The organism is Actinomadura craniellae (genome assembly GCF_003289645.1).
Taxonomy (GTDB): Bacteria; Actinomycetota; Actinomycetes; order Streptosporangiales; family Streptosporangiaceae; genus Actinomadura_D; species Actinomadura_D craniellae.
In genome coordinates this window covers 55,902-111,352 of record NZ_QLYX01000008.1, presented here as the reverse complement: position 1 = coordinate 111,352, position 55,451 = coordinate 55,902, and the positions used below count along the sequence as shown (strand labels likewise).

Sequence of the window (55,451 nt, the reverse complement as noted above, 5' to 3'; positions counted from 1 at the left end):
GGCCGCCCTGATCGCGCACGACCAGTGGCGTGGCAACGTGTTCTCCCCACCGGTCTGCTGGGACCTGGAGATGACCGACCACTTCGACGGTGTCTCCGAACACGTCACCCCCGAGCGGGTCGGCGAGGTCGTCGACGTCTCGGCCGACCTGGGCCGGCACGCCGCGCTGCTGCACGGGTACGCGGAACTCGGCTTCGACCAGATCTACCTGCACCACGTGGGCCAGGAGCAGGCCACCTTTATCGAGGCCTTCGGCGCCAAGGTCCTGCCCCAGCTCCGGGAGACCGCCGGGTGAACCCCTGGGGTTTCACTCGTCCTGGTCGTAGTAGGACGCCAGCAGGTCGCGGCGGAGCATGTCCGTCCTGACCGTCAGGGCGCCCAGCAGTTCCTCGTCGTTCAGCCCGTCGGTCGTCCGGAACGCCCAGCTCGGGCGCCCCTCCTCGTCGATGCACTTCACCAGGACTATCGCGGCCAGTGCGGTCCACCCCTCCAGCAGGGGCAGTACCTTGATCCCCGCCAGCGCCTCGCCGATCGCGATCGGTTCCTCATCGTCGGCCATGGTCACCCCGGTCGTCGGCTGTTCTCTCGGATGAGCCTCGTGCCCGCCGAATGCGAGATCTGGAATATACGCGAACAACAAGGATCTTCCCGGCAAGGGCGTGGCCCGGACCCGGGTCCTCCCAGCGTGCGCGGTTAGGTCCGAGGGCCCTTCCGGACGGCTCCGGTCTCGGGGGAGATTGTGCTCCCACCCGGAGCCCGTACGGCCGTGCGGGCCGCCAGATCAGGACCATCCCGCCGGCTGAGGCCCGAAGGAGGGCGCATGAGCCGAGCCGAACGCGGCGAAGGCGCCCTCGGCTACCTCGGCGTCGTGCTGATCATCGCCGCGGTCACGGGCGCGGTCGCCACCAGCGACGTCGGCGCTCGGGTGACGGCGGCCTGCGAGTCCGCGATATGCGCCGTCCTCGGGGAGAGCTGCCCGGGCCGTCCCGCCCCGCCCGCGGCGGCCCCCACCCCCGTCCCCTCACCCGGCCGCTCACCCGCACGCCCCCCGATCCCGAAGCCGACCTGCACGCCCGGGGACGAGACCGAGTGGGTCGAGGGCCTGCACGCGCACAACGACTACGAGAACGACCGCCCGCTCCAGGACGCGCTCGACCACGGGGCGACGAGCATCGAGGCCGACATCTGGGTCGGCGACGACGGCGAACTCCACCTGCAGCACCAGGCCGACGGCGGTTCGCGCGGCACGCTGCGCAAGACGTACGTGGAGCCGCTGATCGCCCGGGCCGCCGCCAACGGCGGGCAGGTCTACCGGGGCCGCGACAAGCCGTTCGTCATCCTCCTGGAGATCAAGAAGGGCGACGAGACGACTTACCAGAAGATCATCGAGCAGACCCGGGACCTGCCACCGGGAGTCCAGCTACTGATGCCGGGCGACACCCCCGGCGCGGTCATCGGGAAACAGCCGCCGAACGTCACCTTCTACATCGCCCCCGGGCCGGGCTGCACGCTGCCGCCACGGGTCGATCCCGCCAGCCCCGAGTACGACCCCGCGTACGCGCGGGGTGTCAGCATGCTGAACGGCTCGTACCGGCAGTGCGCGGACCGCGACGGCGACCACCGGATCAGCGACGAGGAGCAGCGCCTGCTGAACGAGTTCGTCCAGAAGGCGCACGACGCCGGGCTCAAGGTCCGGTTCGTGGAGGGTCCGGACGGCCGCAAGCGCGACCACAAGGATCCCGGCGGCTTCAAGCTGTGCGCGTGGAAGCCCGGCTGGCAGGGGTGCGAAAGGCAGCTCCAGGAGGAATGGTGGGAGGCCCAGCGGATCGCCGGGGTCGACTACCTGGACACGGCCCACGTGCGGGCCGGCGCGAAGTGGATGCGCAAATGCGGTGCCTGACCCGAGGGCCGGGAAACACCGTGGCCTGCAATGATGCGGGCATGGCAGCGACCGTGATCGACACGCGGACCGTCCCCTGGATCTCCGTCCCGCACCGGGTGGACCTGCTGCTGGCCGATGCCCTTCCCGGCGGCTACACCGTCACCTCGGCCTTCGCGTTCGTGGTGGACGGGGCCGGCCGCACGCTGCTGACCCACGTGGACCGGCCCGGCCGCGGCTGGGACGTGCCCGGCGGCCACGTGGAGCCCGGCGAGGATCCGAGGGCCGCCGCGGCCCGTGAGCTCGCAGAGGAGACCGGGTTCGAACTGGCGGCCGAGCGGCTGGCACTGCTCGGCGGACAGCGGATCACCCTGCTGGCCGACCCGCCGGCCGGCCACCGCTACCCGGCACGGACGTTCCAGGCGTTCTACGCCGCGCGGCTGGAGCGGCGGGGAACCCCCATCCGGCCCCGGCCTGGCTTCGAGTGCGACGAGGCCGGCTGGGTCGAGCCTGGTGACGTGCCGGCCCACTGCCCGGAGGCGTCGTGGCAGGGCCTGCACGAGGCCCTGTTCCGCTGATCCCGCTCTCGGCGGGCAGCGCCACGGGCTGAAGACCCTGCGGGCCTTCCCCGCAGGGCCGGTCGTCGTCTTTATCGCAGTTGAGATCAACCGTCCTTGACCATGTTTTTCATTCATGGAAAGCATTCCGTGAGTTCGCGAATGATCTCCTTATCCTGCTGTCTGTACCAGACCGAGGATGGATGATGTCAGCGAAAAGGAAGAATGTGCTCATTGTGCGACTGTCGGTTGCCTTACTGATGGTGGTGGCGCTCACGGCAGGCACTATGACCACAGGACCCTCTGACGCCCTGGCCTCGAATGGATACTGCTACAAGAAACCAAAGGCCAAAAAGAAGCGGCACAAATCCGCCAAGAAAAAATGTTCTCGCGGCCGCAGGGGGCCCAAGGGCCCCACGGGAGAGGACGGCGAGGACGGTGTCGACGGCAAAGACGGCGCCGACGGCGCTGACGGCCAAGATGGCCAAGACGGCGCGGACGGACGAGATGGCGCCGATGGCGCTGACGGCTCCGACGGCGTCGACGGAAAAGAGGGCAGGGACGGCAGGGACGGCCTTGACGGAAAAGACGGTGCCGACGGCAAGGACGGCGCTGACGGAAAAGACGGTGCCGACGGCAAAGACGGCGCCGACGGCAGAGACGGCGAGAAGGGCGACAAAGGAGACCCCGGCCCGCCTGGAACGGTAGGCGATCCCATTCTGGTGTCCGGCAGGCGCGTACCGGTGCCCGCGAACGGTTCGGTGACGGCGTTCGGCGGCGCGTGCCCCGCCGGGACCAGGCTGGTCGGGGGATCCTTCACCGGCACGCCAGGCATCCTCGCAACCGGCCTGGGGCCGTACGCTCGCACGTGGAAGGGGATTTTCTCCGGCGAGAAAAGGTCGGGAACCGTGAAAGTCTCGTCGATCTGCCTGCCGACATGATGGATGACGCGCGCGAGCGAGCACCCACCGGCGTCAGGCCCTTCGCCGGCCCGCTGCCAAGTCCTATCCGACGTGTCGAGGTGGTGCCGGTGCTCGCCATCGACCGATGTGCCCTGCGATGAAGATCCCCGCTGTAATGACGGCGACAACGCCCACGAGGGTGAATGTCACTACCGCAACAGGACGCGGCTGAATGACAAGTTCGGCGTTCAGCCGCATCATCATCTCGGCCAGCGCGCCCACCGGCACCACCAGCCTGGACAGCAGTCCCGCCAGGTCACGACGGTGTGCCCCCCAACCGATCAGGCCGAGCAGAGCGCCCAGCAGCACCGCCGAAAGGGACCAGACGACCAGATCCGAGAATAGGCTGGACCAATCCGTGATAGTCCGCGCATGCGCCGGATCGGTCATATATGCCGGATCGGTTCTGTCCAATGTTCGGTACACGCCGTTGGCGAGATCTATCGCGTAATACGCCCAGACGGCCATCACCAGGAAAACGACACTTGCCGCCGCCGCCCGCCTCGCGTTCGTGGCGAGCACCCCCATGGCGACCCCCGCGGCCGCCCAGGACCAGCCGACTCCTGCCACCAGGCTCAGCGGAGTCAGAAGCGACCATGACGCACCGTTCAACAAGGAGACGACGGTGCCGAACAACAGCCCGAGAGCACCTGCGCCACCCATGACACTTCGCCAACTACGGAACAGGACCAACGCCGACACGTCCCCTCTCCGTGTGCCACCTTCCCACCGGAACCGCCTGCGGGAGCGACCGAGCACACCCAGACCTGTTTCACCTGGCCGAATTCCACGATCAGCGCGGCGTCTTTCCCCGCTCTTCGATAATCCGGATCGCTTCGCTGAGGCGATCGCGGACCGCTCGTGCGTGCGGCAGTGTCAGCAACAGTTCCACATCGAGACCCATACCGTCATCCCAGGCAGCGATCTGCACCAGGTCGTGTTCATCGACCGTTCCCAGGCTCACGACCGTGGAGTCTTCGCTTTCGTCCTGGTCATCCACGGCGAACCCGTCCCGCGCGGGAATGGGATCGCCCGCCACCGAGGTGTATTTGTACACGGCCCGAGTCTGCCACCTCGATCTGTCATGACCAGATCACCCCATCACCGGTGACCCCGACCGCCGCCACCGACGCCGGGGTCCACGTTCCGATCAAGCGGCCGCAAGCCGTTGGCGAGGCGTGCTTCAGTCTCGACAAACCAGGGCCCCAACCTGCTGCTACGCGAGATGCGCGGCATGGTGGCAACCGTGCGAAATCCGCCCAGCCGTTCATCTAGGGCCGGCCAGTCCTCCTACTCAGAGCCCGCTGCGATGCGGACGCCCGCTTCGACGGCCTCATCCCAGGTCGGGTACTCACCGTCGAAGTCGGTCGGGCCGTCCAGGCTGCCGTCGACGTACATACCGCCATGCCACTCGGTGGCTGCGATCTGCTCCTCGAACTCCGCAGGGCGCTGTACCCATTCCAGCGGCCAGACCGGCATCATGACGCGCACCAGCCACCGATTCGTGATCTTGAGGCGGAAAGACCACTCCTCCGCGCCGTCGGCGTCCGGCTCGTGTTTCACATCGGAGACGATGACACCACGCCGCTCCAACTCGGCCACATAAGCAAGCACGTTGGCCGCCACGTCGGTGTTCACATCGGCCGACGCCATGAAGTCCTCAACTCTCAGCATGATCCTTACGACGTCCACCCAGCGACACCCGTTCCGGGCGCGGGAGGTGAAGCCTCCGATGGCCGGTCAACGAATGGCTCCACCTACTTCGAAACCCGCCTTAGTACGCGTCCGGCACCGGTCACCACGCGCATAAGGGCAGCTCAACCGCTCTGCCAGAAAAGCGAAGATTCCACCCGGCCGCTTCGGGCACAGACCGCGCGGACACGATCCGTGCGAGGTCAGGAGCGACGTTGCCCCCCATCTCCAGAGCCCGCGAGGCCGACCTGTGGTGGAAGAATGCGGTCATTTACTGCCTTGACGTCGAGACGTACCGGGACGGGAACGGCGACGGCATCGGGGACTTCCGGGGGCTGACGCAGCAGGTCGACCACCTCGACCGGCTGGGCGTCACCTGCATCTGGCTGATGCCGTTCTACCCGTCCCCCGACCGCGACGACGGCTACGACATCACCGACTTCTACACCGTCGATCCCCGGCTGGGCACGCTCGGCGACTTCGTGGAGTTCGTGCGCACCGCCCGCGACCGGGGGATGCGGGTGATCGCCGACCTGGTGGTCAACCACACCTCCGACCGGCACCCCTGGTTCGAGAGCGCGCGGCGGAGCCGGGACGCGCCGTACCGCGACTGGTACGTCTGGGCCGACGAGCCGCCCGAGGACGGGCCGCAGGGGATCGTCTTCCCCGACCAGGAGAAGAGCCTGTGGCAGTACGACGAGCGGACGGAGCAGTACTACCTGCACCGCTTCTACAAGCACCAGCCCGACCTCAACGTGGCCAACCCGGAGGTCCGCGACGAGATAGCGCGGATCATGGGGTTCTGGATGGAGCTGGGGCTGTCGGGCTTCCGGATCGACGCGGTGCCGTTCCTGCTGGAAACCGACGGCCAGCGGGACGCCGCCCGACTGCCCGACCCGCACGACTACCTCGCCGACCTGCGGGCGTTCCTGTCCCGGCGGAACGGCGAGGCGATCCTGCTCGGCGAGGTGAACCTGCCGTACGCGAAGACCATGGAGTTCTACGGCGGCGGAGCTGAACTCACGATGTGCTTCGACTTCACCGGAATGCAACGGCTCTACCTGTCGCTGGCCCGCGGCGACGCGCGCCCGCTCGCCGAGACCCTGGCGGGACGGCCGGCCCCACCCGAGGACGGCCAGTGGGCGACGTTCGTCCGCAACCACGACGAGCTGACCCTCGACCAGCTCGCCGAGGACGAGCGGCAGGAGGTGTTCGACGCCTTCGGCCCGGAGAAGCGCATGCAACTGTACGACCGGGGGCTGCGCCGCCGGCTGCCGCCGATGCTCGACGGCGACCCGCGCCGGATCAGGATGGTCTACAGCCTGCTGTTCTCCCTGCCCGGCACGCCCGTCCTCTTCTACGGCGAGGAGATCGGCATGGGCGAGAACCTGGACGTCGAGGGCCGGCAGGCCGTCCGCACCCCGATGCAGTGGCGGCCGGGGCCCGGCGGCGGTTTCTCCACCGCCGGCGCGGACCGGTTCGCCGCCCGGATGGTCGAGGGCGAGTACGGCCCGGACCGGGTGAACGTGCGCGCCCAGCGCCACGACCCCGGCTCGCTGCTGGCGTGGATCTCCATGCTGGCGGAGCGGTACCGGGAGACCCCGGAGCTGGCCTGGGGCGAGTGCACGGTCCTCGACCCGGGATCTGACTCCGTGCTGGCGCACCGCTGCGCGGCCGGGGGCGAGTCGGTGGTCGTGGTGCACAACTTCGCCGCCGACCCCGCCGAGGTCACGCTGACCGGGCTGGACTCCTCGCGCGTCCTGGCCGACCTGCTCGTGGACGGCACCACCGAGATCGCCCCCGACGGCCGGGCGACCCTGCGCCTGGGCCCCTACGAGTGCCGCTGGCTGCGCGCCCTCGACCCAGCCGAGGCGCCCGGCTGAGCAGAGGTCAGTAGCCGCCTCCGGTCGTGGTGCCGCCGCCGGCCTTCTTGCCGTTGGGGGCGGCCACGAACCAGGTGCCGCCCACACCCTGGCCGAGGGTGTCGCCGGGCCGGGTGTCCTTGATGTAGCGGTACAGCGGCCAGCCGTTCAGGGTGACCTGGCAGATGCCGTCCTTGCGCATCATGTTGCCGATGGCGCCCCGGTCGATGCCGGTCAGCGTCATGTTCTTGGTCCAGGTGACCGGTGGCCATGTCTTGGCGCAGGCGCCCAGGCAGTTGGACACGGGCGGCCGGGGGGTGTCCTTGTCGAAGCGGTAGAGGGTGCGGCCCTGCCCGTCCACCACGACCTTGCCGAGCGTCGGGTCGTTGACGACCCTGAGGGCGGTCCTGCCGCGCCAGACGGGGCTGGGGGTCGGCCGGGGCGACGGCGACGTCTGGACGACGCCGGCCTTCTTGCCGTTGGGGGCGGCCACGAACCAGGTGCCGCCCACGCCCTGGCCGCGGAGCTGGCCGGGGGCGGTGTCCTTGATGTAGCGGTACAGCGGCCAGCCGTTCAGGGTGACCTGGCGGGTGCCGTCGGGGCGGATCACCTCGCCGACGAGCCGCCCGTCGAGGTTCTTGACCGAGACGTCGGTGGAGGTGACCGGCGGCCACGTCTTGGCGCAGTCGCCCAGGCAGGCGGTCTTGGGCGGCTTGGGGGTGTCCTTGTCGAAGCGGTAGAGGGTGCGGCCGGCACCGTCCACCACGATCCGGCCGAGCTTGGGGTCCTCCGCCGCCACGAGCGTGACCTGGCTGGGCGGGTCCGAGGGGTCGGCCGAGGGTTCGGCGGTAGGAGTCGATCCGGCGGCGACGTTTCGCTTTCCGGCGGGCTCCTGGCCGCAGGCGGTCAGGAGCAGCGTCGCGGAGATCGCGACAGCCGCCGGCACGGCCCAGCGTCGAGCTTCCATCGTCATACCTTCCGTGGGGAGGGCTGGTCCCGAGGCTCTGGTAACCCCGAGGAGTGCCGGCTCTCCTCGGGGTCGTCAGGCAGTACGGGACGGAGTGCCGGGCGGGTTCACCCGAGAACGGAAGCTTTGACTGACCGCCAATACGGCACCCGAATGAACCAAACCGCCGCTTTTGCGTCCAAACTGACAAGGTTCAGGTTCCGGATGGGAGAGCAGCGTCGATGGTCGATCTGGAGAAGTCACCGGCGGTCGAACCGCGTCCCGCCACGGGACCCGCCTGGCTGGTGGTCCCCGCCCGGATCCTCGCTGTGATCATCGTGGTGCCGCTGCGGCTGGCGTACGAGCTGGTGCGGCTGCTGTCCCCCGCCCGGCTGTTCGCGCCCGTGGGCCGGCTCATGGGGTGGCTGTACCGCTGGACGCTGGTGCCCCTGGGCCGGGCCCTGGCCTGGCTGGCGGCCACCCTGGTCTGGGCCCCGCTGCGCTGGTTCGGCGCCAACGTGCTGCTGCCACTCGGGCTGGGCCTGGTCTGGCTGGCGGTCAACGGGTTCTGGAACCCGCTGTGCTGGTTCGGCGCCAACGTGCTGCTGCCGCTCGGGCGGGGTCTGGTCTGGCTGTTCGCCAACCTGGTGGTGCGGCCGCTGACCATGCTCGTCCAGGCGCTGGCCTGGCTGGGCCACCACGCCCTGGTCGTGCCCGCGCGAGCGCTGTGGCGGTACGTGCTGTGGCCGCCGCTGGCGCTTCTCGGCCGGCTGGCCGCGCTCGTCGGGAACGCGCTGGCCGCCGCCGCGGGCTGGACCTGGTGGGCCGCCGGGCGCGTGCTGCACTTCCTCATCGTGGTCCCGGCCCGCCTGCTCTGGGCCGGTCTCGTCTGGACGGCCCGCACGCTGATCGTCACTCCGGCCCGGTGGATCTGGGCAGGGCTGGTCTGGGCCGGCCGGACACTGGTGGTCGAGCCCGCCCGGTGGGCCTGGCGGGTGCTCTCCTGGCTCGGCCGGGTGCTGATCGTGATCCCGGTCGTGGCCGTCTGGCGCGGCGCCGTCTGGACCGGCCGGACGCTGGTCGTCGAGCCCGTCCGGTGGGCGTGGCGGATCTTCGTCGTCGCCCCGGCCCGGTGGACCCGGGACACCGTCCTGCGGCCGGTCGGCCGCGCCGTCCGGTCCACCTGGCGGGTCGCGGTCGCCGAACCCGCCCGCCGGATCCGGCACGAGGCCCGGGAGGCCGTCCGCCAGGTCACCGCCCCCTTCCGCCGGACCTGACCGCCCGACACACCGGTCCGGCGGATGGGACCGGGTGCGGGTGGGGAGATCACCGGGTGGGAGGATCGGGGCGATGTACCGACTCGTGTTCGCACTGGTGATCAAGCGTCTGCCGGCCGAGAGCGTCCACCACCTGACGCTCGCGCTGCTGGGCGTCCTGCAGCGGGTGCCCGGGGTGGTCCCGCTGCTGCGCGGCCGGCTGGCCCCGCGCGACCCCGCGCTGGCCGTCAGCGCGCTCGGGCTGGAGTTCCCCGGCCCGGTCGGGCTGGCGGCGGGCTTCGACAAGGACGCCCGCGCGTACGAGGCGCTGGGCGCGTTCGGGTTCGCCTTCGTCGAGATCGGCACCGTCACCGGGCAACCCCAGCCGGGCAACCCCCGGCCGCGGCTGTTCCGGCTGGCCCGCGACCGGGCGATCATCAACCGGATGGGGTTCAACAACGAGGGCGCCGCCGCGGCGGCCGAGCGGCTGCGCGTCCGCGCCCCCGGCACCGTCGTGGGGATCAACATCGGCAAGACCAAGCTGGTCCCCGAGAACGAGGCCATCGGCGACTACGTGACGAGCACCGAGCGGCTGGCCCCGTACGCGGACTACCTGGTGGTCAACGTCAGCTCCCCCAACACCCCGGGCCTGCGCGACCTCCAGGCGGTCGAGCACCTGCGCCCGCTGCTGACCGCCGTGCGGCGGGCCGCCGACCGGTTCGCCCCGCGCCGGGTGCCGCTCCTGGTCAAGATCGCCCCGGATCTCGCTGACGCCGACGTGGACGCGGTCGCGGACCTCGCCCTGGAACTCGGGCTGGACGGCATCATCGCCACCAACACCACCATCTCCCGGGACGGGCTGGCCAGCGGCCCCCGGCTGACCGGCGAGACCGGCGGGCTGTCCGGGGCACCGCTCAAGCGGCGCTCCCTGGAGGTGCTGCGCCGGCTGCGCGAGCGGGCCGGCGACCGGCTCGTGCTGATCTCCGTCGGCGGGGTGGAGACCGCCGACGACGCCTGGGAGCGGATCCGCGCGGGCGCCACCCTGGTGCAGGGCTACACCGGCATGATCTACGACGGCCCGCTCTGGGCGTACCGGGTCCACCACGGCCTGTCCCGCCGGCTACGCGGCAGCGCCTTCCGCACCCTCGCCGACGCCCGGCGCGGCTGACCGGCACCATCCTCGGCTCCGCCCTGACCGGACGGCCGGCGCGGCTGACCGGCGCCCTCGCCCGCTCCGCCCTGACCGGACACCCGCCCGCCGCCCCGTCCGATCCGGCGGCCCGCGGCAGAACCGTGGTCCGGCGCGCCGGGGCTCTCCGGCGCCGCTCCGTCCACCCTGGTCAGGCGGGCTCGAAGAACCCGTCGGCGATCAGCTCGGGGAGGACGGCCTCGGCATGCGCGTGGACCTGCTCGGCGGGCAGCTCCATCAGCTGGGCGATGGCGTCCAGCAGCGGGCCGAGCGGCAGCGTGCCGTCGCAGACCCCCGCCAGCGCCGCCTCGACCGTCCCGACCCCGGCCGCCCGGCGCAGCCCGTTCGCCTGGCGCAGCACGATCCGCTCCGGGTCCTCGGCGCCCGGCGGGCCGACCTGCTCCTGCACCACCCCGGCGGCGGTGCGCAGGGCGCCGGCGGGCGAGAACGGGGCGGACAGGCCACGCAGCACCGCGGACACGTACCCGCCGACCGGCTGCTCGACGGCGTGCCGCAACTCCTCGACCCGCACCCCGGGCCGGTCGGCGCCGCCGCGGTGCAGGCTGATCCAGCCGAAGCCGATCCCGGTCACCCGGTGCCGTTCGAAGTGGTCGAGCCAGGCGTCGTAGCGGGCCCGGTACTCCGCCGTGCCCGTCTCGCACGAGTCGCGCAGCCACAGCTCGGCGTACTCGGCCGGGTCCTGGACGTCGCGCTGCACCACCCACGCGTCGCAGCCCGCGGCGGCGGCCCACTCGCCGACCCGCTCCGCCCAGGGCGTCCCCTCGACGTGCAGCCAGTTCGCCAGCAGCTGGCACCAGCCGTCCTCGGCCAGGTGGGCGGGGGCGCCGGCGACCAGGCGGCGGCAGACCTCGTCCCCGGGCAGGCCAGACTCCCGGTAGGTGTACCGGCCGTCCGGGGACACCACGAACGGCGGGTTCGACACGATCAGGTCGAAGGAGCGCCCGGCCACCGGCTCGTACAACGAGCCGGGTAGCAGCTCCGCCGTCGCGCCGGACAGGGCCAGGCTCAGCCGGGTCAGCTCCAGCGCCCGGGGGTTCACGTCCGTGGCGGTGATCCGGGCGGCGCGGCCGGCCAGATGCAGTGCCTGCACGCCGCAGCCGGTGCCGACGTCCAGCGCGGTGCCGAACGGGCGCTCGACCACCAGGTTCGCCAGGCTCGCCGAGGCACCGCCGGCCCCCACCACATGGTCGGGGCGGAGCGTCCCGGCGCCGGGACGGACCTTGCGGTCGGAGACCGCGTAACCCGCGTGGCCACCGCGCACCCCCTCGACCGGCTCGACGTGCAGCAGCGCCCGCACCTCGCCCCCCGACCGCTCGGCCAGCCCGGTCGCGACCAGGTCGTCCGCGATGCCGGCCGGGGCGGGCACCGGCACCTGCAACCAGAACAACCGCACCAGATCGGACAGCGGGGAGCCGTCCCGGGTGGCCCGCAGCGCGGGCACGATCTCGTCGCGGGCCAGCGCCCCGCCGGCCACCGGGCCGAGCAGTGCCCGGACCCCCTCGACCGTGTACTCCGCCCGCTCGAACGCGGTGCGCACCCGCTTCAGCGCCTCGTCCACCCGCCCATCCTGCCGGACCACCGCCGCTGCTCATGACCCCGAAGCGGGGGCCGGCCCCGGCCCGCCGGCGCGATGTGGCCTTCCCGCGCCGGCAGGCCGGTCCCGGCGAGGTGCGCCCGCGACCGCCGTGCGGCCCGGCGCTCCGGTGCGGCTCAGCCGTTGAAGTAGGCGGTGAACCCGTCGGCCAGTGAGTCGGCGACGCGCTGCCGGAACTTGGGGTCGGTGAACTTGGCGGCCTCACCGGGGTTCTTCATGTTGCCGCACTCGATGAAGACCTTCGGCACCGTCGACAGGTTCAGCCCGCCCAGGTCGGTGCGGGTGTCGATGGCGTTCGCGCCCAGGTAGTTGGAGTACGGGACGCCGGTGCCCGCACGGTAGGCGTCGCGCAGCGCCCGGCCCAGCCGAGCCGAGGGGGCGATGATCTTGTCGTTGTGGCCCCTGAGCCGGCCGGGCTGGATGATGTGGAAGCCGCGCGCGCTCGGCCGCGCCCCGTCGGCGTGCACGGAGACCGCGGCGTCGGCCTTCGCCCGGTTGCCGATGGCGGCCCGTTCGGTGATGCAGGGGCCCACGCCGGTGTTGTTGGTGCGGGTGAGCAGGACCCGGGCACCGCGCGCCCGCAGTTCCTTGACCAGCCGGGTGGAGACGTCCCAGTTGAAGGCCGCCTCGGAGTAGCCGCTCGCGGTGGCGGTGCCGGTGGTGTCGCACGCCTTGCGGCCGTTGATCACGTCGACCTGGCGATTGATGTAGGACGGGTTGCCGCCGTTGCCGCCGTTGTGCCCGGGATCGACCACGATGACCTTGCCCCGCAGTGACCGGTCGTTCGGCAGGTTCCGGGATGCCCGGCTCGGGCCGTCCGCCGCGGCCGTGGGGGGCCGCGCGCCACCGCCACCGCCGACCGGCGAGCCGCCGGGGGACGGGGCCCCGTTGCAGGCCGTCAGCGCCCCGAGGGCCAGGGCGGTCAGGCCCGTGGCGAACTTCCGACCGTAGATCACCGTGTGCTCTCCCCGTGACCGTCCCGTTACTGACCCTGCAAGTCTGCACACGGACGGGAATACGTCAAACGGGATCATCGAATCGGCATCAGAGCAACGGGTCCTCCCGGCCGAGCAAGGCCGCCAGGGCGCGCGCCTCGTCGGCGTCCAGCCCCAGGACCACCCGGGGACGCCCCCACGGATGGTCGATCGAGTGTGACACGTAGCTGGCGACGGATCCCGTCATCTGACCGGCCAGACCGCGCGAGTGCCGCCACCGCGACCACGCCCGCTCCAGCTCACCCGCCGCGACCTGCGCGCACGACACCAATTCTGGATCACGCATGAAAGACCCCCTGGGATCGGTGAGTCCATTGACTCCTTTCCACCCGGTGCCGGGCGCCGGGTTTGGCCCATCCATGACCGGAGATCGACCGTTCAGAGGGCTCCCGCAGCGACGGGACCGGTGGTGGACCGGACGACGAGGTGCGGCATGACCAGGGTCTGCCGGGGCTCCTTGCCGGGCACGTCGATCCGGGCGCAGAGCATTTCGGCGGCGGCCCGCCCCATGTCCCGGCGCGGCTGGTCGACGCTGGTCAGCGAGATGTGCCGGATCGCGGCCAGGTGCGTGTTGTCGTAGCCGACGATGGAGACGTCGCCCGGCACTTTCAGCCCGAGCTCGTCGGCGGCCGACAGCGCCCCGGTCGCGACCAGGTCGTTGGGCGCGAAGATGGCGGTGGGCCGGGGTTCCCGGGTGAGCAGCGCCCGGGCCGCCCGGTAGCCGCCCTCCTCGGTGAAGTCGCCCGGCTCGACGATCACCTGGTCGGCCAGGCCGTGCCGGGCCATGGCGGCCTCGTACCCGGCCCGGCGGTACCGGGCGGTGGTCGAGCGGGCGCCCTCGATGTGCGCGATCCGCCGGTGGCCGAGTTCCACCAGGTGGTCGACGGCCAGGCTGGCGCCGAGTTCGTCGTCGTCGACCACGATGTCGACCCCGCCGACGTCGCGCTCGCCCACGACGACCACGGGCACGCTGGCCGCGGCCTCGTTGAGCGAGTCGGGGACCACGCTCAGCAGGACGAGGCCGTCGACGCGCATCTCCAGGAACGCCTCGACCGCCTCGGCCTCGAACAGCGGGTCCCAGCGGCCGCTGCCGACGAGCATGCGCAGGCCCTCGCCGTGCAGGCTCTCCTGCAGGCCGTCGAGGAATTCGGCGAAGAACGGGTTGTGCAGGTCGGCGACGATCGCGCCGATCAGGCGGGTGCGCCCTTCCACCAGGCTGCGGGCGACCGCGTTGGGGCGGTAGCCCAGCTCACGGGCCGCTTTCAGCACGGCCTGCCGGCGGCGTTCGCTGACATGCGGTGAGCCGCGCATGACGAGCGAGACGAGTGACTTGGACACACCTGCGCGCTCCGCGACGTTGCGGATCGTGGGCTTGGGCGTGGGGACGGCGCCCGGCCGGTCGGGAGCGGGGGGAGTCACCGCTCCTCCGCCCCCTGGTCGCGGGGGGTTGACTTCGCCATCTGACATGGCACTCCTGTCGGGGGGAGACGTGCAGGACCTGCCGCCTTGGCGGCTCCGGTGACCACTGTGGAACCCTCCCGCGCGGGAGGACGCCGCCGAGGTGACCGCCGGGGCCGCCTTTCCTCACATCGGAGGAGATGCCATGATGCCTCGCACTCGCCGCAAAGTGCCGCGAGCGCGGGTATCGGTCTGTCGTCAATACGATTTCTGGCCGGTGGTGACCCTGGTCACAAGACGCCCATCCGGCCGAGCACTCCCGTATCATGCCCGATCAACCGGTGGATCATGGGGTTCCAGCGAGCCACCAGGAGCCCATGATCACGCAAGGCGTCGATCGCACCACCTAACGTCACGCGGCGCATCTCACGTCGCCGCGCCACGGTGGACCCGAGCGGCCGGTGCTCCGGTGCGCCTCGGATACCCTTCGCGGGTGGGAGAACGCTCAGTGGCAGGCCAGCGGGCGGCCAGCAAGCGCCCGGCGAACGGTGGCCGGGCAACTGGAACCGTCCAGCGCGGCCGGCGCCGGCTGAGTGTCGACGAACGGCGCGACGAGCTGATCGTGGCCGCGCTCGAACTCTTCAGCGCCCGGCCGCCCGAGGACGTGTCGATCGACGACGTCGCCGCCGCCGCGGGCGCCTCACGGGCGCTGGTCTACCACTACTTCGGCGGCAAGTACGAGCTCTACGTCGCCGCGCTGCGCAGCGCGGCGAACCAGCTGTCAGAGCTACTCGAACCGCCGACAGAGGGCAAGCCGCTGGAGCGGCTCGTCCTGTCGCTCAGCCGCTACTTCGACTTCGTGGAAAGCCACGCGGCGGGATTCACCGCGCTGCTGCGCGGCGGGCCCGCCGACCGGGCCGGCGAGGTCGGTGACATCGTCGACGGCATCCGGACGCTGCTGCTGGACCGCATTCTGACCGGGCTGAGCGTCGAGACGCCCGGCCCGGTGCTGCGGATCAGCACGCGCTCCTGGATGGCCTCGGTCGAGACCGCCGGCCTCGACTGGCTGGAACACCAGGACATCGACCGGAGCAACCTGGAGCGACTGCTGATCGACCAGCTCATCGCGCTGATGCGGGTCGCAGGGCAGCACGATCCGGAGATCGCCGCCATCCTCTCCCGGCTGGCCCGGGAAGAGGAGGGCTGACGACCACCGCGCCGGACGCTCCGCCGAGGCCCCCGATGGACTCGGCGGCTCGCCCGCCCGCGCGGTACCGGCGGCACGCCCGCCCGTGGTCCGTGAACCACCACGGCACACGGACGGGCGTCCCACCCGGTGCGCGACCGCCAGGCGGTCGCGCACCGTGACATCGCGCCTACGAATTCACCGGCCGGGGGCCGGCGGTCATTCCGAGCGCTGCTGCGGAATTCCCGCCAACAGGGCCCGCACCTCGGCTTCCCGGTAACGCCGGTGTCCCCCCAGGGTCCGGATGGACGTCAACTTGCCGGCCTTCGCCCACCGGGTGACGGTCTTGGGGTCGACGCGGAACATCGTCGCCACCTCTGCCGGCGTCAGCAGGGGCTCGGCCTCTGGCGTACGTGCTGACATGTGTGCGGCCTCTCCTCCGTGGACCGATGACAGCGATCCTTGCGATTGATCTCGCGTGGTCTCGGATGTCCCGTATGGCCCTATAGAGCCAACTATGACATCACAAGGTGTAACCTTGCCATCACTCAGCGCCACAAGCAAGTCTCAGCCTGTAACTGCGTGTTCGTGATGACTGCGTCACGCTGCGTGAGTCTAGCGACACGTATAGTCGCATGGCGTGCGGATTCGGCAAATTGGGCTCAGTTCGCTGATTCGAGGGCCTGCACCGGCCGCCAGCGAGCGAGCAACCGCTTGTACATCGCCACGGTGAGCTCGACCTCCCCGCGCTCCATCGCGGCCAGCGCCACCGCCACCTCGGCCACCGACTCGTCACCGCGCAGCGCGTCGTCGTCGCACAGGTGTACCAGCCCGCCGTAGTCGAGCTCCACCAGCGAGTCCGCGTGGAACTCGGCCAGCCAGTGGCCCAGCGCCAGCAACTGGCTCGCTGCGAAGCCCTCGCCCAGCCCGCCCCGCACCACCTGGAGCCCGTCGGTCAGCCGCCGCCGGGCCTCGTCCATCGAGGTGACGTAGGTGAGGGTGCGCGTCGCCGCCGCGGTGGCCTGCCCGGAGCCCTCCGCCGGGCCGCCGAGCACCAGGCAGCGCTCGTTCGGGGCGAACGGCACGAACCACGCCAGTGGCACGTGCCAGGTGCTGGTCTGGATGTGCGCACGGACGCCGTGGCCCTCGCACTGCCACCGCTCGTACTCCAGCCGGGCCCGGTCGGCCGCACCCGGCGGCAGCGCCACCCGCGCCACGTCCTTGGGCAGCGTGTCGCGGAACCGGTCGAAGGCCCGCCAGATGCGCAGCCGCGTCTGCCACGGGCAGACGTAGACCCCGCCGCCCGACCGAAGCACGTACGCGTTCCGGCTCTCCGTGTCGGGCACCGCCACCGGCGGCCGGGCCAGCAGCCGGCGCAGGGTGTCCTCCTGCTCGGCCGCCAGCGCCTCGGACCGCCGCGGCCGGGCCGGGGAGTCCGCGTACGCGGCCCAGAGCGCCCGCTCAGGGTGCGGAAACACGCTGACCGGCTCGTAAACCCGAAGGTAGGCGGCGTACGGAAGCACCCACGCATCGTGGCACGAGACGGTCCCCGAGGGGAGGCGTCCACTCCGCAGAAGTACCGGTGTCGCCGGACGCCGCGGCTCCGTGACGGGGCTCTACGCTGATCCTTGGACGAAAGGAGTCACCACCGTGACCAATGTCTTCGGGTCCCCCCACCAGGGTTCAGGCCCAGCGCACGAACAGGTCGTCTTCTGCCAGGACCAGGCGAGCGGGCTGCGTGCGATCATCGCCATCTACTCCACCGCGCTCGGCCCGTCGCTGGGCGGCACCCGCTTCTACCCCTACGAGTCCGAGGACGCCGCCCTCACCGACGTGCTGAACCTGTCCCGGGCGATGGCCTACAAGAACGCGATGGCCGGGCTCGACCTCGGCGGCGGGAAAGCCGTGATCATCGGCGATCCCGCCACGGACAAGTCCGAGGCGCTGCTGCGGGCGTACGGGCGGTTCGTGCAGTCGCTGAACGGCCGCTACTACACCGCGTGCGACGTCGGCACCTACAGCGAGGACATGGACGTCGTCGCCCGCGAGTCCCGCTACGTGACGGGGCGCACCGTCTCCCACGGCGGGGCCGGCGACTCCTCGGTCCTGACCGCCTACGGCGTGTACCAGGGCATGCGGGCCGCGGCCGAGGCCACCTGGGGTTCACCCGCGCTGCGCGGCCGCCGGGTCGGCATCGAGGGCGTCGGCAAGGTCGGCCACCGCCTGGTCGAGCACCTGCGCGACGAGGGCGCCGAGATCGTCATCTGCGACGTGAGCGAGCGGGCCATCGAGCGGGTGCGCGCCCGGCACCCCGAGGTGGACGTGGTCGCCGGCCGGGCCGAACTGGCCGGCGCCGACCTCGACGTCTTCTCCCCCTGCGCGCTCGGCGGCTCCCTGGACGACGAGACCGTGGCGGCGCTGCGCGCGCGGGTGGTCTGCGGCGGGGCCAACAACCAGCTCGCCCACCCGGGCGTGGAGAAGGCGCTGGCCGACCGCGGCATCCTGTACGCCCCCGACTACGTGGTCAACTCCGGCGGCGTGATCCAGGTCGCGGACGAGATCGCGGGATTCGACTTCGAGCGGGCCAAGGCCCGGGCACAGCAGATCTACGACACCACCAGCCGGATCTTCACGCTGGCCGCCGCCGAGGGCGTCCCGCCGGCCGTCGCCGCCGACCGGATGGCCGAGCGGCGGATGTCCGACATCGGACGGCTGAAAGGTATCTGGCTGGACTCCTGACCTGGTCACAGGCCGTTCATCGTCACCTCGGCGTCACCTCGGGTCAGGGTCGCGCGGGTCAACCGATACACTGGTGTCCTCCGTTGCGAGCGAGCGCCACCCGTACTGACGACGTACCGAGCCGGGCGCAAAACGGGTACGGTTGTACCCGTGGACTGACGTACGGCTCGTTCGACGTCGGTGCAAGGCGTACGCGAGCGTTGATGGGGCCCACGAGGCCCTGACCATCGAGGGGGTCGAGCCATGGGGCGCGGCCGAGCCAAGGCCAAGCAGGTGAAGGTTGCACGCCGGCTGAAGTACAACAGCGGCGGCACGGATCTCGACCGCCTGAAGGAGGAACTGGGAGTCGCGGACTCGGGTGACGACTCCTACGACGACTTGAGCGACAAGTACTCCGACTACGCCGACGAGTACGGTGATGAGGGCGACCACCAAGATGGCTCGCCCGGGCGCTGAACCGTCCCGGCACTGACGCCACCACCCCGGCCTTCTCGCGGGGTGGTGGTGTTCTGTTGATCAGCTCACCGGCTCGTCGTCCAGCGCGCGGGTCACGCCGGGCTCGGCCGGCCCCAGCAGCCGGGGGTCCGGCTGCCGCACGATGTCGCCCACCGCTTTGAGCATGCCCGGTGTTTCGCGCAGATAGCCGGCGAGCGCCGTGACCCCGTAGCGCCGTGCGCTGGCCGCACCCACCCCGGCCGCGTCGAGTCCCGCCGCCCGGCAGAGCGCCACCGCCCGTGGCAGGTGGAAGTCCTGCGTCACGACGATCAGCCGCCGCACGCCGAAGATCCGCTTCGCCCGGGCGCACGAGTCCCAGGTGTCCAGCCCGGCGAAGTCGCGGACGATCCGCCGCTCCGGCACACCGCGCCCGATCAGGTCGTCGCGCATCACCGTGGGTTCGTCGTACTCCCTGATCCGGTTGTCGCCCGACACCAGCACCGCCCGGACCTTGCCCCGCCGGTAGAGGTCCGCGGCCAGGTCGAGCCGGTCCGACAGCATCGGCGACGGCCGGCCGTCCCAGATCCCCGCGCCCAGCACCAGCGCCACCGGGGCGGGCCGGACCGTCTCAGGCGTTCCCCGGTGCTTCGCGGTGCTCGCGTACGACCACCCCGTCGGGAGCAGGAGCACATACCCGGCCAGTGCCACCAGCACCAGCCCCGGAGCCGCCCACCGGATCGCCAGGCGGACGAGCGCGCCCACCACCCGCAGGCCCTGGTGACATATTCGCATACGGGTGAGATGTAACCCGAAGGATGGACGGTTCAATCGGATCAGGCGAGCTCGGCGGTTCCGGTGCCCGGAACGACCTCGCCGAGGATCCAGGCCGGCACCTCGCGCTCGGCCAGCAGGGCCAGCGCCCGGTCGGCCGCGCCGGCCGGGACGATCGCGGCCATCCCGACCCCCAGGTTGAAGGTCTTGTCCATCTCCGGCTGCGGGACCGCGCCGTGTCCCTGGAGCACCGTGAAGATCGGCGGCGGCGTCCAGGAGGCGCGTTCCAGCACCGCGTCGCAGGTTCCCGGCAGCGAGCGCGCCAGGTTGGCGGCCAGCCCGCCCCCGGTGATGTGCGCGAAGGCGTGCACCAGCCCGGCCTCGGCCAGCGCCAGGCAGTCGCGCGCGTAGATCCGGGTCGGGACGAGCAGTTCCTCGCCCAGCGGGCGGGCGAGCTCCGCCGGCACCGTCTCCAGCGTCGCGGCGGTGGTGGCCAGGATGTGCCGGACCAGCGAGTACCCGTTGGCGTGGATACCCGAGGAGGCCAGGCCGAGCACCACGTCGCCCGGGCCGACCCGGTCGGGGCCGAGCAGGGCGTCGGCCTCCACCACGCCGGTGCCCGCGCCCGCCAGGTCGAACTCGTCGGGCTCCAGCAGCCCCGGGTGCTCGGCGGTCTCGCCGCCGACCAGGGCGCAGCCGGCCAGCGCGCACGCCTCGGCGATGCCGCCGACGATGTCGGCGATCCGCTCGGGCACCACCTTGCCGCAGGCGATGTAGTCGGTCATGAACAGCGGCTCGGCCCCGCACACCGCCAGGTCGTCGATCACCATGCCGACCAGGTCGTGGCCGATGGTGTCGTAGCGGCCCAGCCGCCGCGCCAGATCGACCTTGGTGCCGACCCCGTCGGTCGAGGTCGCCAGCAGCGGGCGGCGGTAGCGGGCCAGCGCGGAGGCGTCGAACAGCCCGGCGAACCCGCTGGCGTCATCGACGACCTCCGGGCGGCGGGCCGCGGCCACCCGCGACTTCATCAGCTCGACGGCCCGCTCTCCGGCCGCGATGTCGACGCCGGCGGCCTCGTACGTGCTCGCCCGCTCGGTCACGAGCGGGTGCCCTCGAGGACGTGCTTGCCGCGGGCGGCCTCGTCCACCGGGATCGGGTAGACGCCGTCGAAGCACGCCCGGCACAGGCTGTCCTTGGCGATCCGGGTGGCCTGGATGAGGTGGTCGAGCGAGACGAAGCCCAGCGTGTCGGCACCGATCGAGGCGCGGATCTCGTCCACCGAGAGGTTGCCCGCGATCAGCTCGGCGCGGGTGGCGAAGTCGATGCCGTAGAAGCACGGCCAGGCCACCGGCGGGCTGGAGATCCGCACGTGCACCTCGGCCGCACCCGCCTCGCGCAGCATGCGGACGATGGCGCGCTGGGTGTTGCCGCGCACGATCGAGTCGTCGACCACGACCAGCCGCTTGCCCTCGATCGCCTCGCGCAGCGGGTTCAGCTTGAGCCGGATGCCGAGCTGGCGGATGCTCTGCGAGGGCTGGATGAACGTGCGGCCCACGTAGGAGTTCTTCACCAGCCCCTGGCCGTAGGGGATGCCCGACGCCTCGGCGTACCCGATCGCCGCCGGGGTGCCCGACTCGGGCGTGGGGATCACCAGGTCGGCCTCGACCGGGTGTTCGCGGGCCAGCAGGCGGCCCACCTCCACCCGGGTGGCGTGGACGCTGCGGCCGGAGATGGTGGTGTCGGGACGGGCCAGGTAGACGTACTCGAACAGGCAGCCCTTGGGCCGGGGCTCGGCGAAGCGCTGGCTCCGCACGCCGTCCGCGTCGATCGCCAGCAGCTCGCCCGGCTCCACCTCGCGGACGAACTGCGCGCCCACGATGTCCAGCCCGGCGGTCTCGGACGCCACCACCCAGCCCCGCTCCAGCCGGCCCAGCACCAGCGGGCGGATGCCCTCCGGGTCGCGGGCGGCGTACAGGGTGCCCTCGTCCATGAAGACCAGGGAGAACGCGCCCCGGGTGACGGGCAGGATCTCGGCCGCCGCGGCGAGCGGGCCGCCCTCGCGGGTGGCCAGCAGGGCGGTGAGGACCTCGGTGTCGCTGCTTCCGACGAGCGTGGCGGGGTCCAGCCGGGCCGCCAGCTCCGGGGTGTTGATGAGGTTGCCGTTGTGCGCCAGCGCCAGGTTGCCGGTGTCGGTCGAGCGCAGCGTCGGCTGGGCGTTCTCCCAGGTGGGAGAGCCCGTGGTGGAGTAGCGGCAGTGCCCGACCGCGACGTGGCCGCGCATCGTGTTGAGCACCGGCTCGTCGAACACCTGGGCGACGAGCCCCATGTCCTTGTAGACGACGATGCGTGCACCGTCGCTCACCGCGATGCCGGCCGACTCCTGGCCGCGGTGCTGGAGGGCGTACAGGCCGTAGTAGGTGAGCTTGCTGACCTCGGCCGCCTCGGCCTCGCCGGGCGGGACCCACACCCCGAAGACCCCGCAGGCGTCCTGCGGGGGGCGATCGGAGGGGTCGAAGTCGTGGCTCAGTCGTCCATCAGGATGAGGCACACCACTCAGTGTATTGGCCCTTCGATCTGCTTCGATCAGCACAGGTCCTTAACCGACCTTTGCCGGAGTGTTGCCGTTGGTGCGGACGTCAGCGGCCCTGGACGCGCGAGCCTTGAAGCATCGCGTCCAGGAGGTTCGTCCCCATGAGCATGTCCGGCTACCAGATTCGCTCGACCGCTCCGACCCGGCGGAACGGCATGGCCGTGGCCTCGCTCGCGCTCGGTCTGTCGGGTCTGCCCCTGCTGCTGTTCTGCGGCGCGGGCATGATCGCCGCACTGGTCGGGCTGGTCCTGGGCGGGCTGGCGGTCAAGCGCGGCCCGGACCGGGCCATGGCGGTCGGCGGCATCGTCGCCTCGCTGCTGACGTTGGCGGTGGGCGGTGCGGTGCTCGTCTGGCTGCTCAGCCAGGCCGCCGAGTGCGCTGACCCGGTGCGCTATCCGGACGACGCCGCCAAGCAGGAGTGCATCGAGCGCGAGTTCCCGTTCGCCCAGCGCCGTTAGAGCGGCAGCCGGCCGGACAGGTCGGCGCGGGGGCCGGTGGCCCGGACCCGCCCGTCGGCGACCGCCTCGGCCCAGCCGGTCCGGCCGGTGGCCAGCCCGATCCAGGTGACGGCGTCGGTCTCCACCACGTTGGGCGGGGTGCCCCGGGTGTGCCGGGGCCCCTCGACGCACTGCACCGCCGCGTACGGCGGGACGCGCACCTCCACCGAACGGCCCGGCGCCGCCGCCGCGAGCCGGTCGAGCAGCAGCCGCACGGCGCCCTTCAGCACCGGCCGGTGCGGTTCGGCGCCGGCGTCCCAGGCGGCCAGGACGGCGTCGAGGCAGGCCGCCCGCAGCGCCGCCGGCTCGTCGGTCCCGGAGTACGGGGGGAGGCCGAGCTCCGCCAGTTGCGCATCGAGCGCGGTGGAACTGAGCTGAATTCGAGACATCGTGTTCGACGGTATCCGGTCCCTGCCCCCCGTTGTGAAACGGTAAAAAGGACCAGACCACATCACCATGGGGCAGTACGCGGAGGTTTCCATGCCCGATGCCCGGCCACTGAGGCCCGGCGATCCCGAACAGCTCGGCGACTACGAGATCGTCGGGCTGGCCGGTGAGGGAAGCCAGGCCACCGTGTACCTCGGCCGCAGCCCGGCCGGCGGGTCCGTCGCGGTCAAGCTGCTGCGCGTCCTGCCGTCGAACGACCCGGTGACCCGGACCCTGTTCACCCGGGCGTTCGACCAGGCCAAGCAGGCGCAGAGCCAGGGCGTGGCCTCGTTGCTGGACGTCGGCCTGGACGGCGAACGGCCGTACATCGTCAGCGAGTTCGTCGACGGCCCGTCCCTCCAGCGGCTCGTCGACCAGGACGGCCCGCGCGGCCCGAACGCACTGGAGCGGATCGCGGTCGGCACCGCCACCGCGCTCACCGCCCTCCACCTGGCCGGAGTGGTGCACCACGCTTTCAAGCCCGGCAACGTGCTGCTCGCCGTCGACGGCCCGCGGGTGGTCGACTTCGGCATCGCGCAGGCGCTGGAGAAGGTCGGCGCGGCCGGCCCGGCGATGGCCGGCAATCCGGCCTTCATGGCGCCCGAACAGCTCAGCGGGGTCGGGGTCGGACCCGCCGCCGACGTGTTCGCCTGGGGCGGCACGATGGTCTTCGCCGCCACCGGCCGGTTGCCGTTCGGCGATGATTCCGGTCCCGCCGTAATGCAGCGAATCATGTACGAGGAGCCGGATCTCACCGAGCTTCCCCCCTCGCTGCGCGGCATCGTGGCGGAGGCGCTCGCCAAGGACCCCGGGCGCAGGCCCAGCGCCCGCCAGATCCTCGACCGGCTGCTGGGGCTGGACGACCTGGTCTCCGCGATGCCCGACGCGATGGTCACCGAGGCGAAAACGCTCGCGGCCGAGCCGGTGCCCCACCCCGCCCCGGTGGGCCCGGTCACCTTCGAAGACCACAACTCGACCGCGATCCAGGATCTGCTGCCGCCGGTATGGGAGCCCGACACCCCCCGGCCGGCGGCGGGCGGCGGGGGCGGCCGGAAGAACAACCGGGCGCTCGGCGTGATCGCCTCGGTGGGGATCGGCGTGCTGGCCGGCGTGGTGCTGATCGCGCTGGTGCTCTGGCCGCAGCTGGACGACTCCCCGGCCACGCCCTCGCCGAGCCCGTCGACCGCCGCGGGCAACGCGCCGGTCGACAGCGTCCCGCAGGCGTTCGCCGGCACCTGGAGCGGCACGGCCATCAACGCCCAGCGGGGCAACGCGTCCTTCCCGGTGCAGGTCACCTTCCAGCCGGGCCAGGCCACCGCCGCCGTCGTCTACCCGCGCAACCGGTGCCGGGGCACGCTCACCTTCAAGCGCGGCACCGAGCAGCGGCTGGAGATGGACCTGCAGATCAGCCGGGGCTGCACCAGCGGATCGGTGGTCGTCACCCGGCAGCAGGACGGCTCTCTCCAGTACGCCTGGAAGCGGCCGGGCACCGCGCTGACCTACCAGGCGACACTGACGCGCGGATAGTGACCATCCGAACACGCAAGGATATGTAGCCAGGTCAACCGGGTGGCTCCGTTAGGGTGCACTTCGTCCCCCTCCTCGTCTAGGAGACTCGTCGTGCGCCCCACCCCCCGAGGCGCCCTGCTCGCCGGTGCGCTCGCCGCCGTCGCGCTGTCGGCGCCCCCCGTGGCGGCCGGGCCGGAACCGGTCCGGGTCGCCGCGGCCGCCGGTGTCCCCATCTCCGGCCGGTACATCGTCACTCTCCGGCCGGGCCGCCCGGTCGCGGCCGCGACGGGCCGGGCCCGCGTCGCGGCCGTCCACCGCTACGCGGGCGCGCTGACCGGGTTCGCGGCACGGCTGTCGCCCGCCCAGCTCGACCGGCTCCGCCACGACCCCGACGTGGCCGCGATCGAGCAGGACCAGATCGCCCGGGCGTCCGCCGTCCAGCGGGCGCCGCTGCCCTGGGGGCTCGACCGCATCGACCAGCGGACGCCGCCGCTGTCGGGGTCCTACACCTACCGGGCCACCGGCGAGGGCGTCACCGCCTATGTGATCGACAGCGGGGTCAACACCTCGCTCGCCGAGTTCGGCGGCCGGGCCGCCACCTCGTGGGTGGCTCCGCGGCTGGTCGGGGACGCCGCCGACTGCGCGGGCCACGGCACGCACGTGGCGGGCATCATCGGCGCCCGGACCTACGGGGTGGCCAAGGGCGTCGGGCTGCGCTCGGTCAAGGTGCTCGACTGCACCGGGAACGCCCCCTACTCCGACGTCATCGCAGCCGTGAGCTGGGTGCGGCTGTGGGCGGTCAAGCCCGCCGTGGCCAACCTCTCCCTGGGCGGGCCCAGGTCGCCGGCGCTGGACACCGCGGTCACCGGCCTGGCGCGGTCGGGCGTCTTCGTGACGGCCGCCGCCGGGAACGGCGACACCCGGGGGGCGGGCGTCGACGCCTGCACCCAGTCGCCGGCCGGGGCGGCCCAGGTGATGACCGTCGGCGCCACCACCTCCGCCGACCGGCGCCCCGCCTGGTCCAACCACGGCCGGTGCGTGGACGTCCACGCGCCCGGCTCCGCGGTCCTGTCGGCCTACCCGACCGCGCCCTACCACGCCTCGCTCAGCGGCACGTCGATGGCGGCCCCGCACGTCGCCGGAGTGGCCGCGCTCTACCAGTCGGTGCACGGCGCGGCGCCGTTCGCCACGATCCAGCGGTGGCTGTACGCCACCGCGACCGCCGGCAGAATCGCGGGATTGCCGGCCGGCACACCGAATCGGCTGCTCAACCAGGGTGGGTTGTGATCGGGTGCGCGCGATCTACCCGCCAAATCGGGGCGGGGGCCGCACAGACGCCGTGATGGGTTTAATCTTGGCGATGCATGTGACGGTTCTTTACCGTTCACCGGCATCGGGTCGCTGACGTCCTGGCCGCCTGCTGGGCAGTCTTGGCCGGGGTCATCGAACCCTGCGGGCCCGCCTACGCGTACCGGTTGTGTCCACCGTGTCCGCGCTCGGCCGGCCGAGGAAAGGAGTGTGAGAGCGTGTCCCGTGAACCCCTGCTCTGTCGTGTGGTGCCCCGGTGGCGCCCGCGCCGGACCGGGCTCGCTCTGGCGTCGGCGATCGGTGCCCTGACGATGTTCACCGGCTCCACGGCCGGCGCCGCCCCCGCGGCGGCCGCGCCCGGCGACATCGCCAAGGTCAACCGGCTGACCAAGCAGATCCAGCAACTCGAGCGCCAGTACCGGGGCGAGCTCGAGGAACTGCGCGACACCCGCAACGACGCCAAGAGGGCGCTGCAAAAAGCCGACGCCCTGCGCGACGACCTGGCCGCCGCGCGCGGTGTGGTCGCGCAGCTCGCCGCCGCCCGCTACATCAGCAACGGCATCGAGCCGTCGGTGGCGATCCTGGCCACCGACGACCCGAGCACCATGCTCAGCGGCGCCACGATGGCCGACCACCTGTCGCAGAACCACGCGGCGAAGGTGCAGCAGATCCAGGCTCTGGTGACCGCGCAGGAGAAGGCCCAGCAGGAGGCCGGGGCCCGGATCGACAAGCTCGAGAAGGCCATCAAGGACCTCAACGCGCAGAAGGCCCGCGTCCAGCAGTTGCTCAAGAAGTACAAGCCCGAGTCGCCGAGCATCGGCATGGGCGGGATCACGCCGCGCATGGCGCGGGTGAAGGCCGAGATCGACACCGAGTTCGGCCCCTTCCCGATCATCGGCTGCATGCGCGCCGGCGACCCCGGTGAGCACGGCAAGGGTCGGGCCTGCGACTTCATGGAGAGCACCGCAGGCTCGATGCCGAGTTCGGCGCGGATGGCGCACGGCGACCAGGTGTCCAACTACCTGATCCGCAACGGGTCCCGGATGGGCGTCATGTACATCATCTGGCGGCAGCGCATCTACGACTTCAGGACCGGCGCCGGGTGGAAGATGATGGGCGATCGCGGCAGCATCACGCAGAACCACTACGACCACGTGCACGTTTCCGTCTTCTGATCTCAGCAAATCCGACAAAACGGAACGTGCGTCGTTCACCTGCCGTTCCCCCGGGGATCTCCCTGCTTCAGTAGCGTCACGATGAATCATCGTGACCAGGAGGAAACCCGGTGGTCCTGCCCCCTTCCAGCAGCCCAGACTTCCGTCGCCCGCTTCCGCTCGCCGCGGTGCCCCACGCGGGCGGGCGCAGTGCCATGACGTGCCAGTACCGCTGCGGCAACGCGTGCGATCACCCGGTGCCCAACACCAGCGCCAACTCGTACTTCGGCGACATCATCGCCGAGCAGATCTCCCGCCGCGGGATGCTCCGCGCCGGGGCCCTCGGCGCGCTGGTCGTCGGCGCCGGTGCCGCGCTGTCCGCCGCGCCCGCGGCCGCGCACACCCACCCCGGTGGCCACGGCCACTGGCCCGGCTGGGGCGGTGGCTCCCGGCTGCGCTTCACCCCGGTGCCGCCCAACAAGGACGACAAGGTCACCGTCCCGCCCGGTTACGAGTCCTCGGTCGTCGTCCGCTGGGGCGACCCGGTGCTGCCCGGCGCGCCCGCGTTCGACTTCGAGAAGCAGACGGCCGCCGCCCAGGCCCGGCAGTTCGGCTACAACTGCGACTTCGTCTCGTTCTTCCCGCTCGGGAAGGACCGCGCGCTGCTGTGGGTCAACCACGAGTACACCAACGAAGAGCTGATGTTCCGCGGCTACACCGGTGGCGCCACCGCCACCGAGGAGCAGATCAAGATCGCGATGGCCGCGCACGGCGGCTCGCTGGTCGAGATCGTGCGGGCCGGCCGCAGCGGCCAGTGGAAGCTGGAGACCCGGGGCAGCCGCCGCTTCAACCGGCGCATCACCACCTCCACCCGGATGGAGCTCACCGGCCCCGCCGCCGGCCACCCGCTGCTGCGCACCCAGGCCGACCCCAAGGGCCGGACGGTCCTCGGCATGCTGAACAACTGCGCCGGTGGCGTCTCCCCGTGGGACACGATCCTCACCGCGGAGGAGAACTTCAACCAGTACTTCGGCGCCAGCGCCGGGGTGCCCGCCGAGGCCCAGCCCGCGCTGGCCCGGTACGGCATCAGCACCTCCGCGCTGCCCGGCCGCCGCTGGGACCGGGTCGAGGAGCGCTTCGACCTCACCAAGCACCCCAACGAGGCCAACCGGCACGGCTGGATCGTGGAGATCGACCCCTACGACCCGCACGCCGCGCCGCGCAAGCGCACCCACCTGGGCCGCTTCAAGCACGAGGCCGCCAACAGCTCGCTGTCCAAGGACGGCCGGGCCGTCATCTACATGGGTGACGACGAGCGCTTCGACTACATCTACAAGTTCGTGTCGACCGAGCGGTACCACCGGGGCTCCCGGCGGCACAACATGACGCTGCTCGACCACGGCACCCTGTACGTGGCCCGGCTCACCGGCGACAGCCCCCCGGCCGAGATCGACGGCTCCGGCGAGCTGCCCTCCGACGGCGCCTTCGACGGCTCCGGCGTGTGGATCCCGCTGGTGCGGGGCGACAAGAGCTACGTCCCGGGGATGACCGCCGCCGAGGTGCTGATCCACACCCGGCTGGCCGCCGACAAGGTGGGCGCCACCAAGATGGACCGCCCCGAGGACATGGAGCGCAACCCCAAGACCGGGGCCATCTACGTGGCGCTGACCAACAACACCGCGCGGACCGCCGCCCAGGTGGACGAGGCCAACCCGCGGCCGGGCAACAAGCACGGCCACGTGCTGGAGATCGTCGAGGACCGCAACGACGTCGGCGCCACGAAGTTCCGGTGGAGCGTCCCGCTGGTCTGCGGCGACCCGTCCGACCCGACGACCTACTTCGCGGGCTTCGACAAGTCCAAGGTCAGCCCGATCTCCTGCCCGGACAACCTGGCCTTCGACTCCGACGGCAACCTGTGGATCTCCACCGACGGCAACGCCCTGGGCACCAACGACGGGCTGTTCGCCATGCCGGTCGAGGGCAGGGAGCGCGGCTACGTCCGGCAGTTCCTGACCGTGCCCCTGGCCGCGGAGACCTGCGGCCCGCTGATCACCCCCGACCAGCGGACGGTCTTCGTCGCGGTGCAGCACCCCGGCGAGGGCGGCACCGCCAGCCCGGAGAACCCCGTCAGCCGCTGGCCCGACGGCGACCAGCCCCGCCCGTCCGTCGTCTCGGTCTGGCACCGCCACGGCAAGGAGATCGGCTCCTAGCCGACGAGCGAGCGGAGCGGCCCGCGAGGGACGAGCAGTCCGCGCAGCGAGCGAGGAGGCTGGGAGCCCATAAGCACAGCTCCTAGCCGACGAGCGAGCGGAGCGGCCCGCGAGGGACGAGCGCCCGGCCGGTCATCGTCCCGACCGGCCGGGCATGGAAAAGGCCTGGCGCGCACCCGCGCCGGGCCGTTCCGTTCGTTCAGCCGGCGTAGCTGGGAATCAGGTGCTCGTGCGCCTCGCGCAGCTCGGAGAGCGGGATGGAGAACAGCCCCTCGACCGTCAGCGAGTCGCCGCCGATCACCCCGAGCTGGGTGGCCTGGACCCCGGCCGCCTCGCACAGCGCGGCCAGCCGGCTCTCACCGCCGGGCCGGACGGCCACCACCGCGCGGGCCACCGACTCGCTGAACAGGGTGGTGAACGGGTCTCCGGGCAGCGTCACCCGGCAGCCCAGCCCGCCGCGCAGGCACGACTCGACCAGCGCCTGGGACAGGCCGCCGTCGGACAGGTCGTGCGCGGCGGCCAGCAGCCCGTCGAGCACCGCCGAGCTGATCACGGAGGCCAGCGCCGCCTCGGCCTGCAGGTCGACCAGCGGCGGCAGGCCGCCCAGGTGGCCGTAGACCACGTGCGCCCACTCGGACCCGCCGAACTCCTCGCGCGTCTGGCCCAGCAGCACCAGCGTGGTGTTCTCGGCCGCGAACGCCATCGACAGCCGGCGGCGCACGTCGTCGTGCACCCCGAGCACTCCGATGACCGGAGTGGGGTTGATCGCCGCGCTGCCGGTCTGGTTGTAGAAGCTGACGTTGCCGCCGGTGACCGGGATGCCCAGGCGCAGGCAGGCGTCGGCCAGCCCCTCGACGGCCTGGGCGAACTGCCACATCACGCCCGGGTCCTCCGGCGAGCCGAAGTTGAGGCAGTTGGTGACCGCCAGCGGGCGGGCTCCGGTGACCGCCACGTTGCGGTATGCCTCCGACAGCGCGAGCTGCGCCCCCGCGTAGGGGTCGAGCCGGGCGTAGCGGCCGTTGCCGTCCAGGGACAGCGCGATGCCCAGGCTGCTCTCGACGGCCTCGGGCGGGACGCCGCCGGTGGCGGCCGACGGCTCGGTGATCCGCAGCACTCCCGCGTCTTCCGGCATGGCCAGCACGGTGTTGCCCCGCACGTAGCGGTCGTACTGCGAGGTCACCCAGGTCTTGCTGGCCAGGTTGGGCGAGCCGGCCAGCCACAGCACGGTCCGGCGCAGCTCGTCGGCGTTGGACGGGCGGGCCAGCCGGCCGGGGGTGTCGGCCCGGATCTGCTCCAGGTCGGCGGGCGGCGCGTACGGCCGCTCGTACACCGGCCCCTCGTCGGCGGCGGTGCCCGGCGGGATGTCGACGATGACCTCACCGCGCCAGGTCATCACCAGCCGCCCGGTGTCGGTGACCTCGCCGATCACCGTGGCGGGCACCTCCCAGCGGGCGCAGATCTCCAGGAACCGGGCGACCCGGTCGGGCTCGACCACGGCCATCATGCGTTCCTGCGACTCGCTCATCAGGATCTCTTCGGGACGCAGCGTGGGGTCGCGCAGCGGCACCCGGTCGAGGTCCACGTGCATGCCGCCGGTACCGGCCGCGGCCAGTTCCGTGGTCGCGCACGAGACGCCCGCCGCACCGAGGTCCTGGATGCCGACCACCAGGTCCTCGGCGAACAGCTCCAGGCAGCACTCGATCAGCAGCTTCTCCATGAAGGGGTCGCCGACCTGCACCGACGGCCGCTTCTGCGCGCTGGCCTCGTCGAAGGTCGCCGACGCGAGCACGGACGCCCCGCCGATGCCGTCCGGCCCGGTGCCCGCACCGAACAGGATCACCTGGTTGCCGGGCCCGGGGGCGGTCGCCCGCTTGATGTCCTCGTGCTTGAGGACGCCCACGCAGAGCGCGTTGACCAGCGGGTTCTGCAGGTAGCAGGGGTCGAAGACGACCTCGCCGCCGATGTTGGGCAGGCCGAGGGAGTTCCCGTAGCCGCCGATGCCGGCCACCACGCCGGGCAGTACCCGGTTGGTGTCGGGCGCGTCGGCCGGGCCGAACCGCAGCGAGTCCATCACCGCGACCGGGCGGGCGCCCATCGAGATGATGTCGCGGACGATGCCGCCGACCCCGGTGGCCGCACCCTGGTAGGGCTCGACGTAGGACGGGTGGTTGTGCGACTCGACCTTGAAGGTGACCGCCCAGCCCTGGCCGACGTCGACGACCCCGGCGTTCTCTCCCATCCCGACCAGCAGCGCGTCGGTCTGCGGCGCCTTGTCGGCGAACTGGCGCAGGTGCACCTTGGAGCTCTTGTACGAGCAGTGCTCGCTCCACATGACCGAGTAGATCGCCAGCTCGGCCGAGGTGGGGCGGCGGCCCAGGATCTGCTTGACCCGCTCGTACTCGTCGTCCTTCATGCCCAGCTCGACGTACGGCAGCGGCCGGTCGGGCGTGTTCCGCGCGCCGTCCACCGTGTCGGTCGCCGTCGCGGGCGGTTCCGCGGGCCGCGGTACGGGCGGCACCGGCTCCGGGGCCTGGGGGTGGTACACCGAGTCCGCGGGCGCCGCCGTGGCGGGCACCGGGATCGTCCCGTCCCATTCGGCGGGGGCCTGCGGCGCGGGCTGCTCCGGGGCCCGGGGCGGCTCGTACCCGGCCTGCGGCTCGGCGGCCGGAACGTAGGACTGCGCCTCGTACCCGGCCTGCGGCCGCGGTGCGGCGGCCGGGGTGTACGGCTGCGCCGCGGTGCCGGAGAACTCCGGTGCGCCGGCTTCGGGCCACGGCTCCGCCGCGGGCGGGGCCTCCGGCGGGACGGCGGGCCGGGACGGCTGCGGCGCGGTGCCGGAGAACTCCGGTGCGCCGGCCTCGGGCCACGGCTCCGCCGCGGGCCGGTGCGGGGCCGGCGAGTAGCTGGGCGGCAGGTCGGACGGGGCGGTGGGCGGGGCGGGCCGCACGCCCGCGGGCGGGGCGCCCAGCCCGGCGGCCGGGGCCTGCGGTGCGGCGGGCGGCGGCGCCACGAGGCCCGCGGCGGGGGACGGGGATTCGGGGATCGCGACCGGACCGGGAGGCTCGGCGCCGGGCGCCGCCGGGGGGCGCCCGGCAACGTGTTGATCGGGGCCGTGGTCGGGCGATCCGCCGTGCTCGTTGGGCGGCTGTTCGCTCATGTGGTGACAAGCCTCTTGACGATCGAAGTGAAGAAACCGAGCCCGTCGGTGGACGGACCGGTCAGGGACTCGGCGGCGTGCTCGGGATGCGGCATCAGGCCGACCACGTTGCCGGCCTCGTTGGTGATGCCCGCGATGTCGTTGAGCGAGCCGTTGGGGTTGAGGTCGAGGTAGCGGGCCACCACCCGGCCGGCGGCCTCCAGCTCGGTCAGCGTCTCTTCGTCGGCGACGTAGCGGCCGTCCATGTTCTTGACCGGGATGACGAGTTCCTGACCGGCGGAGTAGTCGGCGGTCCACACCGTGTCGGCGTTGTCGATCCGCAGCCGCTGGTCACGGCAGACGAAGTGCCGGCTGGCGTTGGGCAGCAGCGCGCCGGGCAGCAGGTGCGACTCGCACAGCACCTGGAAGCCGTTGCAGATGCCCAGCACCGGCAGGCCGGCCCGCGCGGCGGGGACCAGTTGCTCCATCAGCGGCGCGAACCGCGCGATCGCGCCGGCCCGCAGGTAGTCGCCGTAGGAGAACCCGCCGGGCAGGACGACGGCGTCGATGCCCCGCAGGTCGTGGTCGGCGTGCCACAGGGCCACCGGCTCGGCGCCGGCGAGCCGTAGCGCGCGCATCGCGTCGATGTCGTCGAGGGAACCAGGGAAGGTGATGACCCCGACCCGGGCAGCGTTCATCTCTACCGTTCCTCCGCAACGAGGCCGAAACACGAGTGGATCGCCATCGCGCGTCGGACTCCCCCCGCGCGCGCTCCCAATCTACCCGGCAGTCCGGACGAGTTCTCCTTCGAGGCGGCGCAGCAGCGCCTCGTCCCGCCAGGTCAGCCGTTTTTGCAGGTAGACGGAGGTGCCGTGGCCGGGCCGGCTGGCGAAGGTCACGTCGTCGACCAGCGCCTGCATGATGCGGATGCCCCGGCCGGACTCGCGCAGCGTGGTGGGATCGGTCACATCTCCGGCGACCGGAATCGGTTCGATCTCCGGTATGCCGCGCAACCCGCGGCCGGTATCGGTCACCTTCAGCGTGCACAGATCGTCCGTGATGGTGACGAGGACCTCGTAATCGGACTGCGCGTGGGCGTGCCGAATCACATTGGTGCAGGCCTCGGAGGTGGCGACGAGGATATCGCCGATGCACTCGTCGGAAACTCCCAATCCGCTCAACGCGTCACCGAGCACCCGGCGAATCACCGGGATGCTCAGCGCTTCGCGTGGCAGCGCGAGCGAGAACTTCATGTCCACCGGTCACCCCGTGACTTGGAAACCCCGACGCGGCTAACAGTTCCCCGGGCGAATCTGACGTAATCGCTACGGTGACCGGTCTTTGCGTGAACACTGGGATGAGAAGAGACAGCGCAAGGCTGATTGGGCGCTTTCTCGTGGGGTTCCGGACCTATTGGAACGCACCAGGATGGCCCATCAATTGTCCGATAGAACGTGTACCTCGTATGTTTCGATGACCGGGTTGGCCAGCAGGGTGTCCGCGATCTTGCGCACGCGCTCCACGGCCGCCTCGTCGGCCGGCCCCTCCACCACCAGTTCGAAACGCTTGCCCTGGCGCACCCCGGCGATCCCTTCGAACCCCATCTGGGGCAGCTTGCGGGCGATCGCCTGACCCTGCGGGTCGAGGATCTCGGGCTTGAGCATGACGTCGACGGCAAGGCGCGCCACGGCCGTCTCCCTTCGTGATCCGGACAAGAACGCTATACATGTTCCCAGGTCGACATCAGTTGGAGATCCCCGGCCACCCGACTGTCAGGAGCCGTCGATGGACATCGAGGAACTGTCCCCTCCGGAGCGCGCCCTCTGGGAGGCCTTTCCACGAGGTGATTCCGTCGATCTGAGCAGCGGCAACGGATCCTACGACGATCCCGACCGCTGGGGCATGGAACGCGCGGTGCGCGCCGAGGTGCTGGTGGCCCTGCTGAACGGCGAGGTCGAGGCCGAGCCGGGGCAGATCGCCGCCGTCCGGCTGACCGGCGCGCGCATCCTCGGCAGCCTGAACCTGGGGCACGCCGAGGTGACCGTCCCGCTGGCGCTGACCGGCTGCTCCTTCGACGAGGCCCCGCACCTGTACTGGGCGAACATGAACAGCGTCCACCTGATGCACTGCCGGCTGCCCGGGCTGGTGGCCTCGGGCACCCGGGTGGACGGCCACCTCTGGCTGGAGGGCAGCCGGATCACCGGCGGGGTCTGGCTGGACGGCGCGCACGTCAGCGGCATCCTCAACATGACCGGCGTGCAGCTGATCAACCCCGGCGGCGACGCCCTGCTCGCCGACCGGCTGACGGTGGACGCCAACGTCTACTGCGACAAGGACTTCACCGCGCAGGGCGAGGTCCGGCTGCCCGGCGCCCGGGTCGGCGGGCAGCTGATCTTCCGTGGCGCGCGGCTGTACAACCCGTCCGGGGCGGCCCTGTACGCCAGCCGGCTGGAGGTCGCCGCCAACGTCTTCTGCGACGGCGGCTTCACCGCGCAGGGCGAGGTCCGGCTGCGCGGCGCCCGGGTCGGCGGCTACCTGTCCCTCGTCGGCGCCCAGCTGAAGCACCCGGACCGGACCGCGCTGAACGCCGACGACCTCGGCGTCGAGACCGACGTCTACTGTTCGGACGGCTTCACCGCCGAGGGCGCGGTCAGCTTCTCCGGCGGCCGGATCGGCGGCCAGCTCAGCTTCCGCGACGCGCACCTGAACAACGAGGGCGGGGTGGCGCTGAGCCTGCAGCGGCTCCAGGTCGAGGAGGTGCTGCTGCGCCCGGCCAGGCAGATCAACGGTGTGGCCGACCTCTCCTACGCCAAGATCAGCCTGCTCCGGGACGACCCGAAGACCTGGGCGCGCCGGCTCCAGCTCGACGGGCTGTCCTACGAGACGCTGGACCCGCCGCTGACCGCCCGGGAACGGCTCGACTGGGTGCGTCGCGACACCGACGGCTACCAGCCGCAGCCGTACGAGCGGCTGGCCCAGGCCTACCGCTCGATCGGCCTCGACGACCAGGGCCGGACGGTGCTGCTCGCCAAGGCCCGCGACCGCCGCAAGACGCACACCCTGCCCCGCAAGCTCGTCGGCTGGATGCAGGACGGCCTGGTCGGCTACGGCTTCCGCCCGTTCCGCGCGCTGAGCTGGCTGGCCGGCCTGCTGGCCTTCGGCACCATCGTGTTCTCGCTGCACCGGCCACCGCAGTTGGAGGCCGAGCAGAAGCCGAGCTTCAACGCCTTCCTCTACACCCTCGACCTGATGCTGCCGATCGGCTCCCTGGGCCAGGAGATGTACTACGCCCCGCGCGGCGTCTACCAGTGGATCGCCAACATCCTGGTCGCCGCCGGCCTCGTCCTCGGCCTCACCGTCGCCGCCGGCGCCACCCGCGCCCTCTCCCGCGAGTGACCCCGGCGGCCGATCACGGGAAGGTCAGGGCTGGAGGGTGATCAGGCGGATTTCGGTCATCTCCTCGATGGCGTAGGCGGGGCCCTCGCGGGTGTTGCCGGAGTCGCGGACGCCGCCGTAGGGCTGCTGGTCGGAGCGGCTGGTGGGGACCTCGTTGATGAGGACGCCACCGAAGCTGAGGGTCTTGGCCGCCTGCAACGCCTTGGCGATTTCGGCGGTGTAGACGCCGGCCTGGAGGCCGTACCTGGAGTCGTTGGCCTGGGCCAGCGCGTCGTCGAACGAGGTGAAGCGGGTGATCGTGACGATCGGCCCGAAGACCTCCTCGCACTGCACCTTGGCGGTGGCGGGCATGCCCTCGATCACGGTGGGCCGGAACACCACGCCGCCGGGGAGGTGCTCGGCCTCGCCGCCGGTGAGGACCTTGCCGCCCGCCTCGACGGCCTCCTTGACCCACTGCTCCATCCGCTCGGTCTCACCTGCGGAGATCAGCGAGGACACGTCGGTGTGCTCGTCCATCGGGTCGCCGACGCGCAGCCCCTCGACCCGGGTGACCAGGGCGGAGACGAAGTCGTCGGCGATGTCCTCGTGGACGAAGATGCGCTGGGTGGAGATGCACGACTGGCCGGCGTGCGAGAACCCGGCCACCGACGCCTTGGCCGCGGCGGTCTCCCAGTCGCCCGAGGCGTCCACGATCAGCGGCGAGTTGGAGCCCAGCTCCAGCCGGACCTTGGTGCGCGGCGCCTTGGCCACCAGCGCCCAGCCCACCTCGGACGACCCGGTGAACGTCACGTAGGCGACGTCGGGGTGGGTGGCCAGCGCGTCGCCGACCGTCCCGCCGCCGCCGGTCACCACGTTGAGCCAGCCGGCGGGGACGCCCAGCCCGTGCAGCAGTTCGGCCAGCAGCAGCGCCGACACGGGGGTCTGGGAGGCCGGCTTGAGCACCACGGGGCAGCCCGCGGCGATCGCCGGGGCGAGCTTGTGCGCGACGAGGTTGAGGGGAAAGTTGAACGGGGAGATGGCGGCCACCACGCCGACGGGCACCCGCAGCGTGAAGGCGGTCTTGCCGGCGCCGGCGGGGGAGGCGTCCATCGGCACCACCTCGCCGGCCAGGCGGCGGGCCTCGGCGGCGGCGAACGCGAACGTCTCGGCCGCGCGGGCGGCCTCCACCCGGGCGGTCTTGATGGGCTTGGCGGATTCCAGCGCGATGGCCGTGGCGAAGTCCTCGCGGCGGTCGTTGAGCGCGGCCGAGGCCTGCTCCAGCACCCGGATCCGGTCGGTGCGGGCGAAGTCGTCGCGGGCCAGCGCGTTGCGTGCCGCGATCACCGCCCGGTCGACGTCCGCGGGGCCGCCGGCCGGCACCGCGGCCACCAGCGACCCGTCGTAGGGGGCGCGAACTTCGAACTGGCCCTTCTCTCCGACCGATTCCCAGGCGCCGTCGACGAGCATCCCGGGCAACGCGAAACGTGGTTCAGTCATATTCGGCTCCTTCCCTCACGTCTGAAACTACGCTCGCCCGGGGAGGGGCCGAAATGTAGCTCCGCACAAGATCAGGGGTACCGCGTATGACGTGAGGTCTGTCACGATGACGTCAGCGGTCGCACCGTCCCCCCACCCTCGGGACACCGCGGCCCCCGACATCGACCGGCGGCGGCGATCCCGCGGACCGGTCGGGATGAGGAGTGAAACGTGACTGTCGGCGCGCCCGAGACGACCGATCTGATCCAGTTGTTGACGCCGGAAGGCGAACTGGTCGAGCGGCCCGACTACCCCCTGGACCTTTCCGGTGCCGAGATCCGGAGCCTCTACCGCGACCTTGTGATCACCCGCCGGTTCGACCTGGAGGCGGTCGCGCTGACCCGCCAGGGCGAGCTGGGCCTGTGGCCCTCGCTGCTGGGTCAGGAGGCCGCCCAGGTGGGTTCCGCCCGGGCCCTGAACGCCACCGACATGGTGTTCCCGACCTACCGGGAGCACGGGGTGGCCTGGTGCCGCGGCCTGGACCCGCTGCACCTGCTGGGGATGTTCCGTGGAGTCGCCAACGCCGGCTGGGACCCTGCGGCGCACAACTTCCACCTCTACACGATCGTGATCGGCAGCCAGACCCTGCACGCCACCGGCTACGCCATGGGCATCCAGCGGGACGGGGTGCTGGGCACCCCGTCGGCCGCGGCGGCCGTCGCCTACTTCGGTGACGGCGCCACCTCGCAGGGCGACGTGAACGAGGCGTTCGTGTGGGCGTCGGTGTTCAACGCCCCGGTGGTGTTCTTCTGCCAGAACAACCAGTGGGCGATCTCCGAGCCGCTGGAGAAGCAGAGCCGCATCCCGCTGTACCGGCGGGCGCAGGGCTTCGGGTTCCCCGGCCTGCGGGTGGACGGCAACGACGTGTTCGCCTGCCTGGCGGTGACCCGCAAGGCGATGGAGGCCGCCCGCACCGGCCAGGGCCCCACGCTGGTCGAGGCGTACACCTACCGGATGGGGGCGCACACCACCACCGACGACCCCACCCGCTACCGGCTCGCCGCCGAGTTGGAGTCGTGGAAGCTGAAGGATCCGATCGAACGGGTGAAGGCGTATCTGGTGAAGAGCGAGCAGGCCGACGCCGCCTTCTTCGAGGAGGTCGACGCGGAGGCCAAGCAGTACGCCGCCGACCTGCGCCGGCGCTGCCTGGCGCTGCCCGACCCCCAGCCGCTCGACATCTTCCAGAACGTGTACGCCGAGCCGCACCCCCTGCTCGCCGAGGAGCAGCAGCAGTTCGCCGCCTACCTCGCCTCCTTCGAGGACGCGTCATGACCGCCCTGACGCTGGGCCGGGCGCTCAACGCGGGTCTGCGCCAGGCCATGGAGAACGACCCCAAGGTCCTGATCATGGGTGAGGACGTCGGCAAGCTGGGCGGCGTGTTCCGGGTGACCGACGGGCTGCAGAAGGACTTCGGCGAGGAGCGGGTGATCGACACCCCGCTGGCCGAGTCGGGCATCGTGGGCACCGCGATCGGGCTGGCGCTGCGCGGCTACCGGCCGGTGTGCGAGATCCAGTTCGACGGGTTCGTGTTCCCGGCCGTGGACCAGATCATCACCCAGCTCGCCAAGATGCGGCTGCGCTCGCTGGGCGCGCTGCAACTGCCCGTGGTGATCCGTATCCCGTGCGGCGGCGGCATCGGCGCGGTCGAGCACCACAGCGAGTCGCCCGAGGCGTACTTCACGCACACCGCCGGGCTGCGGGTGGTCTCCTGCTCCAACCCGGTGGATGCGTTCACCATGATCCAGCAGTCGGTCGCCTCCCCCGACCCGGTGATCTTCTTCGAGCCCAAGCGGCGCTACTGGGACAAGGCGGACGTCGAGACGGACTCGACGGACTGGACCCCGCTGCACCGGGCCAAGGTGGTCCGGCCGGGCGACGACGTCACGCTGCTGGCGTACGGCCCGATGGTGAAGACCTGCCTGGAGGCGGCCGTCGCCGACGAGGACCACTCGATCGAGGTGATCGACCTGCGGTCGCTGAACCCGCTCGACATCGAGACGGTGACGGAGTCGGTGCAGCGCACTGGCCGGTGCGTGGTGGCGCACGAGGCCCCGGTGTTCTCCGGGTACGGCGCCGAGCTGGCGGCCCGGATCACCGAGCGCTGCTTCTACCACCTGTCGGCGCCGGTGCTGCGGGTCGGCGGGTTCTCCACACCCTACCCGCCGTCCCGGATCGAGGAGCACTACCTGCCCGACCTCGACCGCATCCTGGACGCCGTCGACCGGGTCTTCGGGTGGTGAGCGCGATGACCGAGCGGAAGTCCTTCAAGCTGCCCGACGTCGGCGAGGGCCTCACCGAGGCCGAGATCGTCCGGTGGCACGTCGCCCCCGGCGACGAGATCGAGATGAACCAGATCGTGGTGGAGATCGAGACCGCCAAGGCGATCGTCGAGCTGCCCAGCCCGTACGAGGGCGTGGTGGCCGAGCTGCACGTCGCCGAGGGCGAGACCGTGGACGTGGGCGTCCCGATCATCTCGGTGGACGTGGCCGGCGAGCCGGGAGCGGCGCCGGCCGCCCCGCCCGCGCCGGAGGCCGCGGCGCTCAAGGAGGACCTGGTCCCGTCCCCGGCCGCCGACCCGGGCACCCACATCGGCCCGGAGACCGGCCCGGACGTCCCGGCGAAATCTCCGGGCGAGCCCGCGCGGGTGCCGGTGCTCGTCGGTTACGGCGTGCGGCCGGGTGCCACGAAGCGGCGGCCCCGGCGCCGTCCACAGCCTGTGGACGAACCCGCGCGGCGCCCCGCGGGCCAGGCCGCGCGACCTGTCGCGGACCAGCCCACGCGCCGCGCCGTGGACCGGCCCGCGCGGGGCGTCGTCGCGCTGGCCACCCCGCCGGTGCGGAAGCTGGCCAAGGATCTCGGCATCGACCTCGCCGCGCTCTCCGGCACAGGCCCACGCGGCTCGGTCACCCGCGAGGACGTGCGGGCCGCCGCGGACCGGACGACCGCCGCTCCGGCGGCTCCCGTCGCAGCCGGCACGGTCCGGGAGCAGCGGATCCCCGTCCGGGGGGTGCGCCGCAGCACCGCCGCCGCGGTGACCAGGTCGGCCTTCACCGCCCCGCACGTCACCGAGTTCCTCCAGGTCGACGCGACCGAGACCGTCGAACTCGTCCGCCGGCTGCGCGAGCTGCCGGAGTTCGCCGAGGTCAAGGTCTCGCCGCTGCTGCTGGTCGCACGGGCGCTGCTGGTGGCGGTCCGGCGGCACCCGATGATCAACGCGCGGTGGACCGACGACGAGATCATCATCCCCGAGTACGTCAACCTGGGGATCGCGGTCGCCACCGAGCGCGGCCTGGTCGTGCCGAACATCAAGGACGCCCAGAACCTGTCCCTGCCCGAACTCGCGACGGCGCTGGGCGGGCTGGCCGAGACCGCGCGGGCGGGCCGGAGCTCGCTGGAGAACCTGACCGGCGGCACGATCAGCATCACCAACGTCGGGGTCTTCGGGGTGGACGCGGGAACGCCGATCCTCACCCCCGGCGAGTCGGCGAACCTGGCGTTCGGCCAGATCCGCGAGCTGCCCTGGGTGCGCCGGGGCGAGCTCGCGATCCGCCGGGTGACGACCCTGTCGCTGTCCTTCGACCACCGGGTGGTGGACGGGGAACTCGGCTCGGCGGTGCTCCGCGACGTCGGCGCGATGGTCGAGGACCCGGCACGCATGCTCGCCTGGTCCTGACCGGCTGACCGGCCTGGTCCACCCGCCCGGGGTGCCTGCCTGGGCGGGCGGACCGGCCCTCTCTCCACCTGCGCGAAAGGCATCTGGGCGGGCGCCGTCCCCTCCGCCGGGAGGGGCGCTCCGGGCGGGTCACATCGGCCGCGTCGTACGGCCGGGCGAGCGCTCCGGGCGGGTCAGGTGTTGGCCGTCCAGATGGCGAAGTTCAGCGCGGCGGCGTAGGTCACCCACAGCCAGTACGGCAGCAGCAGCCACGTGGCCGGCCGCGACAGCGGCCGGAACACCAGCACCGTCGCGCCGATCGCGAGCCACAGCAGGGCGATGTCGAGCATCGCCCACCCGTACTGCCCGGCGCCGAAGAAGATCGGGGTCCAGGCGGCGTTCAGGACGAGCTGCACGGCGTAGACCGCGAGCGCCGGGGGCGTGCCGTGCCGCCGCCAGACCAGCCAGCCGGAGACGGCGATCATCGCGTACAGCACCGACCAGACCGGGCCGAAAAGCCAGGAGGGCGGGGCCCAGCCGGGCTTGTCCAGCGCGGCGTACTCCTGCCCCGTGCCGCTGACGCCCAGCGCGCCGACCAGTGCGGCAAGGGCGGCCAGTACCCCGAAGACCACCAGGCCGGCGGCCTGGAGGGAGATGGCGCGGGACGGGCGTTCAGTGTGGACGACCATGGACGTCTCCTCTCGCGGTGGAGGGCCTCTTACCCGGTTCCGCGAGTGGTTCACATACCGGGTTTGGGCTGATCCCATTCTGGGGAAGCAGTGACGCAGGTCACTCGTTCCCCCGGAGGGTGCCTTGTCCGACACGATGTCGCCGCCCACCCCGCAACGACGTTTCTCTCCCCGGCAGGTGCTCATCTGGGGCACGGTCAGCGTCATCGGGGCCGTGTGCTGGGCCGTCCTCGCCCTGTCGCGCGGCGAGGAGGTCTCCGCCGCCTGGCTGGTCTTCGCCGCGCTGGCCTCGTACGCGATCGCCTACCGCTTCTACGCCCGCTTCATCGTCCGCCGGGTGCTGGGTGTCGACGACACCCGGGCCACCCCGGCCGAGCGCGTCGACAACGGGACCGACTTCCAGCCGACCGACCGGCGGGTGCTGTTCGGGCACCACTTCGCCGCCATCGCCGGGGCCGGTCCGCTGGTCGGCCCGGTGCTGGCCGCGCAGATGGGCTACCTGCCCGGCACCCTGTGGATCATCGTCGGGGTCATCTTCGCGGGCGCTGTCCAGGACATGGTCATCCTGTTCTTCTCGATGCGTCGGGGCGGTCGCAGCCTGGGCCAGATGGCCCGCGAGGAGATCGGCCCGGTGGGTGGCGTGGCGGCGCTGATCGCGGTGCTCGCCATCATGGTGATCCTGCTGGCGGTGCTGGCGCTGGTGGTGGTGAACGCGCTCAAGGGCTCGCCGTGGGGCGCCTTCTCGATCGCGATGACCGTCCCGATCGCGCTGTTCATGGGCTTCTACCTGCGCTACCTGCGGCCCGGCCGGGTGATCGAGACCTCCGCGATCGGGATCGTGCTGCTGCTGCTCGCCATCGTGGGCGGCGGCTGGGTGGCCGAGTCGTCGCTCGCCGACACGTTCACGCTGTCGCCGCAGGCGCTGACCCTCTGGCTGATCGCCTACGGGTTCGTGGCGTCGGTGCTGCCGGTGTGGATGCTGCTGGCCCCGCGCGACTACCTGAGCTCCTTCATGAAGATCGGGGTCATCGCCCTGCTGGCCGTGGCGATCGTCCTGGCGCTGCCGAGCATGAAGACCGAGGCGTTCACCGACTTCGCCTTCAACGGCCAGGGCCCGGTGTTCGCGGGCTCGCTGTTCCCGTTCGTGTTCATCATCATCGCCTGCGGGGCGCTGTCGGGCTTCCACGCGCTGGTCGCCTCCGGCACCACGCCGAAGCTGATCGAGAAGGAGTCGCAGGTCCGGGTGGTCGGCTACGGCGCGATGCTCGCCGAGTCGTTCGTCGCCGTAATGGCGCTGGTGGCCGCCTGCATCATCGACCCCGGGCTCTACTTCGCGATGAACATGCCGACCCCGGCGCTCGGCCCGACGCTGGAGTCGGCGTCCCAGGCGGTGGCGTCGATCGGCTTCACCATCACGCCCGACCAGCTCGCCGCGGCGGCCCGCTCGGTGGAGGAGGCCACCCTGGTCGGCCGTAGCGGCGGCGCGCCGACGCTGGCCGTGGGGATCAGCGAGATCTTCTCCCAGATCTTCGGCGGGGACGCGCTGCGCGCCTTCTGGTACCACTTCGCGATCATGTTCGAGGCGTTGTTCATCCTGACCACCGTGGACGCCGGGACCCGGGTCGGCCGGTTCATGCTCCAGGACACCGCCGGCAACGTCTGGAAGCGGGCCGGGGACGTGTCCTGGTGGCCCGGCCGGTACGTCGCCAGCGCGGTGATCGTGGGCGCCTGGGGCTACTTCCTGTGGGCCGGGGTGAACGACCCGCTGGGCGGGATCAACCAGCTCTTCCCGCTGTTCGGCATCGCCAACCAGTTGCTGGCCGCGATCGCCCTGGTCGTCGCCACCACCCTGCTGATCAAGGCCGGCAAGGTGAAGTACGTCTGGGTCACGCTGGTGCCGCTGGCCTGGGACGCGACGGTGACGCTGACCGCGTCCTGGCAGAAGGTGTTCTCCGACGACCCCAAGGTGGGCTTCTTCGCCCAGCGCGAGCAGTACCAGCAGGCGCTGGACGCCGGGCAGACCTCGCTGGGCACCGCCAAGACCGTCGAGCAGATGGAGCAGGTCGTGCTGAACACCACCGTGGACGGGCTGCTCGCCGCCTTCTTCGCACTCCTGGTGATCATCATTCTGGTCGACGCCGCCCGGGTGTGGATCAGGGCGCTGCGCACCGGCCCGCTGCCCACCACCGAGGACCCGTACGTGAAGTCGGAGATCTGGGCGCCGTCCGGCCTGATCCCCACCGCCGAGGAACGCGCACACATGCGGGCGGCCAGGACCGCCGAGGCCCCCAGGACCCCGGAGCCCGCGCCGTGAACGCCCGGCCGATGCTGCGCGGCCTGTGGCGGTGGGCGCGGGAGTTCGCCGGGGAGCGGGCCTACGAGGTCTACCTGGAGCACCACCACGCCAGGCATCCCGGCGAGCCGCCCCTGCCGGAGCGGGAGTTCTGGCGGCGGCGCACCGACGACCGGGAGCGCAACCCGCGGGCGCGCTGCTGTTGACCCGGTGGTTGTCGCACGGTCAGTGAGGTATCGGACGGAACCGTCCGATACCTCACTGACGTCTGTGTGGCCGGTGATGGTGGTGATTCCCACGTTGCCCACCTGGCCACTCTGCTACCGTCGTGGCGCTGTTTGTCCGATCTTCAAGGCATGGGACCGAGATGTCAGGTCTTGTCGACCCGAAACCGGCGTCCCTGCGACCAACCTCACGGGGACGGCGCGCGGGGACCCGGCGGCGTGAGCGGCCGACCCCCTGGTTCAGGCGTCCCCTCACGAAGTTCCTGGGCGCGGCGGTGCTGACGGCCGCCGTCATCATCGGCACCGCCGTCCTGCTGTCCGGCGGCAAGGACGACTTCTCGACGATCCAGCCCATGGACCCGTGCCTGCCGGACGGCTGCGAGCCGACCATGGCCGCGATCACCGATCCCCCCAGCCCGCCGGTGCGGGCCACCCCCACGCCCTCCCGCACCCCGACCGCCTCGCCGACGCCCGGCCGGACCCGCACCGCGACGCCGACCCGGCCCCCCGGGGACGGGCGCGGCGGCGACCGCGGGGACGACCGGCCCGGCCGCGGCCCCGACCGGCCGGACTGGCCGGGCGGCCGGCCGGACACCGACGTCGACTACCGCACCGTCTCCAGCGAGTGGTGGGGCGGCGACTTCGAAGGCTCGCTCACGATCGTCAACCGCGGCGACCGCACCCTGGACCGCTGGGAGCTGCGCTTCTCCTACGACGACGGCCGGGTCACCGACCTGGAGCCGGGTAACTGGCGCAGGGAGGGGGACACGGTCATCGTGTCCGGCGGCGCCATCCCGCCGGGCGGCCGGGTCGTCATCACCTACGAGGTCGATGACGGGCGCGCCGGCCCCCCGGACGGCTGCAGCCTCAACGGGCGCGGCTGCTGACGGAGGGGCCGGCGGACATGCCGGCTTAGAAGGCCGCCTCGGGCAGTTCCATGACGTCCAGCGTGGTGGCCTCGGTGACCACCCGGTCGGACGCGATCCGCGGCAGAACCGTCGCGCAGAAGAACTGTGCGGCGGCCACCTTGCCCTGGTAGAAGTCCTGGTCGGACGCCGACACGTCGCCGCCGTCCAGCCTGGCCAGCGCGATCTCGGCCTGGCGGCAGAGCAGCCAGCCGACGATCAGGTCGCCGAGCCCCAGCAGCAGGCGGCTGCTGTTCAGCCCGACCTTGTAGATCTCCTTCGGGTTCTCCATCGAGGCCAGCGCCCACCCGACCATCGGGTTGAGGATGCCCTCGACGTTGTCCAGCGCCTGGCCGAGCAGCGCCCGCTCGGTCTTGAGCCGGCCGTTGCCCGCGTCGCTTGTCACGAACTCCCGGATCTGGTCGGAGAGCACCTTGAGGGCGGCGCCGTTGTCCCGCACGATCTTCCGGAAGAACAGGTCCAGGCCCTGGATCGCGGTGGTGCCCTCGTACAGGGTGTCGATCTTGGCGTCCCGGATGTACTGCTCGATGGGGTACTCCTGCAGGAAGCCGGAGCCGCCCAGGGTCTGCAGCGACTCGGAGCCGAGCAGCGCGTAGGCCCGCTCGGAGCCGAAGCCCTTGACGATCGGCAGCAGCAGGTCGTTGACCTTCTCGGCGAGCTCGTCCCGGCGGCCTTCGTGCTCGGCGATCCGCACCGCGTCCTGGTAGGTGGCGGTGAGCAGGACCAGCGCGCGCATCCCCTCGGAGTAGGCCTTCTGCGTCAGCAGGCTGCGGCGCACGTCGGGGTGGTGGGTGATGGGCACCCGGGGCGCGGTCTTGTCGGTCATCTGGGTGAGGTCGGCGCCCTGCACCCGCTCCTTGGCGTACTCCAGCGCGTTGAGGTAGCCGGTGGACAGGGTGGCGATCGCCTTGGTGCCGACCATCATCCGGGCGTACTCGATGACGAGGAACATCTGCTTGATGCCCTCGTGCACGTCGCCGACCAGGTAGCCGACGGCGGGGTGCCGCTCGCCGAAGGTGAGTTCGCAGGTCGTGGAGACCTTGATGCCCATCTTCTTCTCGAGGTTGGTGACGTAGACGCCGTTGCGCTCGCCCAGCTCACCGCTCTCCAGGTCGACCATGAACTTGGGCACCAGGAACAGCGACAGGCCCTTGGTACCGGGGCCGGCCCCCTCGGGGCGGGCCAGCACCAGGTGGAAGATGTTCTCGGACATGTCGTGCTCGGCCGAGGTGATGAAGCGCTTGACGCCCTCGATGTGCCAGGTGCCGTCGGGCTGCTCGATCGCCTTGGCCCGGCCGGCGCCGACGTCGGAGCCCGCGTCGGGCTCGGTCAGCACCATGGTGGCGCCCCACTCGCGCTCCAGGGCGAGCTGGGCGAACCGCTTCTGGTCGGCGTTGCCGATGTTCCACAGGATCTGGGCGAAGCCGGGGCCGGAGGAGAACATGTACACGGCCGGGTTGGCGCCCAGGATCAGCTCCGACACGGCCCAGGTGAGGCTGCGCGGGGCGTTGCTGCCGCCGAAGTCGGACGACAGGTCGATGCGGTACCACTCGGCGTCCATGTAGGTCCGGTAGGACTTCTTGAAGCCCTCCGGCATCGTCACGGTGCCGGTGGCGGGGTCGAAGACCGGCGGGTGGCGGTCGCCCTCCTCGAAGGAGTCGGCGACCACGCCGGTGGCGAGGCGGTCCACCTCGTCGAGGATGCTGCGGACGGTGTCCTCGTCCAGATCCGCGTACGGGCCGGACCCCAGGACCTCCTGTCGGTTGAAGACCTCGAAGAGGTTGAACTCCAGGTCCCGGACGTTGCTCTTGTAGTGCCCCATGGAACGCTTCCTTTCGGCTCCGCCCCGCCGCCCTCGGGCTCATGTCCGCCGAGGGGCGTTCGCGCCCTGCCTCTATACCGGTCAGTAACTCACCATCATGCTACCCGCGAGTAACCATGGCAAGAACCCGTAAAAGATGGACTTGCCCGGGCCGGACCACTATGGGGTGCGCCCCGCCGTGGAGATAGCCCCGCAGCCGCGAAAAAGGCCGGGCGACACGCTCATACCACCGAAGTGGTGTGATCTAGAGCACACCATGCCGGAGATATGGGAACGTAAAGTCCGTCAGCCGCGACTAAAGAACGAAGGCGCGCGCCGCGCCCGCAGTACGGGAGGAACATTGGTTTTCAAGAAGCTGAAGCAGGCGTTGGGCGTCGGGGGCCCTTCGGTCGAGACGATCCTGCACAACCCCAACACCACGCCCGGGGGGACCATCACCGGCGAGGTGAACCTGCTCGGCGGCGACCACGTCTCCGACATCATCAGCGTCAACCTCGCGCTGAAGAGCCGGGTGGAGGTCGAGTCCGGCGACAACGAGTACCACACCGACCTGGAGTACTCGAAGGTCCGCCTGACGGGGGCCTTCCAGTTGCAGCCCGGCATGCGGCACAGCCTGCCCTTCCAGTTCCACGTCCCGTGGGAGGCCCCGCTCACCCACATGTACGGCCAGCCGCTGCGCGGCACCACCGTGGGCGTGTCCACCGAGCTCGAGGTGGCGCGGGCGCTCGACCCGGGCGACCTCGACCCCATCGCGGTCCACCCGCTGCCCGCCCAGGAGCGCATCCTGGCCGCCTTCGCCAACCTCGGCTTCCGGTTCCGCAACGCCGACTGCGAGAAGGGCCGCATCTGGGGCGTCCACCAGGAGCTGCCCTTCTACCAGGAGATCGAGTTCTACCCGGCGCCGCAGTACGCCAGCGGCATCAAGCAGCTCGAAGTCACCTTCGTCTCCTACCCGACCTCCATGGAGGTCGTGCTGGAGCTCGACAAGCGCGGTGTCTTCACCGAGGGGCACGACTCGTTCGCCCGCTTCACCGTCGACTACGCCAGCGCCCAGAACACCAACTGGGAGCAGCAGCTGGAGGGTTTCCTCCAGCAGGCCGCCCGGCGCCGCGGCTTCTTCTAAGCCGCACCGGAGGCCGGGGAGGGCGGCGCCCTCCCCGGCCTCTCCCTTTCTCCCGTGAGGTGATGGCCGCGTGCTCGACCTGGAGCTGACCGAGCCCGAGCGGCGGCTGTGGGACGCCTACCCAACCGGCGCCATGGTCGAGCTCGGCCCCGACCTGCCCGCCGAGCCGGCGCCCGGGCGGACCGTCCGCGCCGAGGTCGTCTGCCGGCTGCTGCTCGGCGCCGTCGAGCGGCGCCCCGGGCACGTCCCGGCGATCCGGCTGCGCGGCGCGTACCTCACCGGACGGATCGACGTCATGGGCGGGACGGTCGACTGCGAGTTCCGGCTGGAGTTCTGCCACCTGGCCGAGGCGCCGATGTTCGCCAACGCGCAGACCCGGCACCTCAGGTTCGCCGCCTGCCGGATGCCCGGCTTCGACGGCGGCGGGCTGCGCGCCGACGGCTACCTCAGCATGTCCGGGTCGGTGATCGACGGCGAGGTGCGGCTGCCGCGGGCGCAGATCTCCGACGGCCTGCGGATGAACGACACCAGGATCACCGAGACCGATCCGCAGAAGTGGGGGCTGTTCTCCGGCGCCCTACAGGTCGACGCCGGGGCGTTCTTCCGCGACGCCGAGATCACCGGCGGGGTCCGGCTGGTCGGCGCCCGGATGAACGGCGGCCTGTTCATGGTGGGCGCCACCCTGCGCAACCCGGGCCGGATGGCGCTGGACGGGCAGAACCTCGTGGTCGATGACGCCTGCGAGCTGAGCCGCGGGTTCACCGCCGAGGGCACCGTCCGGCTGCGCGGCGCCCGGGTCAACGGCACCCTGTCCTTCGACCAGGCGATCGTCCGCGCCCCCGGCCGGCGGCTCGCCCTGCAACTGAGCCACATGCAGGTCGACGAGCTGATCCTCGCCCTCGCCGAGCCGCCCCGGGAACCGGTCTCCCTGGCGCACTCCCGGCTCGGCGTCCTGCTCGACCCGCCCGAGTCGTGGGCCGCCGAGCTGTACCTCAACGGGCTGGTGTACGAGTCGCTGCGGGCCGCCCCGCCGCCGCGCTGGCTGGAGTGGGTGGCCCGGGACATCGACGGTTTCCACCCCCAGCCGTACGAGCAGCTCGCCACCTGGTACCGCGGCACCGGCCACGAGGACCTGGCCCGCCGCGCCCAGCTCGCCAAGCTGCGCGCCCGCCGCCCCATGCTCCGGCCTCCCGGCCGCGTCTGGAGCCGGCTCCTCGACCTCACCGTCGGCTACGGCTACCGCCCCTGGCGGGCGTTCATGTGGTTCGCGCTGCTGCTCGCCGCCGGCACGACGGTCTTCTCTGCGGAGCGCCCGCGCCCGCTCAAGCCGCCGGCCGAGCGCCCGCACTACAACGCGTTCATCTACACCCTCGACCACCTGATCCCGATCCCCACCTTCGGCCAGCGCGAGCTGTGGGATCCGCTGGGCTGGACCCAGTGGCTGGCCTACGCCCTGATCGCCGCCGGCTGGGTCCTGGCCACCGCCCTGATCGCCGGCATGACCCGCGTGCTGCGGCCGAACTGAAAGGATCTCAGCGGATTTCGGCACCTGACGAACGTTCTCCCGCGCGAGAGATCCGGATCGGGGAGAATGACCCGCATGGGGACTTTCGTCATCACCGGGGCCACAGGCGGGATCGGGCGGGCGACGGCCGGCCTGCTGGCCGAACGCGGGCACGACCTGGTGGTGCTCGGCCGGTCCGCCGAGCGGCTGGGCTCCCTGGCCAGGGAACTCGGCGGAGCGCACGCCCGGACGCTGGTCATCGACCCCTCCGGAGCGACGAGCGGGGGCGGCCGGGCGACGGTGTACCCCGTGGTGCTCGACCTGACCGAGCCGCGGCGGATGGAGGCGGCGCTGGCCGAGGCCGACCTGCCCGGGCGGATCGACGGCGTCGTGCACAGCGCGGGTGTGATCGACCTGGGCCGGGTGGCCGAGCAGGACGCCGACCACTGGATCGACCAGCTCATGGTCAACCTGGTGGCCGCGGCCGAGCTGACCCGCCTGCTGCTGCCCGCGCTGCGCGACGCCCGCGGCCAGGTCGTCTTCGTCAACTCCGGGGCGGGGCTGCGGGCCCACCCGGGCTGGTCGGCGTACGCCGCCAGCAAGCAGGGCCTGAAGGCGCTGGCCGACGCGCTGCGCGCCGAAGAGCCCGACCTGCGGGTGACCAGTGTGTACCCGGGACGCACCGCCACCGAGATGCAGCGCAAAACCCGCGCCCAGGAGGGGCTGGACTACGACCCGGCCGACTACATCGCCCCGGCGACCGTGGCCCGGGTGGTGGTCGACGCGCTGGAAACCCCCCGCGACGCCGTGATCTCCGAAGTCATCGTGCGACCCGCCTAGCCTAGAAGGCCACGCCGGGGGTACCGGCACCTGTGCGCCCGTTCACCCCGCGCCGGCCCCAGGCCGAGCGTTCCCGCGGCCCGCTGTGGCTGTGGCCCGCGATCGGCAGCCTGGTGGCCCTCGGCTGCGGGCTGCTGACGGTCCGGGTGAGCCTGTTCCCCTCGCACCCGCTGGCCTGGCTGCGCTGGCCCGGTGACACCAACGCGGCCAAGTCCCTGCTGGAGGCGCTGGCCTCCTCGGTCATCACCGTCACCGGCCTGGCCTTCTCGCTGACCGTCGTCACGCTGCAACTGGCCTCGCAGCAGTTCTCACCGCGCCTGCTGCGGGAATTCACCCGGGACCGGGTGATCAAAGCCGTCCTGTGCGTACTGGTCAGCACCTTCGTGTACACCATCACGGTGCTGCGGTACCTCGAAGCCGGCCGGCCCGTCCCCGACCTGGCGCTGTTCATCGCCTCGCTGCTGGGCCTGGCCGAGCTGGCGGCCGTCCTCGCCCTCATCACGCACGTGGCGCGGCTGCTGCGGGTGGACACGATGATGCGCATGGTCCACGACGAGACCGCCCACGCGATCCGGACGCTCCGGCCGGCGTACGACGACCCGCCCTCCCGGCCGGCGGACGGGACGCGCTCCGGTGGCAGAAGCGTGCCCGCCGGCTCCAGCGGCTTCGTCAGGATCATCGACGTCGGCCCGCTGCTGCGCGCGGCCCGCACCACCGATGCCCTGATCGGCGTCGGGGTGCACCCCGGCGACCACGTCGTCCGCGGCACTCCCGTGGCCTCCGTCTGGAGCCGCGCGGACCGGCCGCTCGACCTTCCCGCGATCGAGGCGGCCGTCCAGGAGAGCATCCGGCTGGGCTACGAACGCGCCGCCGAGCAGGACATCGCATACGGGTTCCGCCAGCTCACCGACATCGCGGTCAAAGCGCTGTCCCCAGGCATCAACGATCCCGTCACCGCGGCCCACTCCATCGGGCACACGGCCGACCTCCTCGTGCGGCTCACCGGCCGATGGCTCGGCGGCGCCGTGTACGAGGACGGCGCGGGCCGGGTCGAGTTGCCCGACCGCGGCCTGGCGTACTACCTCGAACTGGCCTGCGGGCAGGTGCGCCGGTACGGCCGGCGGGAACCCACGGTACTGATCGCGTTGCTGCGGATGCTGCGCGACGTCGCGGTCGCCGCCCGGGACGACGAGCAGCGCGCGCAGATCGCCCGCCAGACCGACCTCGTCGTGGCCGAGGTGCCCTCCTCGCTGGGATCGCATGACACCGAGCAGGTCGGGGACATGGCCGAGCGGGTCCGGCAGGCGCTGCACGGTGAGGTCCGGCGGGCCTACCGGGACCCTGACGGCGGCACCCGCTCCCTCTGACCTCCCGCGCGGCCCGTCCGAGCCGAGGGAGTGCGCGACGCGGCCGTGCGGGACGGGCGGCCGCGCAGCGAACGAGCGAGGCGCGGGCGGAACGGCCCCCTCCGAGCATTCAGTCCGTGGGCAGCAGGGTGCCGAGCGGGCCGAGGTCGAGGTTGAGGTCGCTCGGCGACAGGTCGAAGCGCTCGCACAGCTCGGCCATGGCCTCCTCCAGGCGCATCAGCGTGGTGCCCACCGCCTCGATCTGCTCGTCGGTCAGGTCGCCCCGGTCGAACCGGCGGATGCACTGGCGTTCCACGAGCTGGCGGACGAGTTCGACGACGGTGAGCACCAGCCGGGTCAGGTCGCGCTCGACGTTCTCGGCGTCCGTCTCGATCCGCCGGCACGGCCCAGGCTCAGCCATGGCGGACCGTCCCCGGAACGCCGTAATCGTCCACCGAGGAGATCAGCACCCGCAGCGAGATCCGGACGAGGTCGACGTCGGCGATGGCCAGGACCAGGTCCCCGTGCAGCACGACCCCGCCGCCCAGCAACCGGTCGAGCAGGTCCACGAGCGTCGCCCGCTCGACCGGCAGGTCGGTCGTCTCCGCCAGGCGGTGCCCCCGCGACGGTTCGACCGTCACGGCGGAACCCCCTCGGACTCCAGGACGGTGAAGGAGTACGGCGCCCACGGTCCGGTGAGCTCGATGCCGACCTCCGGCCCGCGCAGCGCGGCGACGGCGGTCGCGAACTCGTCGCCCCGCTCGGCGTCGACGAGGTAGGCGCCGTTGAGCACCATCCACTCGTCCCGGCCGGACAGTCTCGGGTCCTGGGCGCGGTGCCGCCGGCTCTCCACCGCGACGGCCGACAGGGCGGCGTCGACCCGGTCCCCGTGCGCGGTCGCGCGGCGCAGGGCGTCGTCGCGGTCGCGCATGCCGGCCCGGCGGCGGCGCAGGTAGGCGGCCCCGGACCGGTCGGCCGCCGTGCCCGGGCCGGCGGCGGGCCGGGCCACGGTCTGCGGGTCCACGTACACCTTCACCCCCCACTCCTGCCGTCCGGCCACCGAGTCGAGCGTCGCGGAGAACTCCGCGAGCCGCCGCTCCAGCAGCTCGCGCACCTGGCCGTCGCCCGCGTAGACGGTCACCAGCCGGACGGGCGCCGTGGGGGCGAGCCGGGCCACGACGTCGACCACCTGGTGGTGGGCGCGGGCGGTCGCCTCCAGCCAGGCGAGGTCCTCCAGGTTGCGGGCCAGCGCGTCCTCGCCGAACTCGGCCAGCGGCACCGTGCCGACGTAGCCGGCCAGCCCCGCGTGCGCGATCGTCCGGACGGGGGTTCCGGCGACGCCGGTCAGGCCGTCCGGCAGGGCCTCGCCCGTTTCCTGGGCGATGGCGTACAGGTAGGTTCCGGAGTCAGTCACTCGCCCGCCCCGCCCAGAGCCGTTCCTTCCGTTCGTCGTCCTCCTCGGCCGCGGCCGGGCGCGCGCCGTCCTCCAGCGCGGCGAGCCGGTGGCGGAGGCGCCGGTTCTCCTCCTCCAGCCGGTGCTGTTTCCCGCTCAGCCACGGGTCCTGCTGCCACCAGTCGATCCCCAGCTCGCGGGCGGTCTCCACGGAGACGATCAGCAGCCGCAGCTTGATGGTCAGCAGTTCGATGTCGAGCAGGTTGACGCGGATGTCGCCCGCGATCACGATCCCCTTGTCCAGGACCCGTTCCAGGATGTCGCCGAGGTTCGCCGGCTGATGTCCGTAGGTCGGGACGATCGGGCCCTGCGATGAACGCGCGTACGTCACGAGACCTCCTTGCCGCGCCCGCGCGAGTAGCGCTGGGTTCTGCGGTACGCCACCAGCGACCCGTCCAGGTCGAGTTCGATCTCGTAGCTGGCGAGAATGTCCGATGCCGAGGGGATACGTCCGTCTTCGAGCATCTCCACCTCGACGAGCCAGCCGTCCTCCGTGGGCTCCACGGAGGTGACCCCTTCCGGGGTCTTCGACGTGATCTCGGCGATCTGCCGGGATCCGGCCTTGGCGGCGTCCATCACCGAGAGGCCGTTCTCGTACTCCTTGCTTTCTTCTTCGTCGGCGGGCACAGGTCCCCCTTTCGCTGTGCGGCCGTGGCCCTAGCGGGCCGGAAACGCGCGGCCGAGGATCTCCTCCGTCGCCCGGGCCTCCTCTTCCGCGGAGATCAGGCCGGCCGCTCTCTCCTGTTCCACCTTCTCCAGCTCGCGGCGGAGCGCCGCCGGGCCCCGCAGCTCCCGTTCGGCCTGCTCCTGCAGCAGCTCCCCGATCCTGACCACGCCCAGTACCGGCAGCGCCGGCAGCGCCACGATCATGGTCAGCAGTCCCATGTCAGCCTCCCGGTGTGAGGACGAAGTCGTACGGGGCGATCGGGCCCTGCAGGCGCAGGTCCGCCCGCTCCTCCCACTCCCGGCCGACCTTGCCCACCGCGTCCTCGAACTCGGAGCGCCGGGCGGAGTCCACCAGGAAGGCGACGTGTGCGGCGTCCAGGTGGTGCGTCGGCTCGCGCACGGCGCTCAGCACGCAGTACGGGGACACGGTCTCGATCAACCGGCCGGTGTCGGTCTCGCGCTTGGCCTCGACCGCTCGGTAGAGCAGTTCCCCCAGCCGGACCCGGGCCTCGTAGGCCTCCTTCTCGCCCCTGCCCCGGATCTGCTCGCGCAACCGGGCCGCCGCCGCGTTCTCCCCGACCACCTCCGTCAGGACGGCGCGCTCGACGTAGCGGCCCCGCACCACGTACTCGACCCGCCCCTCCAGTTCGGCGAGGGCGGCGCGGAACCCGGCCTCGTTGGGAGCCAGCAGCTCGCGGACCACCGCCCGCGCGTCCGTCATGACCGCGCCGAACCGCATGGGCAGCACGGGGACGTCGCGGGCGGCGTCGTCCAGCAGGCGCTGGTGCGCCATCAGGTCCGCCGGCCGGCCGAGCGGGACCACCGGGTCGACCTCGCTCACCAGGGCGGCGACGTCGCCCTGCCGCACCACGTCCACCGGGCGGTCGGCGAGGCCGCGCGCGTCGGAAGTCAGCTCGACGTCCGCCGGGACGATGCCGTACACGTAGCAGGCGGCCGGTTGCTCGGAAGTCGGCATCTCATCCCTCCCGGGAACGGTTGCGGCGACGGACCGCCGGCTGTTCGGCCTCGTCCGGCTCCGGCGCGGCTTCCAGCACCTGCTCGTCACCGGCCGCCAGCGCCTCTTCTCCGGCGCCCTCCGGAAGTTCCCGTTCCTTCCCGCCGCCGCCCGTGACGCTGCTCAGGATGCCGCCCACCAGGTCCGGCACCCCCGGCTTCTCCTTCTCGGCGAGGTCCAGCCGGTTGGTGGCCTCCGCGAACTGCAGGTAGGTGTCGACGCTGGCCACGACGATGCGGGCGTCGATGGTCAGCAACTGGATCCCGAGCAGGGAGACGCTGACGTAGGCGTCGATGACGAGGCCCTTGTCCAGGATCGTGTCGATGACGTCGGCGAGCCCGCCGGAGGACGACCCCCCGCCCCCGCCCGGCTGGACGACCGTCATTCCTCGGCCCCCCTGGTCCGCCGGGTGCGCCGGGGCCCCGTCGTGGTCGTGGTGGTCGTACTGCGGGTGGTGCGCCGGGCGACCCGGCGGGGCGCCCGCCTGCGCGGGGCCTCCCGCTCCTCGGCCTCCTCCTCGGGAGCGGCTTCCTCTTCGGCCGCGGGCTCGCGCTCCCCAGCTTCCTCCTCCTCGGCGGCGCCTTCCTCCTCAGCGGCGGGCTCGCGCCCCTCGGCCTCCTCCTCGGCCGCGGGCTCGCGCTCCCCGGCTTCCTCCTCGGCGGCGCCTTCCTCCTC

57 protein-coding genes (2 of these 57 cut by a window edge) are annotated in these 55,451 nt (G+C 71.9%); 26 read left to right on the top strand and 31 right to left on the bottom strand.

Going from position 1 to position 55,451, the window contains the following annotated elements:
* On the top strand, positions 1 to 295 hold the final stretch of the coding sequence (locus DPM19_RS18515; protein WP_111869199.1) for a TIGR03885 family FMN-dependent LLM class oxidoreductase. The gene continues 674 nt to the left of window position 1, outside the view; 295 of the gene's 969 nt are visible here — the last part of the coding sequence; its start codon lies off the left edge, out of view; the stop codon is at positions 293 to 295.
* A 12-nt stretch (positions 296 to 307) separates the two neighbouring features.
* Here the strand turns inward: DPM19_RS18515 and DPM19_RS18510 are convergent, their stop codons facing one another.
* Positions 308 to 559 carry a hypothetical protein gene (locus tag DPM19_RS18510; protein ID WP_111869376.1) on the bottom strand — a complete coding sequence of 84 codons (252 nt, stop codon included), beginning with the start codon at positions 557 to 559 and terminating at the stop codon, positions 308 to 310.
* A gap of 261 nt (positions 560 to 820) precedes the next feature.
* Between DPM19_RS18510 and DPM19_RS35310 the strand changes: the two genes are divergently transcribed.
* The 3 genes from DPM19_RS35310 to DPM19_RS34860 all read left to right on the top strand — a co-directional run bounded on the left by DPM19_RS35310 (position 821) and on the right by DPM19_RS34860 (position 3,377).
* A complete protein-coding gene (locus tag DPM19_RS35310) occupies positions 821 to 1,900 on the top strand; it encodes a PI-PLC domain-containing protein (protein WP_111869198.1) in 1,080 nt (359 codons plus the stop codon).
* A 41-nt stretch (positions 1,901 to 1,941) separates the two neighbouring features.
* Positions 1,942 to 2,457: an NUDIX hydrolase gene (locus DPM19_RS35305; RefSeq protein ID WP_158566814.1), complete on the top strand. Its 516-nt coding sequence runs from the start codon at positions 1,942 to 1,944 to the stop codon at positions 2,455 to 2,457.
* A 182-nt stretch (positions 2,458 to 2,639) separates the two neighbouring features.
* Positions 2,640 to 3,377, top strand: a complete 738-nt coding sequence (locus tag DPM19_RS34860; RefSeq protein ID WP_146778909.1) for a collagen-like domain-containing protein — start codon at positions 2,640 to 2,642, stop codon at positions 3,375 to 3,377.
* A 63-nt stretch (positions 3,378 to 3,440) separates the two neighbouring features.
* On the opposite strand, the gene DPM19_RS18490 is transcribed toward DPM19_RS34860, so the two are convergent.
* From DPM19_RS18490 to DPM19_RS18480, 3 genes are all read right to left on the bottom strand, one after another.
* Positions 3,441 to 4,100: a hypothetical protein gene (locus DPM19_RS18490; protein WP_111869196.1), complete on the bottom strand. Its 660-nt coding sequence runs from the start codon at positions 4,098 to 4,100 to the stop codon at positions 3,441 to 3,443.
* Between the two features lie 91 nt (positions 4,101 to 4,191).
* Positions 4,192 to 4,455 carry a hypothetical protein gene (locus DPM19_RS18485; protein ID WP_111869195.1) on the bottom strand — a complete coding sequence of 88 codons (264 nt, stop codon included), beginning with the start codon at positions 4,453 to 4,455 and terminating at the stop codon, positions 4,192 to 4,194.
* A 233-nt stretch (positions 4,456 to 4,688) separates the two neighbouring features.
* Positions 4,689 to 5,072 (bottom strand): hypothetical protein, encoded by a 384-nt coding sequence (locus DPM19_RS18480; protein ID WP_146778908.1) that lies wholly within the window; start codon positions 5,070 to 5,072, stop codon positions 4,689 to 4,691.
* Between the two features lie 233 nt (positions 5,073 to 5,305).
* Here DPM19_RS18480 and DPM19_RS18475 point away from each other — a divergent pair, with 233 nt between their 5' ends.
* Positions 5,306 to 6,973, top strand: coding sequence for an alpha-amylase family protein (locus tag DPM19_RS18475; protein WP_233510422.1), 1,668 nt, complete (start codon positions 5,306 to 5,308; stop codon positions 6,971 to 6,973).
* A 7-nt stretch (positions 6,974 to 6,980) separates the two neighbouring features.
* Here DPM19_RS18475 and DPM19_RS18470 read toward each other — a convergent pair whose 3' ends face one another.
* Positions 6,981 to 7,919: a hypothetical protein gene (locus DPM19_RS18470; RefSeq protein WP_111869374.1), complete on the bottom strand. Its 939-nt coding sequence runs from the start codon at positions 7,917 to 7,919 to the stop codon at positions 6,981 to 6,983.
* A 221-nt stretch (positions 7,920 to 8,140) separates the two neighbouring features.
* On the opposite strand from DPM19_RS18470, the gene DPM19_RS18465 reads away from it, so the two are divergent.
* On the top strand, positions 8,141 to 9,175 hold the full coding sequence (locus DPM19_RS18465; protein ID WP_111869193.1) for a hypothetical protein: 1,035 nt from the start codon (positions 8,141 to 8,143) through the stop codon (positions 9,173 to 9,175).
* Between the two features lie 73 nt (positions 9,176 to 9,248).
* Entirely contained in the window at positions 9,249 to 10,322 is a 1,074-nt protein-coding gene (locus DPM19_RS18460; protein ID WP_111869192.1) for a quinone-dependent dihydroorotate dehydrogenase, read from the top strand.
* Positions 10,323 to 10,494: 172 nt separating this feature from the next.
* On the opposite strand, the gene DPM19_RS18455 is transcribed toward DPM19_RS18460, so the two are convergent.
* The 4 genes from DPM19_RS18455 to DPM19_RS18440 all read right to left on the bottom strand — a co-directional run bounded on the left by DPM19_RS18455 (position 10,495) and on the right by DPM19_RS18440 (position 14,420).
* Positions 10,495 to 11,922, bottom strand: a complete 1,428-nt coding sequence (locus DPM19_RS18455; RefSeq protein WP_111869191.1) for a DUF7059 domain-containing protein — start codon at positions 11,920 to 11,922, stop codon at positions 10,495 to 10,497.
* A 152-nt stretch (positions 11,923 to 12,074) separates the two neighbouring features.
* Positions 12,075 to 12,914 (bottom strand): N-acetylmuramoyl-L-alanine amidase, encoded by an 840-nt coding sequence (locus DPM19_RS18450; protein ID WP_233510421.1) that lies wholly within the window; start codon positions 12,912 to 12,914, stop codon positions 12,075 to 12,077.
* 88 nt (positions 12,915 to 13,002) lie between these two features.
* Positions 13,003 to 13,239: a hypothetical protein gene (locus DPM19_RS18445; RefSeq protein WP_111869189.1), complete on the bottom strand. Its 237-nt coding sequence runs from the start codon at positions 13,237 to 13,239 to the stop codon at positions 13,003 to 13,005.
* A 92-nt stretch (positions 13,240 to 13,331) separates the two neighbouring features.
* Positions 13,332 to 14,420, bottom strand: coding sequence for a LacI family DNA-binding transcriptional regulator (locus tag DPM19_RS18440; RefSeq protein ID WP_407642551.1), 1,089 nt, complete (start codon positions 14,418 to 14,420; stop codon positions 13,332 to 13,334).
* Between the two features lie 424 nt (positions 14,421 to 14,844).
* Here DPM19_RS18440 and DPM19_RS18435 point away from each other — a divergent pair, with 424 nt between their 5' ends.
* Positions 14,845 to 15,558, top strand: coding sequence for a TetR/AcrR family transcriptional regulator (locus DPM19_RS18435; RefSeq protein WP_233510413.1), 714 nt, complete (start codon positions 14,845 to 14,847; stop codon positions 15,556 to 15,558).
* 198 nt (positions 15,559 to 15,756) lie between these two features.
* Here the strand turns inward: DPM19_RS18435 and bldC are convergent, their stop codons facing one another.
* Both bldC and DPM19_RS18425 read right to left on the bottom strand, forming a co-directional pair.
* Entirely contained in the window at positions 15,757 to 15,960 is a 204-nt protein-coding gene (gene bldC / locus DPM19_RS18430; RefSeq protein ID WP_012850682.1) for a developmental transcriptional regulator BldC, read from the bottom strand.
* Between the two features lie 239 nt (positions 15,961 to 16,199).
* A complete protein-coding gene (locus DPM19_RS18425; RefSeq protein WP_111869187.1) occupies positions 16,200 to 17,060 on the bottom strand; it encodes a hypothetical protein in 861 nt (286 codons plus the stop codon).
* Positions 17,061 to 17,187: 127 nt separating this feature from the next.
* Between DPM19_RS18425 and DPM19_RS18420 the strand changes: the two genes are divergently transcribed.
* Positions 17,188 to 18,276: a Glu/Leu/Phe/Val family dehydrogenase gene (locus DPM19_RS18420; RefSeq protein WP_111869186.1), complete on the top strand. Its 1,089-nt coding sequence runs from the start codon at positions 17,188 to 17,190 to the stop codon at positions 18,274 to 18,276.
* 243 nt (positions 18,277 to 18,519) lie between these two features.
* Complete coding sequence (locus DPM19_RS18415; protein WP_111869185.1) at positions 18,520 to 18,732, top strand: DUF3073 domain-containing protein; 213 nt, start codon at positions 18,520 to 18,522, stop codon at positions 18,730 to 18,732.
* A 60-nt stretch (positions 18,733 to 18,792) separates the two neighbouring features.
* Here DPM19_RS18415 and DPM19_RS18410 read toward each other — a convergent pair whose 3' ends face one another.
* Genes DPM19_RS18410 through purF form a run of 3 tightly spaced genes read right to left on the bottom strand, consistent with a single transcriptional unit; the run spans position 18,793 to position 22,030 of the window.
* Positions 18,793 to 19,503, bottom strand: coding sequence for a SanA/YdcF family protein (locus tag DPM19_RS18410; RefSeq protein WP_111869184.1), 711 nt, complete (start codon positions 19,501 to 19,503; stop codon positions 18,793 to 18,795).
* 41 nt (positions 19,504 to 19,544) lie between these two features.
* Entirely contained in the window at positions 19,545 to 20,582 is a 1,038-nt protein-coding gene (gene purM / locus DPM19_RS18405) for a phosphoribosylformylglycinamidine cyclo-ligase (RefSeq protein ID WP_111869183.1), read from the bottom strand.
* Positions 20,579 to 22,030 (bottom strand): amidophosphoribosyltransferase, encoded by a 1,452-nt coding sequence (gene purF, locus DPM19_RS18400; RefSeq protein ID WP_111869182.1) that lies wholly within the window; start codon positions 22,028 to 22,030, stop codon positions 20,579 to 20,581. The genes purM and purF overlap by 4 nt, the downstream gene beginning before the upstream one ends.
* A 143-nt stretch (positions 22,031 to 22,173) precedes the next feature.
* On the opposite strand from purF, the gene DPM19_RS18395 reads away from it, so the two are divergent.
* Positions 22,174 to 22,530: a hypothetical protein gene (locus DPM19_RS18395; RefSeq protein WP_111869181.1), complete on the top strand. Its 357-nt coding sequence runs from the start codon at positions 22,174 to 22,176 to the stop codon at positions 22,528 to 22,530.
* Here the strand turns inward: DPM19_RS18395 and DPM19_RS18390 are convergent.
* Positions 22,527 to 22,958: a sterol carrier family protein gene (locus tag DPM19_RS18390; protein WP_111869180.1), complete on the bottom strand. Its 432-nt coding sequence runs from the start codon at positions 22,956 to 22,958 to the stop codon at positions 22,527 to 22,529. The genes DPM19_RS18395 and DPM19_RS18390 overlap by 4 nt on opposite strands.
* A 91-nt stretch (positions 22,959 to 23,049) precedes the next feature.
* Here DPM19_RS18390 and DPM19_RS18385 point away from each other — a divergent pair, with 91 nt between their 5' ends.
* From DPM19_RS18385 to DPM19_RS18370, 4 genes are all read left to right on the top strand, one after another.
* Positions 23,050 to 24,522, top strand: a complete 1,473-nt coding sequence (locus tag DPM19_RS18385) for a serine/threonine protein kinase (protein WP_158566813.1) — start codon at positions 23,050 to 23,052, stop codon at positions 24,520 to 24,522.
* A gap of 93 nt (positions 24,523 to 24,615) precedes the next feature.
* Positions 24,616 to 25,791 carry a S8 family peptidase gene (locus DPM19_RS18380; protein ID WP_111869178.1) on the top strand — a complete coding sequence of 392 codons (1,176 nt, stop codon included), beginning with the start codon at positions 24,616 to 24,618 and terminating at the stop codon, positions 25,789 to 25,791.
* A gap of 239 nt (positions 25,792 to 26,030) precedes the next feature.
* Positions 26,031 to 26,987, top strand: a complete 957-nt coding sequence (locus DPM19_RS18375; RefSeq protein WP_233510411.1) for a coiled-coil domain-containing protein — start codon at positions 26,031 to 26,033, stop codon at positions 26,985 to 26,987.
* A gap of 194 nt (positions 26,988 to 27,181) precedes the next feature.
* Positions 27,182 to 29,176 carry a PhoX family protein gene (locus tag DPM19_RS18370; RefSeq protein ID WP_111869177.1) on the top strand — a complete coding sequence of 665 codons (1,995 nt, stop codon included), beginning with the start codon at positions 27,182 to 27,184 and terminating at the stop codon, positions 29,174 to 29,176.
* A gap of 199 nt (positions 29,177 to 29,375) precedes the next feature.
* Here DPM19_RS18370 and purL read toward each other — a convergent pair whose 3' ends face one another.
* The 4 genes from purL to purS form a co-directional block, all read right to left on the bottom strand.
* The gene (gene purL / locus DPM19_RS18365; protein ID WP_111869371.1) at positions 29,376 to 31,589 is read right to left on the bottom strand and encodes a phosphoribosylformylglycinamidine synthase subunit PurL; all 2,214 of its coding nucleotides are present in this window, start codon (positions 31,587 to 31,589) and stop codon (positions 29,376 to 29,378) included.
* A gap of 740 nt (positions 31,590 to 32,329) precedes the next feature.
* Positions 32,330 to 33,010: a phosphoribosylformylglycinamidine synthase subunit PurQ gene (gene purQ / locus DPM19_RS18360; RefSeq protein WP_111869176.1), complete on the bottom strand. Its 681-nt coding sequence runs from the start codon at positions 33,008 to 33,010 to the stop codon at positions 32,330 to 32,332.
* 81 nt (positions 33,011 to 33,091) lie between these two features.
* Positions 33,092 to 33,565: an ATP-binding protein gene (locus DPM19_RS18355; protein ID WP_111869175.1), complete on the bottom strand. Its 474-nt coding sequence runs from the start codon at positions 33,563 to 33,565 to the stop codon at positions 33,092 to 33,094.
* 183 nt (positions 33,566 to 33,748) lie between these two features.
* Positions 33,749 to 34,000, bottom strand: a complete 252-nt coding sequence (purS, locus tag DPM19_RS18350) for a phosphoribosylformylglycinamidine synthase subunit PurS (RefSeq protein WP_111869174.1) — start codon at positions 33,998 to 34,000, stop codon at positions 33,749 to 33,751.
* Between the two features lie 97 nt (positions 34,001 to 34,097).
* Here purS and DPM19_RS18345 point away from each other — a divergent pair, with 97 nt between their 5' ends.
* Positions 34,098 to 35,708, top strand: coding sequence for a hypothetical protein (locus tag DPM19_RS18345; RefSeq protein WP_111869173.1), 1,611 nt, complete (start codon positions 34,098 to 34,100; stop codon positions 35,706 to 35,708).
* Between the two features lie 24 nt (positions 35,709 to 35,732).
* Here the strand turns inward: DPM19_RS18345 and DPM19_RS18340 are convergent, their stop codons facing one another.
* On the bottom strand, positions 35,733 to 37,184 hold the full coding sequence (locus DPM19_RS18340; protein ID WP_111869172.1) for an aldehyde dehydrogenase family protein: 1,452 nt from the start codon (positions 37,182 to 37,184) through the stop codon (positions 35,733 to 35,735).
* 210 nt (positions 37,185 to 37,394) lie between these two features.
* Here DPM19_RS18340 and pdhA point away from each other — a divergent pair, with 210 nt between their 5' ends.
* From pdhA to DPM19_RS18325, 3 genes are read left to right on the top strand one after another with little or no spacing between them, the layout of a single operon-like run.
* Positions 37,395 to 38,495 carry a pyruvate dehydrogenase (acetyl-transferring) E1 component subunit alpha gene (pdhA, locus tag DPM19_RS18335; protein WP_111869171.1) on the top strand — a complete coding sequence of 367 codons (1,101 nt, stop codon included), beginning with the start codon at positions 37,395 to 37,397 and terminating at the stop codon, positions 38,493 to 38,495.
* Entirely contained in the window at positions 38,492 to 39,463 is a 972-nt protein-coding gene (locus DPM19_RS18330; protein WP_111869170.1) for an alpha-ketoacid dehydrogenase subunit beta, read from the top strand. The genes pdhA and DPM19_RS18330 overlap by 4 nt, the downstream gene beginning before the upstream one ends.
* A gap of 5 nt (positions 39,464 to 39,468) precedes the next feature.
* On the top strand, positions 39,469 to 40,896 hold the full coding sequence (locus DPM19_RS18325) for a dihydrolipoamide acetyltransferase family protein (RefSeq protein WP_111869169.1): 1,428 nt from the start codon (positions 39,469 to 39,471) through the stop codon (positions 40,894 to 40,896).
* A gap of 173 nt (positions 40,897 to 41,069) precedes the next feature.
* Here DPM19_RS18325 and DPM19_RS18320 read toward each other — a convergent pair whose 3' ends face one another.
* Positions 41,070 to 41,564 (bottom strand): TspO/MBR family protein, encoded by a 495-nt coding sequence (locus DPM19_RS18320; protein ID WP_111869168.1) that lies wholly within the window; start codon positions 41,562 to 41,564, stop codon positions 41,070 to 41,072.
* A gap of 124 nt (positions 41,565 to 41,688) precedes the next feature.
* Between DPM19_RS18320 and DPM19_RS18315 the strand changes: the two genes are divergently transcribed.
* From DPM19_RS18315 to DPM19_RS18305, 3 genes are all read left to right on the top strand, one after another.
* Positions 41,689 to 43,878, top strand: a complete 2,190-nt coding sequence (locus DPM19_RS18315) for a carbon starvation CstA family protein (protein ID WP_325050256.1) — start codon at positions 41,689 to 41,691, stop codon at positions 43,876 to 43,878.
* A complete protein-coding gene (locus DPM19_RS18310) occupies positions 43,875 to 44,063 on the top strand; it encodes a YbdD/YjiX family protein (RefSeq protein WP_233510409.1) in 189 nt (62 codons plus the stop codon). The genes DPM19_RS18315 and DPM19_RS18310 overlap by 4 nt, the downstream gene beginning before the upstream one ends.
* A gap of 293 nt (positions 44,064 to 44,356) precedes the next feature.
* On the top strand, positions 44,357 to 44,968 hold the full coding sequence (locus tag DPM19_RS18305) for a cellulose binding domain-containing protein (RefSeq protein WP_111869167.1): 612 nt from the start codon (positions 44,357 to 44,359) through the stop codon (positions 44,966 to 44,968).
* A gap of 25 nt (positions 44,969 to 44,993) precedes the next feature.
* On the opposite strand, the gene DPM19_RS18300 is transcribed toward DPM19_RS18305, so the two are convergent.
* Entirely contained in the window at positions 44,994 to 46,829 is a 1,836-nt protein-coding gene (locus DPM19_RS18300) for an acyl-CoA dehydrogenase (RefSeq protein WP_111869166.1), read from the bottom strand.
* A gap of 340 nt (positions 46,830 to 47,169) precedes the next feature.
* Between DPM19_RS18300 and DPM19_RS18295 the strand changes: the two genes are divergently transcribed.
* From DPM19_RS18295 to DPM19_RS18280, 4 genes are all read left to right on the top strand, one after another.
* Positions 47,170 to 47,952 (top strand): sporulation protein, encoded by a 783-nt coding sequence (locus DPM19_RS18295; protein WP_111869165.1) that lies wholly within the window; start codon positions 47,170 to 47,172, stop codon positions 47,950 to 47,952.
* Between the two features lie 70 nt (positions 47,953 to 48,022).
* Positions 48,023 to 49,477 carry a hypothetical protein gene (locus DPM19_RS18290; RefSeq protein WP_233510408.1) on the top strand — a complete coding sequence of 485 codons (1,455 nt, stop codon included), beginning with the start codon at positions 48,023 to 48,025 and terminating at the stop codon, positions 49,475 to 49,477.
* A gap of 75 nt (positions 49,478 to 49,552) precedes the next feature.
* On the top strand, positions 49,553 to 50,296 hold the full coding sequence (locus DPM19_RS18285; RefSeq protein WP_111869367.1) for an SDR family oxidoreductase: 744 nt from the start codon (positions 49,553 to 49,555) through the stop codon (positions 50,294 to 50,296).
* Positions 50,297 to 50,328: 32 nt separating this feature from the next.
* Complete coding sequence (locus DPM19_RS18280) at positions 50,329 to 51,663, top strand: DUF2254 domain-containing protein (protein ID WP_111869164.1); 1,335 nt, start codon at positions 50,329 to 50,331, stop codon at positions 51,661 to 51,663.
* Positions 51,664 to 51,772: 109 nt separating this feature from the next.
* Here DPM19_RS18280 and DPM19_RS18275 read toward each other — a convergent pair whose 3' ends face one another.
* The 9 genes in view from DPM19_RS18275 to DPM19_RS18235 are tightly spaced (at most 30 nt apart) and all read right to left on the bottom strand, a layout consistent with a single transcriptional unit that may run on beyond the window.
* The gene (locus DPM19_RS18275) at positions 51,773 to 52,063 is read right to left on the bottom strand and encodes a gas vesicle protein K (RefSeq protein WP_111869163.1); all 291 of its coding nucleotides are present in this window, start codon (positions 52,061 to 52,063) and stop codon (positions 51,773 to 51,775) included.
* The gene (locus DPM19_RS18270) at positions 52,056 to 52,283 is read right to left on the bottom strand and encodes a gas vesicle protein (protein WP_199485159.1); all 228 of its coding nucleotides are present in this window, start codon (positions 52,281 to 52,283) and stop codon (positions 52,056 to 52,058) included. The genes DPM19_RS18275 and DPM19_RS18270 overlap by 8 nt, the downstream gene beginning before the upstream one ends.
* On the bottom strand, positions 52,280 to 53,056 hold the full coding sequence (locus DPM19_RS18265; RefSeq protein ID WP_111869162.1) for a GvpL/GvpF family gas vesicle protein: 777 nt from the start codon (positions 53,054 to 53,056) through the stop codon (positions 52,280 to 52,282). Before DPM19_RS18265 ends, DPM19_RS18270 begins: the two co-directional genes overlap by 4 nt.
* Entirely contained in the window at positions 53,049 to 53,426 is a 378-nt protein-coding gene (locus DPM19_RS18260) for a gas vesicle protein (RefSeq protein WP_111869161.1), read from the bottom strand. The genes DPM19_RS18265 and DPM19_RS18260 overlap by 8 nt, the downstream gene beginning before the upstream one ends.
* Positions 53,423 to 53,722, bottom strand: coding sequence for a gas vesicle protein GvpO (locus DPM19_RS18255; protein ID WP_233510398.1), 300 nt, complete (start codon positions 53,720 to 53,722; stop codon positions 53,423 to 53,425). The genes DPM19_RS18260 and DPM19_RS18255 overlap by 4 nt, the downstream gene beginning before the upstream one ends.
* 30 nt (positions 53,723 to 53,752) lie before the next feature.
* Positions 53,753 to 53,980 (bottom strand): gas vesicle protein GvpG, encoded by a 228-nt coding sequence (locus DPM19_RS18250; protein ID WP_111869160.1) that lies wholly within the window; start codon positions 53,978 to 53,980, stop codon positions 53,753 to 53,755.
* Between the two features lies 1 nt (position 53,981).
* Positions 53,982 to 54,737: a GvpL/GvpF family gas vesicle protein gene (locus DPM19_RS18245; protein ID WP_111869159.1), complete on the bottom strand. Its 756-nt coding sequence runs from the start codon at positions 54,735 to 54,737 to the stop codon at positions 53,982 to 53,984.
* A 1-nt stretch (position 54,738) separates the two neighbouring features.
* On the bottom strand, positions 54,739 to 55,161 hold the full coding sequence (gene gvpJ, locus DPM19_RS37110) for a gas vesicle protein GvpJ (RefSeq protein ID WP_111869158.1): 423 nt from the start codon (positions 55,159 to 55,161) through the stop codon (positions 54,739 to 54,741).
* Positions 55,158 to 55,451, bottom strand: the 3' portion of a protein-coding gene (locus DPM19_RS18235; RefSeq protein WP_111869157.1) for an SRPBCC family protein. Its footprint extends 978 nt past the window's final position; the window shows 294 of its 1,272 coding nt (coding positions 979-1,272); its start codon lies off the right edge, out of view; it ends in the stop codon at positions 55,158 to 55,160. Before DPM19_RS18235 ends, gvpJ begins: the two co-directional genes overlap by 4 nt.

What these genes read in the sequence shown, in the direction of transcription:
- DPM19_RS18510 (WP_111869376.1), bottom strand. Translation starts at nt 559, where the DNA reads ATGGCCGACGATGAGGAACCGATCGCGATCGGCGAGGCGCTGGCGGGG.
- DPM19_RS35310 (WP_111869198.1), top strand. Translation starts at nt 821, where the DNA reads ATGAGCCGAGCCGAACGCGGCGAAGGCGCCCTCGGCTACCTCGGCGTC.
- DPM19_RS35305 (WP_158566814.1), top strand. Translation starts at nt 1,942, where the DNA reads ATGGCAGCGACCGTGATCGACACGCGGACCGTCCCCTGGATCTCCGTC.
- DPM19_RS34860 (WP_146778909.1), top strand. Translation starts at nt 2,640, where the DNA reads ATGATGTCAGCGAAAAGGAAGAATGTGCTCATTGTGCGACTGTCGGTT.
- DPM19_RS18480 (WP_146778908.1), bottom strand. Translation starts at nt 5,072, where the DNA reads ATGCTGAGAGTTGAGGACTTCATGGCGTCGGCCGATGTGAACACCGAC.
- DPM19_RS18470 (WP_111869374.1), bottom strand. Translation starts at nt 7,919, where the DNA reads ATGGAAGCTCGACGCTGGGCCGTGCCGGCGGCTGTCGCGATCTCCGCG.
- DPM19_RS18465 (WP_111869193.1), top strand. Translation starts at nt 8,141, where the DNA reads ATGGTCGATCTGGAGAAGTCACCGGCGGTCGAACCGCGTCCCGCCACG.
- DPM19_RS18460 (WP_111869192.1), top strand. Translation starts at nt 9,249, where the DNA reads ATGTACCGACTCGTGTTCGCACTGGTGATCAAGCGTCTGCCGGCCGAG.
- DPM19_RS18445 (WP_111869189.1), bottom strand. Translation starts at nt 13,239, where the DNA reads ATGCGTGATCCAGAATTGGTGTCGTGCGCGCAGGTCGCGGCGGGTGAG.
- DPM19_RS18440 (WP_407642551.1), bottom strand. Translation starts at nt 14,420, where the DNA reads ATGTCAGATGGCGAAGTCAACCCCCCGCGACCAGGGGGCGGAGGAGCG.
- bldC (WP_012850682.1), bottom strand. Translation starts at nt 15,960, where the DNA reads ATGTCAGCACGTACGCCAGAGGCCGAGCCCCTGCTGACGCCGGCAGAG.
- DPM19_RS18415 (WP_111869185.1), top strand. Translation starts at nt 18,520, where the DNA reads ATGGGGCGCGGCCGAGCCAAGGCCAAGCAGGTGAAGGTTGCACGCCGG.
- DPM19_RS18410 (WP_111869184.1), bottom strand. Translation starts at nt 19,503, where the DNA reads ATGCGAATATGTCACCAGGGCCTGCGGGTGGTGGGCGCGCTCGTCCGC.
- DPM19_RS18395 (WP_111869181.1), top strand. Translation starts at nt 22,174, where the DNA reads ATGAGCATGTCCGGCTACCAGATTCGCTCGACCGCTCCGACCCGGCGG.
- DPM19_RS18390 (WP_111869180.1), bottom strand. Translation starts at nt 22,958, where the DNA reads ATGTCTCGAATTCAGCTCAGTTCCACCGCGCTCGATGCGCAACTGGCG.
- DPM19_RS18385 (WP_158566813.1), top strand. Translation starts at nt 23,050, where the DNA reads ATGCCCGATGCCCGGCCACTGAGGCCCGGCGATCCCGAACAGCTCGGC.
- DPM19_RS18370 (WP_111869177.1), top strand. Translation starts at nt 27,182, where the DNA reads ATGACGTGCCAGTACCGCTGCGGCAACGCGTGCGATCACCCGGTGCCC.
- purL (WP_111869371.1), bottom strand. Translation starts at nt 31,589, where the DNA reads ATGAAGGACGACGAGTACGAGCGGGTCAAGCAGATCCTGGGCCGCCGC.
- purQ (WP_111869176.1), bottom strand. Translation starts at nt 33,010, where the DNA reads ATGAACGCTGCCCGGGTCGGGGTCATCACCTTCCCTGGTTCCCTCGAC.
- DPM19_RS18355 (WP_111869175.1), bottom strand. Translation starts at nt 33,565, where the DNA reads ATGAAGTTCTCGCTCGCGCTGCCACGCGAAGCGCTGAGCATCCCGGTG.
- DPM19_RS18345 (WP_111869173.1), top strand. Translation starts at nt 34,098, where the DNA reads ATGGACATCGAGGAACTGTCCCCTCCGGAGCGCGCCCTCTGGGAGGCC.
- DPM19_RS18340 (WP_111869172.1), bottom strand. Translation starts at nt 37,184, where the DNA reads ATGACTGAACCACGTTTCGCGTTGCCCGGGATGCTCGTCGACGGCGCC.
- DPM19_RS18330 (WP_111869170.1), top strand. Translation starts at nt 38,492, where the DNA reads ATGACCGCCCTGACGCTGGGCCGGGCGCTCAACGCGGGTCTGCGCCAG.
- DPM19_RS18325 (WP_111869169.1), top strand. Translation starts at nt 39,469, where the DNA reads ATGACCGAGCGGAAGTCCTTCAAGCTGCCCGACGTCGGCGAGGGCCTC.
- DPM19_RS18320 (WP_111869168.1), bottom strand. Translation starts at nt 41,564, where the DNA reads ATGGTCGTCCACACTGAACGCCCGTCCCGCGCCATCTCCCTCCAGGCC.
- DPM19_RS18300 (WP_111869166.1), bottom strand. Translation starts at nt 46,829, where the DNA reads ATGGGGCACTACAAGAGCAACGTCCGGGACCTGGAGTTCAACCTCTTC.
- DPM19_RS18285 (WP_111869367.1), top strand. Translation starts at nt 49,553, where the DNA reads ATGGGGACTTTCGTCATCACCGGGGCCACAGGCGGGATCGGGCGGGCG.
- DPM19_RS18275 (WP_111869163.1), bottom strand. Translation starts at nt 52,063, where the DNA reads ATGGCTGAGCCTGGGCCGTGCCGGCGGATCGAGACGGACGCCGAGAAC.
- DPM19_RS18250 (WP_111869160.1), bottom strand. Translation starts at nt 53,980, where the DNA reads ATGGGACTGCTGACCATGATCGTGGCGCTGCCGGCGCTGCCGGTACTG.
- DPM19_RS18245 (WP_111869159.1), bottom strand. Translation starts at nt 54,737, where the DNA reads ATGCCGACTTCCGAGCAACCGGCCGCCTGCTACGTGTACGGCATCGTC.
- gvpJ (WP_111869158.1), bottom strand. Translation starts at nt 55,161, where the DNA reads ATGACGGTCGTCCAGCCGGGCGGGGGCGGGGGGTCGTCCTCCGGCGGG.